The sequence below is a fragment of the Pseudomonas fluvialis genome, assembly GCF_002234375.1.
Taxonomy (GTDB): Bacteria; Pseudomonadota; Gammaproteobacteria; order Pseudomonadales; family Pseudomonadaceae; genus Aquipseudomonas; species Aquipseudomonas fluvialis.
Window position 1 is genome coordinate 114,682 of the sequence record NZ_NMQV01000001.1, and the last position, 40,729, is coordinate 155,410.

General features: G+C 64.9%; 30 protein-coding genes. 26 read left to right on the forward strand and 4 right to left on the reverse strand.

All coding sequences use genetic code 11. From position 1 onward, the window contains the following. Positions 1 to 41: 41 nt before the first annotated feature. A complete protein-coding gene (locus tag CFY91_RS00515; RefSeq protein WP_093984373.1) occupies positions 42 to 575 on the reverse strand; it encodes an NUDIX hydrolase in 534 nt (177 codons plus the stop codon). Continuing rightward, positions 575 to 1,639, reverse strand: a complete 1,065-nt coding sequence (locus CFY91_RS00520) for a DUF2333 family protein (protein ID WP_093984374.1) — start codon at positions 1,637 to 1,639, stop codon at positions 575 to 577. The genes CFY91_RS00515 and CFY91_RS00520 overlap by 1 nt, the downstream gene beginning before the upstream one ends. Positions 1,640 to 1,893: 254 nt before the next feature. Between CFY91_RS00520 and CFY91_RS00525 the strand changes: the two genes are divergently transcribed. The 4 genes from CFY91_RS00525 to CFY91_RS00540 all read left to right on the forward strand — a co-directional run bounded on the left by CFY91_RS00525 (position 1,894) and on the right by CFY91_RS00540 (position 9,741). Next, positions 1,894 to 3,504, forward strand: a complete 1,611-nt coding sequence (locus tag CFY91_RS00525) for a diguanylate cyclase (protein ID WP_093984375.1) — start codon at positions 1,894 to 1,896, stop codon at positions 3,502 to 3,504. Positions 3,505 to 3,612: 108 nt separating this feature from the next. Continuing rightward, positions 3,613 to 5,571 (forward strand): methyl-accepting chemotaxis protein, encoded by a 1,959-nt coding sequence (locus CFY91_RS00530; RefSeq protein WP_093984376.1) that lies wholly within the window; start codon positions 3,613 to 3,615, stop codon positions 5,569 to 5,571. Positions 5,572 to 5,647: 76 nt separating this feature from the next. After that, entirely contained in the window at positions 5,648 to 7,384 is a 1,737-nt protein-coding gene (locus CFY91_RS00535) for a protein-disulfide reductase DsbD (protein ID WP_093984377.1), read from the forward strand. 305 nt (positions 7,385 to 7,689) lie between these two features. Next, positions 7,690 to 9,741: a TonB-dependent receptor gene (locus tag CFY91_RS00540; protein WP_093984378.1), complete on the forward strand. Its 2,052-nt coding sequence runs from the start codon at positions 7,690 to 7,692 to the stop codon at positions 9,739 to 9,741. 145 nt (positions 9,742 to 9,886) lie between these two features. Here CFY91_RS00540 and CFY91_RS00545 read toward each other — a convergent pair whose 3' ends face one another. Continuing rightward, positions 9,887 to 11,026 carry an acetyltransferase domain-containing protein gene (locus CFY91_RS00545; protein WP_093984379.1) on the reverse strand — a complete coding sequence of 380 codons (1,140 nt, stop codon included), beginning with the start codon at positions 11,024 to 11,026 and terminating at the stop codon, positions 9,887 to 9,889. Positions 11,027 to 11,354: 328 nt separating this feature from the next. Here CFY91_RS00545 and aroQ point away from each other — a divergent pair, with 328 nt between their 5' ends. The 20 genes from aroQ to tyrS all read left to right on the forward strand — a co-directional run bounded on the left by aroQ (position 11,355) and on the right by tyrS (position 37,911). Continuing rightward, positions 11,355 to 11,798, forward strand: coding sequence for a type II 3-dehydroquinate dehydratase (aroQ, locus tag CFY91_RS00550; protein WP_093984380.1), 444 nt, complete (start codon positions 11,355 to 11,357; stop codon positions 11,796 to 11,798). Between the two features lie 52 nt (positions 11,799 to 11,850). Next, complete coding sequence (gene accB / locus CFY91_RS00555; protein WP_093984381.1) at positions 11,851 to 12,318, forward strand: acetyl-CoA carboxylase biotin carboxyl carrier protein; 468 nt, start codon at positions 11,851 to 11,853, stop codon at positions 12,316 to 12,318. A gap of 17 nt (positions 12,319 to 12,335) precedes the next feature. Continuing rightward, positions 12,336 to 13,685, forward strand: a complete 1,350-nt coding sequence (gene accC, locus CFY91_RS00560) for an acetyl-CoA carboxylase biotin carboxylase subunit (protein ID WP_093984382.1) — start codon at positions 12,336 to 12,338, stop codon at positions 13,683 to 13,685. 60 nt (positions 13,686 to 13,745) lie between these two features. Then, the gene (locus tag CFY91_RS00565; protein ID WP_093984383.1) at positions 13,746 to 14,606 is read left to right on the forward strand and encodes a hypothetical protein; all 861 of its coding nucleotides are present in this window, start codon (positions 13,746 to 13,748) and stop codon (positions 14,604 to 14,606) included. A 26-nt stretch (positions 14,607 to 14,632) separates the two neighbouring features. Further along, positions 14,633 to 15,511 carry a 50S ribosomal protein L11 methyltransferase gene (gene prmA / locus CFY91_RS00570; RefSeq protein WP_093984384.1) on the forward strand — a complete coding sequence of 293 codons (879 nt, stop codon included), beginning with the start codon at positions 14,633 to 14,635 and terminating at the stop codon, positions 15,509 to 15,511. A gap of 117 nt (positions 15,512 to 15,628) precedes the next feature. Further along, positions 15,629 to 16,948 (forward strand): DUF3426 domain-containing protein, encoded by a 1,320-nt coding sequence (locus tag CFY91_RS00575; protein WP_093984385.1) that lies wholly within the window; start codon positions 15,629 to 15,631, stop codon positions 16,946 to 16,948. Positions 16,949 to 17,078: 130 nt separating this feature from the next. Next, positions 17,079 to 18,077 (forward strand): tRNA dihydrouridine synthase DusB, encoded by a 999-nt coding sequence (gene dusB / locus CFY91_RS00580; protein WP_093984386.1) that lies wholly within the window; start codon positions 17,079 to 17,081, stop codon positions 18,075 to 18,077. Next, complete coding sequence (gene fis / locus CFY91_RS00585) at positions 18,074 to 18,394, forward strand: DNA-binding transcriptional regulator Fis (protein WP_093984387.1); 321 nt, start codon at positions 18,074 to 18,076, stop codon at positions 18,392 to 18,394. The genes dusB and fis overlap by 4 nt, the downstream gene beginning before the upstream one ends. 104 nt (positions 18,395 to 18,498) lie before the next feature. Further along, positions 18,499 to 20,106: a bifunctional phosphoribosylaminoimidazolecarboxamide formyltransferase/IMP cyclohydrolase gene (purH, locus tag CFY91_RS00590; RefSeq protein WP_093984388.1), complete on the forward strand. Its 1,608-nt coding sequence runs from the start codon at positions 18,499 to 18,501 to the stop codon at positions 20,104 to 20,106. An 88-nt stretch (positions 20,107 to 20,194) separates the two neighbouring features. Then, positions 20,195 to 21,481 (forward strand): phosphoribosylamine--glycine ligase, encoded by a 1,287-nt coding sequence (purD, locus tag CFY91_RS00595; RefSeq protein WP_093984389.1) that lies wholly within the window; start codon positions 20,195 to 20,197, stop codon positions 21,479 to 21,481. 104 nt (positions 21,482 to 21,585) lie between these two features. Beyond that, the gene (locus CFY91_RS00600) at positions 21,586 to 24,321 is read left to right on the forward strand and encodes a hybrid sensor histidine kinase/response regulator (RefSeq protein WP_308809874.1); all 2,736 of its coding nucleotides are present in this window, start codon (positions 21,586 to 21,588) and stop codon (positions 24,319 to 24,321) included. Positions 24,322 to 24,494: 173 nt separating this feature from the next. Next, positions 24,495 to 26,303, forward strand: coding sequence for an allophanate hydrolase (gene atzF, locus CFY91_RS00605; RefSeq protein WP_229727213.1), 1,809 nt, complete (start codon positions 24,495 to 24,497; stop codon positions 26,301 to 26,303). 132 nt (positions 26,304 to 26,435) lie between these two features. Further along, a complete protein-coding gene (gene uca, locus CFY91_RS00610) occupies positions 26,436 to 30,065 on the forward strand; it encodes an urea carboxylase (protein ID WP_093984391.1) in 3,630 nt (1,209 codons plus the stop codon). 1 nt (position 30,066) lies between these two features. Next, the gene (locus tag CFY91_RS00615) at positions 30,067 to 30,789 is read left to right on the forward strand and encodes a GntR family transcriptional regulator (RefSeq protein WP_093984392.1); all 723 of its coding nucleotides are present in this window, start codon (positions 30,067 to 30,069) and stop codon (positions 30,787 to 30,789) included. A gap of 33 nt (positions 30,790 to 30,822) precedes the next feature. Further along, positions 30,823 to 32,088 (forward strand): urea ABC transporter substrate-binding protein, encoded by a 1,266-nt coding sequence (urtA, locus tag CFY91_RS00620; RefSeq protein ID WP_093984393.1) that lies wholly within the window; start codon positions 30,823 to 30,825, stop codon positions 32,086 to 32,088. A 149-nt stretch (positions 32,089 to 32,237) separates the two neighbouring features. After that, positions 32,238 to 33,806 (forward strand): urea ABC transporter permease subunit UrtB, encoded by a 1,569-nt coding sequence (gene urtB, locus CFY91_RS00625; protein WP_093984394.1) that lies wholly within the window; start codon positions 32,238 to 32,240, stop codon positions 33,804 to 33,806. Next, positions 33,806 to 34,897 (forward strand): urea ABC transporter permease subunit UrtC, encoded by a 1,092-nt coding sequence (gene urtC / locus CFY91_RS00630; protein ID WP_093984395.1) that lies wholly within the window; start codon positions 33,806 to 33,808, stop codon positions 34,895 to 34,897. Before urtB ends, urtC begins: the two co-directional genes overlap by 1 nt. Next, a complete protein-coding gene (gene urtD, locus CFY91_RS00635) occupies positions 34,894 to 35,733 on the forward strand; it encodes an urea ABC transporter ATP-binding protein UrtD (RefSeq protein ID WP_093984396.1) in 840 nt (279 codons plus the stop codon). Before urtC ends, urtD begins: the two co-directional genes overlap by 4 nt. An 86-nt stretch (positions 35,734 to 35,819) precedes the next feature. Then, complete coding sequence (gene urtE / locus CFY91_RS00640; RefSeq protein WP_093984397.1) at positions 35,820 to 36,518, forward strand: urea ABC transporter ATP-binding subunit UrtE; 699 nt, start codon at positions 35,820 to 35,822, stop codon at positions 36,516 to 36,518. A 175-nt stretch (positions 36,519 to 36,693) separates the two neighbouring features. Then, positions 36,694 to 37,911 carry a tyrosine--tRNA ligase gene (gene tyrS, locus CFY91_RS00645; RefSeq protein WP_093984398.1) on the forward strand — a complete coding sequence of 406 codons (1,218 nt, stop codon included), beginning with the start codon at positions 36,694 to 36,696 and terminating at the stop codon, positions 37,909 to 37,911. 23 nt (positions 37,912 to 37,934) lie between these two features. Here the strand turns inward: tyrS and CFY91_RS00650 are convergent, their stop codons facing one another. After that, entirely contained in the window at positions 37,935 to 38,705 is a 771-nt protein-coding gene (locus CFY91_RS00650; RefSeq protein ID WP_093984399.1) for a substrate-binding periplasmic protein, read from the reverse strand. 162 nt (positions 38,706 to 38,867) lie between these two features. On the opposite strand from CFY91_RS00650, the gene CFY91_RS00655 reads away from it, so the two are divergent. Both CFY91_RS00655 and CFY91_RS00660 read left to right on the forward strand, forming a co-directional pair. Beyond that, complete coding sequence (locus tag CFY91_RS00655) at positions 38,868 to 39,581, forward strand: VC0807 family protein (RefSeq protein ID WP_093984400.1); 714 nt, start codon at positions 38,868 to 38,870, stop codon at positions 39,579 to 39,581. Positions 39,582 to 39,623: 42 nt separating this feature from the next. After that, on the forward strand, positions 39,624 to 40,729 hold a 1,106-nt coding region (locus tag CFY91_RS00660), incomplete at its 3' end, for an Hsp70 family protein (protein WP_093984401.1).

Below are 40,729 nucleotides of genomic sequence, written 5' to 3' on the forward strand. Positions count from 1 at the left end.
AGGCTCACCGCAAATACTGCACAAGCCCCGCGCAATGCGCCTTAAGCATGTGCCAGGTAACGCTGCAAGGCCTGCAGCGAATCCGGGCAATAGGGGCGCTGACGGGCGTCCTGCAGGACCTGCTCGGTTGCCAGGAAGCAGGCTTCCAGCACCTCTTCCGGCTGCAGGCTGAGCGGCGCATCGGAAACGCAGGAATACACGGCGCACCACAGCCGGTTGCCTGGCTGATCGAAGAAAAAGCGCCCATGCTCGGCCAGCGCAACGTCACGAATGCCCAGCTCCTCGGCCAACTCACGGGCAGCCGACTCGGCATAGCTCTCCGCAGCTCCCACCATGCCGCCGGCGGCCGCATCCCAATAGCCGGGATACACGGCTTTGCTCAGGCTGCGCCGGTGCACGCAGAGGTGTCCGGCACTGTTGAACAGCAGGATGAAGGTACCGCGGCCGATTAGCCCACGTTCACGCAACTCGGCACGCGGCAGGCCGCCAAGCAAGCGATCCTGCTCGTCGACCCAGGCGATCAGCTCGGCATCCGAGGCAGCGCGATGCGCCGCCTCACGGGCGCTGATGACCATCAGCCCTGGCTCAGCAAGGTGCGCAGTTCGATGATCGCGGCGTTGGCGCGGGAGATGTAGTTGGCCATCACCAGCGAGTGGTTGGCCAGCACGCCGTAGCCACTGCCATTGAGCACCATGGGGCTCCACAACGGCTCCTGGGCAGCCTCCAGCTCACGAATGATCTGCCGCAGGCTGACCGTGGCATTTTTCTTGGCCAGCACGTCGGCAAAGTCCACCTCGATGGCGCGCAGGAAGTGCGCCAGCGCCCAGGCCTGACCACGCGCCTCGTAGAACACATTGTCGATCTGCAGCCAGGGCGTCTTGACCCGCTGCTCGGCAGCCATCTGTTCGGCCTGCGCCGAAGCGCTCTCCACCGCATCGGTGTTCAGGCGCACGCGGCCAACGCTGGCCGACAGGCGCTGCGACAGCGAGCCCAGGCGCGTGGCGACATCGCCCAGCCAGTTATTGAGGTTGTCGGCACGGCTATAGAAGCGCGCATTGGCCTCGCTGGGATCGGCCAGGCGCGCCTGGAAGCGCTCCAGCGCCTGGATGCCTTCGGCATACTCAGCCTCCGAGGCCGGCAGCGCCCAGCTCTTGTTGTCGAAATTGAAGCGCGGCTCGGCCTTGGCCAGGTCCGGGTCCTCGGTGGACTGGGTTTGCGAACGGGCGAAGTCCTTGCGCAGGGCACGCGACAGGTCACGCACCTGTACCAGCACGCCGTATTCCCAGTTGGGCATGTTGTCCAGCCACAGGCCGGGCGGCGCCAGGTCGTTGCTCAGGTAGCCACCCGGCTTGCCGAGCAAGGTATTGGCCACCTGCTTGAGGGTTTCCACCGTGGTGTAGCCATTGACCAGACGACGCTGCGCCTGTTCCGCCGCGGCTTGCGCCTGCTGCTGCACCGGGAAGGCAGCCGGCTCCTGGCTCCAGTACCAGCCCACCAGCAAGGCCGCCAGCAGGTACAGGCCCAGCGTCAGGCCCAGCGCGCGACTGAGCCAGGCGCCGCCCAGATAGCTGCGCACATCATCCAGCGAGTCCTCGACCCGGTCGCGCGCCGCGGTGGAGCGCTTCATCCAGTCAAACATGGCAATTCCTTCAGGTTCGGTGAGCAGAGCATCGACCCGGTCGCGGACAGACACCGGGCAGTTGACGCACTATAAGCCAAGGCACGCTGCCAGGCAGCGCCTGCATGATGGCTTAGCCGAACAATCTGCTCAGTTGCACAGGTTTTTCGACAACAGGATGTAAACAGAGTAGAAACGGCAATTGCCTGGCGCCAATAAGCTGATAGCATCGCGCCATCACCGGAGTCAGACAGACCAGGGACAGCCTGCCAGACATGAGCGAGCACGAAGACCAGAGCGACCGCCTCAAGCAGCACTTTGCCCAGCGCGTGATCAACCAGGCGCGCCAGGTACTGGAAGTGTGGCAACGCCTGCAGCGCAACGCCTGGTCCAAGCAGGAAATGGACGAGCTGCAGGAGGGCAACCAGCGCCTGCTGCGCTATGCCGAGCGCTTCGAACAGCCCGAACACTGCCAGATCGCCGAGGGCATCGAGCAGTGCCTGCAGGGCGTGGCCGCCAACCGCAACCGCCTGTCCAGCGAACTGATCTGCGAGCTCAACCAGCTCATGCAGCGCCTCTCACGCACCGGCCTGCGGCATGGCGACCAGTTTGAACAGACCAGCCTGCCGCCGCTGCGCAAGCCGGTCTACCTGGCCCTGCAGGACAACGAACGACGCCTGCGCCTGGAACAGCAACTGAGCTCCTACGGACTGATTGCCCAAGGCTGCCCGGACAGCCAGGCCTTCCGCCAGGCCATGGCCGCCCGCCACCCGCTGGCCATCCTCATGGAAGTGGACTTTGCCGGCGAAAAGCAGGGCCTGCTGCTCGCCGAGGAGGCACAGCAGGGCCTCGAGCAACGCATCCCCGTGCTGTTTTTCAGCGAGCAGGACAGCGATACCGCTACCCGCCTGCAGGCCGTACGCGCCGGCGGACTGGACTTCTACTGCAACAGCCTGGACGCCTCGACCATCCTCGAACGGGTCGAGCAATTCAGCCACACCGCGCATTACGAGCCTTTCAAGGTACTGATCATCGATGACTCGCGCGCCCAGGTGACGCACACCGAGATGGTCCTGAACAGCGCCGGCATCGTCACCCGCACCCTCACCGAGCCGCTGGAAGCGCTGGACGTACTGGCCGATTTCAATCCCGAGCTGATCATTCTCGACATGTATATGCCCGGCTGCGTGGGCACCGAACTGGCCAAGGTGATTCGCCAGCACGAGCGCTACGTAAGCATTCCGATCATCTATCTGTCCGCCGAGGACGATCTGGAGAAGCAGCTGGATGCGATGAGCGAGGGCGGTGACGACTTCCTCACCAAGCCGATCAAGCCCCGCCACCTGATCGCCACTGTGCGCACCCGCGCGACGCGCGCACGCAGCCTGCAAGCACGCATGGTGCGCGACAGCCTGACCGGCCTGTACAACCACACGCACACCCTGCAACTGCTCGAAGATGCCCGCCTGCGGGCTACCCGCGACGGCCAGCCACTGTGCTTCGCCATGCTCGACATCGACCACTTCAAGAAGGTCAACGACAGCTACGGACACCCCATGGGCGACCGGGTGATCAAGAGCCTGGCGCTGTTCCTCAAACAGCGCCTGCGCAAGACCGACCACATTGGCCGCTATGGCGGTGAAGAGTTCGCCGTGGTACTGCCGGATACCGAGCTGGAGGCCGCGCAGCGGGTCCTCGACGAGATCCGCCGGCGCTTTGCGGAAATCCACTACCCGGCACAACCCGAAGACCTCTCCTGTACCTTCAGCGGTGGCATTGCCCTGCTCCGCCCAGGCGAGGACGCGCAGAGCCTGTCCAAGCGCGCCGACGAGGCGCTGTACCAGGCCAAGCACGGCGGGCGCAACCAGATTGCCTGCGCTGAGTAGGCATGGCGGCCATTGGCCATCTTTTTCAGCGTCAAGCAGTCGTCGTCACAAAACTGACACAGCAGCGCAATAACCTGCCGCCATTCCCTGCCGCGGTCGATTGCTGCCATGCGCCTGAAAAGCCTGACCAACCTCAATACTTCACTGCTCCTGCTGGTATGCCTGAGCCTGGCCGCCACCCTGTGGTGGTCACAACGCGCCCTGCAGCAGCCTCAGCGCCTGATGAGCCTGTATCTGCAACTCAGCCAGGCCTTCCAGCAACAGGTGGCCGGGCAGGTACTGGCCTACCTGGACAGTGGCGATGCACTACGTCACCAGCAGGCCGAACAGGCCGCCCGGCAACTGGCCACGCGCATCGACACGCTACCGAACAGCCTGGCCGAACAACTGCGTCCCAGCCTGCTGCACCTGCAGGATTTCATCGCCAACCCGCTACTGGCCGCCGGCAAGCTCGCCGGCGACCCGCAAGGGCTGCTCGTGCAGGCTGAACGCGAACTGGCCGGCAACCTCGAACAACTGCAACGCTATGCCAGCAGCAGCCAGCACAACGATGCCGCGCGCTACCTGGCGCCCCTGCAGAGCAGCAGCCTGCATCTGTTGCGCCTGGCACACGCCCGTGGCCGCTATGTCAGCCAGGGGCAGGAGCAGCATCTGCAAGCCATCCAGCGCGAACTGCAGCAGCTGCAGGGGCTGGCCGAGCAACTGCAGGGCCTGCCGCTACTCGGCGAACAAGCCACAGCCAGCGCCAGCAGCAGCTTCGCCGCCCTGCTGGAGCTGGACAGCAGCGAGCAACAGCAAAGCGAGGACCGCGGCAGCGAACTCAAGCGCGAGCTGGCCTACCTGTTGCGGCGCTACCCCGATGAGCTGCAGCGCACCAGCGCACTGGTGCAACAACGCCTGCAACTGCGTAGCGACACCCAGCAGCGTATCGACGCCCTGCAGCAGGCCCTGGCCGGCCTGGAGCCGCTGGTCCAGGCCGAACAGGCGCGCATCCAGCAGGATGTACGGACTATCCAGATCGGCCTGATCCTGCTGATCCTCGCCATCGCCCTGCTCATCGACCGCATGCAGCGCAGCCTGACCCGCCTGCTCAGCCAGCTGGTGCCGCAACTGAGCGCCTGGGCACAGGGCGATTTCAGCCAGCCCTTGCAACTGTCCTCGCGCATCGTCGAACTGCAGGCCATCGAGCAGTCGTTGCAACGCCTGCGCGAATACCTGCAGACCCTGGTCGGGGAAATCCGCCAGCATGCCGGCGCGCTGGCCGCCAGCAGCCAGCACCTCGCCGGACTGGGCGAAGAGCTGCAACACAGCGGCGAACAACAGGCCGCGGAAACAGCCTCGATTCGCGACGCCCTGGCCCACCTGCAGGACAGTATTGGCCAGGTGGCCGGCGACGCCGACCAGGCGGCCGGCGCCAGCCACGCCGCTGGCACTGCGGTCGCTGAAGGCCAGCGGGTCATCGAGCAGAGCCTGCATGGCCTGCACGGCCTGGTTGGCGAAGTCCGCGGCAGCGCCCAGGCCATCGAGCAACTGGCCCACGAGAGCGGCAACATCGGCAGCGTGCTCAGCGTGATTCGCGGGGTGGCCGAGCAGACCAACCTGCTGGCCCTGAATGCCGCCATCGAGGCCGCCCGCGCCGGCGAGCTGGGCCGCGGCTTTGCGGTGGTCGCCGACGAGGTGCGCACGCTGGCGCAGCGCACCGCCAGTGCCACCGAGGAGATCCAGCAGCTCACCGCGCGCCTGCAGCAAGCCGCCCAGCAGTCACTGGGCGCCATGCGCCAACAGGTGGAGCAGGCCGAAGGTACCGCACGCCAGGCACAAGCCGCCGAAGGCGCCCTGGATACCGTGGTCGAGGCCATCCGCACCATGGCCGACCGGGTGCAGCGCATCGCCCAGGCCAGCGCCCAGCAACATGACAACACCGCGCAGATCAGCCAGCACAGCGAACACATCTACCGACGCGGTAGCGCCAACCTGCAGCGCATCGCCAGCAGCCGCCAACAGAGCGAACAGCTACGCGATCTCAGCGAACAACTGCAACACACCGTGCATCGTTTCCAGGTGTGACCTGCGACCGATTGAACCTGCTGCCGGCTGACGCAGTCCGTTATGATGCACGCTCAGCCGTTCCTGCGAGTTCATCATGCGTCGTCTGCTGCCCCTGTTGCTTTTCGTGTTCACCCTGCCCGCCCTGGCCAGCCTGTTCGACAGCCGGCCAGCCAGCACCCTCGGCGCGCCGCTCAACAACAGCAGCGACTTCCTGCCGGTGGAGCAGGCCTTCCGCCTCGACCTGGTCGACAGCAGTCCAGGCGTTGTGCGCCTGCGCTTCACCAACGCCGAAGGCTACTACCTGTACCGCCACCGCCTGAGCTTCACCGCGGAACCGGCCACAGTGGCCCTGCAGGTCGTCGAGCTCCCTCCAGGCCAGGCCAAACAGGACGAGTTCTTCGGCGATGTCGAGGTTTACTACGGCCTGCTCGACGTGGAACTGCGCCACAACGATCAACAACCCTTTACCCTACGCGTGGGCTATCAGGGCTGCGCCGACCTCGGCCTGTGCTATCCGCCAGAAACCCGCGAATTACAGATCGGCAGCAGCGGCGCTGCCAGCGCATTGGACTGGCACAGTATCGCGCTGTTTTTCCTCGGCGGTCTGGCCCTGACCTTTACCCCTTGCGTACTGCCCATGCTGCCGATCCTCGGCGGCGTGGTCCTGCGTGGCGAGATCGGCGGACTGCGCGGCCTGGTGCTGTCCACCGCCTATGTGCTGCCGATGGCTCTGTGCTTTGCCCTGCTGGGCGCCTTGATGGGGCTGTTTGGCGCCGAACTGAACCTGCAGGCCCGCCTGCAGTCGCCCTGGGTGCTGGTGCCCTTTGCCGCCTTCTTCGGGGTATTCGCCCTGGCCATGTTCGGCCTCTTCGAGCTGCGCCTGCCGCACTGGCTGAGCGCCCCGCTGGACCGCCTGGCCGGCAACACGCGCGGCGGCTCGGTGGTCGGTGCCGCGCTACTCGGCGTTTGTTCGAGCCTGCTGGTCAGCCCTTGCGTATCAGCGCCGCTGGCCGGCGCCCTGCTCTACATCAGTGCCAGCGGCGACGCCTTGGGCGGCGGCCTGAAACTGTTCGCCCTGGGACTGGGCATGGGTGCTCCACTGATCCTCTTCGCCACCGGCGGCGGCGCATTGTTGCCACGCGGCGGGCAGTGGATGCTGACGGTGCGCAACACCTTTGGCGTACTACTGCTGGCGGTAGCCATCTGGCTGCTCGAACGGGTCCTGCCGGGCGCCCTCAGCCTATTGCTGTGGGGCCTGCTGGCGGCCGGCGTGGCGCTGTTTCTCGGTGCCCTGGAACTCACCCCGAAAAGCCCGCGACAGAAAATGGCCCAGCTTGTCGGTCTGCTGTTGCTTTGCTACGCGCTGGCCGCCTGGTTCGGCGCCCTGCAGGGGCACAGTGATCCCTTGCGCCCGCTGGGCAACCTGTCAGCCGACAGTGCGCCAGCCAGCAGCAGCGCAGCACACGACTGGCAAACCATCGATACCCCCGAGGCACTGGACAGCGCCCTGGCCGCTGCACGCAGTGCCGGACAGAAAGTCGCGCTGGACTGGTACGCCGATTGGTGCGTGAGCTGCAAGGTCATCGAACGCGAGGTGTTCAGCCAGGCCGAGGTACAACAGCGCCTGCAGGACTGGCGCCTGCTGCGCTTCGACATCACTGCCAGCAATCCGGCGCAACGCGCCCTGCTCGACCGCTACCAACTGTTCGGCCCGCCAGCCATCCAGCTGATTGCCGGCAACGGCGAGGAGTGGCAGGACCTGCGTGTGGTCGGCGAAATCGATGCCGCCGCCTTCAGCCAGCGCCTTGACCAGGCCAACGCCCGTCGCTAAGGATCGCCTGAAGTAGTCCTACATTTCCGACTGACTTCTGAGCATCCCTAGGCAGCCACACCTCGAACCCTCCGCGATGAGGCGCATGGCGCAGGCCGTGGCGCCACCCACGGCGTTGGACAGGTACTTCCGGCATCAATCCGCACTTGGCAGGCTGGCCGGCCGCAAAGAATATGTTATGGTATAACATATTTATCAAAAGCAAATCCTCCAGCCCCTGCCCAAGCGGAGCGCTCGCAAGACACTGAAGCGCTGTCAGCCCCCGTAGCCCCCGACATTTAGAAAACGCAACGCTAGGAATACCCATGAAAGCCACCTCGGCCTCCCTCGCCGTTCTCACCGTTCTGCTTGCCTCCGACCTGCATGCCAATTCATCCGGCAACTCCACCGTTTCCCTTGGTTCGGTCTACGTCACCCCGGATGCCGGCGGTACGCTACGCACAGACAGCATCCTGACCTCGGTCGACATCATGGGCAGCGACAAGATCGAAGATAAAACCGTGATGAACAGCTGGGAGCTGGTGGGCCAGATGCCCGGCATCCAACTGACCGAAACGCGCATGGGCGCCGAATCCGGCAAGGTGACCTTCCGCGCTTTCAACGGCGAGGGCTACATCAACGGCATCAAGACCCTGATCGACGGCGTGCCGAGCAACGTCAACAGCGGTAACCAGCGTTTCATCGACATGATCTTCCCGCTGGACATCGACTACATCGAAGTTGTGCGCGGCACCAATGACCCGCGCTACGGGCTACACAACATCGGCGGCAACATCAACTTTGTTACCCGCCAGGGCGGCAACTACACCGATGGCCGCCTGACTTACGGCAGTTTCAATACACGCGAATTGCAGTTGGCAGTTGGTCATGAGAAAGGCAACTTCGCGCAGAACTATTTCCTGGCCAAGCAGGACTCCGCTGGCTTTCGCGACCACAGCGACTCCGACAAATATTCCCTGGGCGGCAAGTGGTTCGTCAGCGATGACGAACAAACCATGAAGCTCGGTCTGGTTGCCCGCCTCTATCATCATGAGGCAGAGGAGCCGGGCTTTCTCACCGCGCAGCAGTTGGCCGCCAGCCGCAAGCGGTCGCCAGCGAAGAACGCCAATGACGGTGACGACCGCGACATGAAGCACCTCGGCGTGCATGCTGACTTCCAGCTCAGCGACGACCTGAGCCTGAGCAACAAGCTGTACTACAACAGCTACGACGATGAGCGCACCGTGACCTTCACCGACTACCCGGTCGGCAACGCCCCGCGCCAGCGCCGCCAGTGGCAGGAGCGGCAGACCGGCGCGCTGAGCAACCTGACCTGGCGTGCCCACGAGATGCTGACCCTCGATGGCGGCATCAACTACGAGCAGCAGAACAACGAGTACCGTCGCTACCGCTACAACTTCGGCATCCCCACCGACTTCGACGCGCCGCCGGCCCGTACGCAGAACGACGATAGCTACACCCTGTACAACACCGGCGCCTATGCCCAGGCGATCATCCAGCCCATCGAGCAGCTGAAGATCATCCCGGCTTACCGGGTGGACACATTCTCCGGCAACACCGAGTTGATGAGCGGTGAGAAGGCCAAACTGCAGGACTATGGCTGGATCGAACAACCCAAACTCAGCGTGGTGTACAGCATCACGCCGGACATCAACGTCTATGCCAACTGGGGCCGTACCTTCCAGGTCCTCACGGGTTCCACTGCACCCGCCTACATGACTGTCGGCCAGGCCTCGTACAAACCATCGATCAACACCGGCAAGGAAGTGGGTGTGAAGTTCAAACCCTTCGCCGGCTCCGAAGCGCGCATCGCCGTGTGGCAACAGGAAGCCACCGACGAAGTGGCCAACATGCCGAGTACCGGCACCACTGTCGGCCTGGGTGAAACCAAGCGTCGCGGCATCGACATGCAGCTCAGCGCACAGTTGAATGATCAGTGGACCGTGTGGGGTTCGCACGCCATCCAGGAAGCCAAGGTGGTCAGCGCCTTTACCGCTGGCGGGCAGTCGCTGTCAGGTAAGGAGGTGTTCTCCACGCCGCGCTACATCAGCAATGCCGGCGTCGACTACCAGCTCAACGATACCTGGCGTTTCGGCCTGTCGGCCCGTGCACAGGGCGACTACTACATCGACGAGCTGAACGAGCAGGGCAAGTACGGCGGCTTCGCAGTGCTCGATGCCAACGTGCGCTATCAGGTATCGACCACCACCAGTCTCGACCTGCAACTGAAGAACCTGACCGACCGCGAGTATGAGTACGTGTGGTTCGACAACTTCTTCTGGGGCGGTGACGACCAGCCGATGTTCTCCCCTGCTCCGGGCCGCTCGGCCTATCTGTCGGTGAATATGAAGCTGTAGATTCTGGCCCGAAGCCAAATCTGTAGGAGCCGGCTTGCCGGCGATCGTGTCAGTCAGCCAGTGCCCACAAGCGGGCTCCTACACGCAGAAGAGGGTGCTGCCAGCAAACCCAGGGGGCACCGTGCGCCCCCTGGGTCAGAGGTTCTCAGAGGTACTTCAGCCAGCGAATGTCCCGGCGGCGCGCCTTGAGCCGGGCGAACCATTGCGTGGGCGGGAACAGCAGCACGGCCAGAACCAAGGTCGCTGCCCAAATCCAGCCCATCGAATCGAAGCCGAAGTAACGCCCCTGGTTCGCGCCCCAGATAGCAAAGGCGGCGACATAGAACAGCTTCAGCAGATACAAGTGCAGCAGGTAGAAGAACATCGGTGCACTGCCGTACACGGCCAGGGTACGCACCGCACGCCCATCGTTGCGGCGCTCGAAGTAGGCCAGCAACAGCAGGCCGATGCCCAGCGTCAGCGCCAGGAACAGCAGTGACGGCGGATATTTGGTGAGATTCAGCACACTCATCAGCGTCTGCAGCCCGGTTTCTCCAACCGCCCACGGCTTTTCGCCGTAACCATTGACAAAGCGCAGCACCACGAACAGCGCCAGAGCAGCAAAACCGCTACGACGCAGCCATTGCAAACGCTGCTCAGGCACGCTCGCAGCGCGGAACCAGGGGCCGATCACGTAGCCCAGGGCAATCACACCGATCCACGGCAACACCGGGTAGGAGGTGCGCAGGCGCAGCGCGTCGGAAAATTCGAGCCATCCACGCTCATGCAGCACCGCCCAGGGGATGTGTATGGCCGACTCGACAGGAAAGTGCAGCCCATCGAGCAGGTTGTGCCCGGCCACCAGTACCAGGCCCAGCACTGCCAGCACGGCACGCGGCAGCCACAGCAGCGCAGAGAGCGCCAGCATGCTCAGGCCGATGGCCCAGATCACCTGCAGGTAGATCACCGTAGGCGGGATCTGGAAGGTCCAGGCGAAGTTGACCAGGGTGAACTCCAGCAGCACCAGAAACAGCCCGCGCTTGAACAGGAAGGTGCTGGTCGTTGCGCGACTCATCTGCTTCTCGCCGTAGAGAAATGCCGAGAGTCCGGTAAGCAGGATGAACACCGGCGCGCACAAATGCGCCAGAGCACGACTGAAGAACAGCGCAGGATCAGTAGCAGTCACGTCCATCGGGTCGCCGACCTGCTGGTGCAGGTAGAAGGTTTCGCGAACATGATCGAGCAACATGAAGAGGATGACCAAACCACGCAGGGCATCGATCGAAAGCAGGCGACTGGAGGGCATGGAAGGCTTCGCGTAGCACAAGTAAATTAACGTAATAAAATAACATTAATCGAAATATCGATGCACACCGCCCCCATTCGACAAGGGACTCTACCTGCAGCAACGGAAGAAAAACCTAACCCACCGTCTAGGTTGGATTAACCACTTCGAAGTCATCTAGCACCTGAAGTTGCCCGGCAATACCGGGCTACCTTAGAGCAGTCCTAAAAGCCATTGGCGGCCATCCCCCTGGAAAGTGCAGAGAACTGCTGACAACGGACGCGCCATTGGGCATAGTCCGTGCACACTTGTGCGCCCAGCGCTCTCTGCTCCCTGAAAGGACTGCCCCATGGCCACCATCCTGGTACTCCACGGCCCCAACCTCAACCTGCTCGGCACCCGCGAACCGGGCGTCTACGGCGCCACCAGCCTGGCGCAGATCAATCAGCAACTGGAGCAGCAGGCCCGCGATGCCGGCCATCACCTGCTGCACCTGCAGAGCAATGCCGAGTACGAACTGATCGAGCGCATTCATGCCGCGCGCCAGGAAGGCGTCGACTACATCCTCATCAATCCGGCCGCTTTTACGCATACCAGCGTCGCGCTACGTGACGCGTTGCTGGCGGTGAGCATCCCATTCATCGAAGTGCACCTGTCCAACGTGCACAAACGCGAAGCCTTCCGCCATCACTCCTACTTTTCCGATGTGGCCGTCGGAGTGATCTGCGGCCTGGGCGCCAGTGGTTACCGCCTGGCCCTGGATGCGGCAATCGAACAACTGGCCGCGCGCTGAAACACTACAGCGCCGCCACTACCGTTAAACCTGAGCTTGGGAGTCAACCGCCATGGATATTCGTAAAGTCAAGAAACTGATCGAGCTGCTGGAAGAGTCCGGTATCGACGAACTGGAAATCCACGAAGGCGAAGAATCGGTACGCATCAGCCGTCACAGCAAAGTGCCGGCCCAGCAGGTCTATGCGGCAGCACCGGTTGCCGCGCCTGCTGCACCGGCACCGGCACCGGCCGCTGCAGGCGCACCCGCTGCAGGCGACAGCGCCCCGGCGGCGCCCAAGCTGAACGGCAGCGTCAGCCGCTCGCCGATGGTCGGCACCTTCTACCGCGCCGCCTCGCCGACCTCGCCAAACTTCGTGGAGGTCGGCCAGAGCGTGAAGAAGGGCGACGTGCTGTGCATCGTTGAAGCCATGAAGATGATGAACCACATCGAAGCCGAAGCCAGCGGCGTGATCGAGTCGATCCTCGTGGAAAACGGCCAGCCGGTTGAGTACGACCAGCCCCTGTTCACCATCGTCTGATGCCTGGGGAACCTGCAATGCACAAGCTGGAAAAAGTCCTGATCGCCAACCGTGGCGAAATTGCCCTGCGCATCCTGCGTGCCTGCAAGGAAATGGGCATCAAGACGGTGGCCGTGCACTCCACAGCCGACCGCGATCTGATGCACCTCAGCCTGGCCGATGAGTCGGTGTGCATTGGCCCGGCGGCCGGCGCGCAGTCCTACCTGAACATCCCGGCGATCATCAGCGCGGCGGAAGTCACCGGCGCCACGGCGATCCACCCGGGCTACGGCTTCCTCGCCGAGAACGCCGACTTCGCCGAACAGGTGGAGAACTCCGGCTTTGCCTTCATCGGCCCGAAAGCCGAGACCATCCGCCTGATGGGCGACAAGGTGTCGGCCAAGGACGCCATGATCAAGTCCGGTGTACCGGTGGTACCGGGCTCCGACGGCCCGCTCCCGGAAGACGAAGGCGAAGCCCTGCGCATTGCCCGCGAAGTGGGCTACCCGGTGATCATCAAGGCCGCCGGCGGTGGCGGTGGCCGCGGCATGCGCGTGGTGCACAAGGAAGAAGACCTGATCAAGTCGGCCAAGCTGACCCGCACCGAAGCCGGTGCCGCGTTCGGCAACCCGATGGTCTACCTGGAGAAGTTCCTCGGCAATCCGCGCCACGTGGAAGTCCAGGTGCTGTCCGACGGCCAGGGCAATGCCATCCACCTGTATGACCGCGACTGCTCGCTGCAGCGCCGCCACCAGAAGGTCATCGAGGAAGCGCCCGCCCCGCAGATCGACGAAAAGGCCCGCGCCGAAGTGCTCAAGCGCTGCGTGGATGCCTGCATCGAGATCGGCTACCGCGGCGCCGGCACCTTCGAGTTCCTCTATGAAGACGGCCACTTCTACTTCATCGAGATGAACACCCGCGTACAGGTCGAACACCCGGTCACCGAGATGGTCACCGGCATCGACATCGTCAAGGAGATGCTCAGCATCGCCGCTGGCAACAAGCTGTCGATCAAGCAGGAAGACGTGAAGATCCTCGGTCACTCGGTCGAGTGCCGGATCAACGCCGAGGACCCGGACAACTTCATGCCCAGCCCTGGCAAGGTCAAGCACTTCCACGCCCCGGGCGGCAATGGCGTGCGCGTCGACTCGCACCTGTACAGCGGCTACAGCGTGCCGCCGCACTACGACTCGCTGATCGGCAAGCTGATCACCTTCGGCAAGGACCGCGACGAGGCCATGGCGCGCATGCGCAACGCCCTGGACGAAATCATCGTCGACGGCATCAAGACCAACGTGCCACTGCACCGCGACCTGGTACGCGACAAAGGGTTCTGCAAGGGGGGCGTGAATATTCACTACCTCGAGCACAAACTCGGCAAGAAGTGACGCCGCACTGACAACAGGGGCCGCATAATGCGGCCCCTGTTGTTTGCACGGATGCCTGTCATGTCACTGTCTTCTCTCGGCCAAGCCTGTACGGATGCCTTCCGTGAGGCCGGCCTGTGCCTGTTGCTGGCCCTGCGCAGCAGCCTGCACCCCACCCTGCTACTCGGTTCGGCAGGGCTCTGCATACTGCTCAGCAGCCTGTGGCTCTGGCTGTTCTACCACTACTTCGAGCTAATCGCGCAACTGGCCGGCGTGGTCGCCACCTTTGTCGTGCTCGGCGCCGGCACCCTGGGACTGCTACCGGGCCTGGCCAGCAGTGGCCCGGCCACCCTTAGCGGCATGGCGGGTATCGCCCCGGCCATGGCGCTGGCGGCGCTGTATGCCGCAGCCCTGGCGTTGCTCATTCTGATCGCCCTGTATGCCGGCGCGGTGCTGGTCAGCATTCGCCTGCTGCTACCCTGGCTGCTCCTGCCCAGGGCCCGCCGCCGCGCACTGCGCCACTACCCGCAACTGCACGGACGCCGCAAACAAAGCGGCCACCCGCTGCGCACCGGGCAATACTACCTGGTGCCCTGGCTGGGTCTGGGCGCCGGCACCCTGCTATGCCTGCTGGTCCCGCTGCTCAACGGCGTGCTATTGCTGATCCTGCTCGGTTACCTGAACCTGCGCTTCCTGCTGCCCTACACCCTGCATGACCTAGCCAGCGCCGCCGAACAACTGCAGGTGGCCCGCCTGCAACGCGGGGCACTGATCGTCTACGGCGTGCTGATGCTCTGCCTGGTTCTGCTGCCGCTGGTCAACCTGTTGCTGCCGGCCCTGTTGGCCAGCGGCACCAGCCATCTGGCCTATCGCGGCCTGCAACGCCTGGATGCCTCAACTGGCGCCTCGCAGGCCGCTCAAGTAAGCTTGAGCGCCGCTTAACAGGCTGCCGCCTCGAGGTTTTTGTCATGCCCTGGTTACAAGTTCGTCTCGCCATCACCCCGGAGCAGGCCGCTACTTATGAAGATGCCCTGCTGGATGTGGGGGCGGTATCGGTGACGTTCATGGACGCCGAAGACCAACCGATCTTCGAACCAGACCTGGGCACCACGCCGCTGTGGAGCCATACCCATCTGCTGGCACTGTTCGAAGCCGACACCGATCCGGCGGCGCTGCTGGCCCACCTGGCGCTGCTCACCGGCGGCCCGCTACCGGCTCATCAGGTCGAACAGATTGCCGACCAGGACTGGGAACGCAGCTGGATGGACAATTTCCAACCGCTGCGCTTCGGCCAGCGTCTGTGGATCGTACCCAGCTGGCACCAGCCCCCCGAGCCGCAGGCGGTCAACCTGCACCTCGACCCTGGCCTGGCCTTCGGTACCGGCACGCACCCTACCACGGCACTGTGCCTGGAGTGGCTGGACGGCCAGTCTTTGCACGACTGCAACGTGCTGGATTTCGGCTGTGGCTCGGGCATTCTGGCGATTGCCGCGTTGCTGCTGGGCGCCACGCAGGCCTGCGGCACCGACATCGATCCGCAGGCGCTGGAAGCCTCGCGTGACAACGCCACGCGCAACGGCATCGACGCGGCACGCTTCCCGCTCTATCTGCCCAGCGAGATGCCCGCAGACACCTTCGACCTGGTGCTGGCCAACATCCTCGCCGGCCCGCTGGTGCAGCTGGCACCGATCATCAGCCAGCATGTGCGCCAGGGCGGCCACCTGGTGCTCTCCGGCATTCTTGCCGAGCAGGCCGAGGAGGTACGTGCCGCCTACCAGGCCGACTTCATCCTCGACCCCACGGCGGAAAAGGATGGCTGGGTGCGCATCAGCGGCGTACGTCGCTGAGCTGTTGTCGCTCGGGGCGGACAGCCTGCTAGTGAGACAGGGTAGCTTGCAGCTTGCACGCGCTCCTTTCAGACTAGCACTCCCAATCGTATCGCCGCTTTCTGCACGGACTCGCGCATGACCGACAGTTTCGTCACCCAATGTCCCAATTGCCGCACCAGCTTTCGCGTCAACCGCGCACAGCTGGGCGCCGCCAATGGCGCGGTACGTTGCGGCGCCTGTCTGCATGTCTACAACGCCGCCCAGCAATTGCTCAGCGAAGCCGTGTCCGCGGTCAAGCCGGCCCGCCCTGCGGCACCCGGCACTGCCACGCCGACAAGCAGCCCGGCGCAACCAGCCACCAGCCAGTCGCCGGCTCGCACAGCCGTGCCTGCACCTGCACCTGCACCTGCACCTGCACCTGCACAGACAGCATCGCCAGGCGTCGCCCCATCCAGCAAGCCTGCCAGCAAGCTGGATACCCTGTGGATCCATGACGACCTGGATCTGGACAGTCTCGATCTCGACGAAGAACTGGCCAAGCTGGAGGCCGCCGAACAGCAACTGTCCCAGGATTTCCTCGCCCTGCGCCCGGCCGCGCCCCCCGCGCCACGCCTGCTCGACGACGCCACAGCCGCGCCACAGAGCACGCCCCTGCCGGAACTGCTCGCCGCCGAAGACCAGCAGGCTCTGCGCGACAGCGCGCCACGCGCCAGCTTCCTCGACGACAACAGCAGCAGCGTGGCCGACGAAGCGCCATGCGAGGCGCTACGCGCCGAACGTGACGAGCTACCGAGTGCTGACGAGCCCGCCCAAGCCCTCGACAGCGAACCCGACGAACCGCGCATAGGCCGCCTCGACAGCACCGCGGAGGAGCAACAGGACACCCCGCGCCACGAGCCCTCGCTACGCGCCGGCAGCCTGCTCGACCTGAGCAACGAGCCCTTGCAGCTCGACTGGCAACGCCCCAGCAAGCCATGGGGTCGCTGGATCGGCTGGGGGCTGCTCAACCTGCTGGCTGCTGGTGCCCTGGCCGGGCAATACGTGACCTATCACTTCGCCGAACTGGCCCGCCAGGATCAGTACCGCCCCTGGTTCGAACAAATCTGCCCGGAACTGGGCTGCACGCTGCCCTCCAAGGTCGATATCGAATTGATCAAGAGCAGCAACCTGGTGGTACGCAGTCACCCACAGTTCCCTGACGCCCTGGTGGTCGACGCCATCCTCTACAACCGCGCCTCCTTCACCCAGCCCTTCCCGTTGCTGGAGCTGCGCTTTGCCGATATCCAGGGCCAGTTGCTGGCCAGCCGACGCTTCAAGCCCGGCGAGTACCTGGCCGGCGAACTGGCCGGACGTAGCGAAATGCCGCCACAGGTGCCGATCCGCGTGTCGCTGGAAATCCTCGACCCGGGCACCCAGGCGGTCAACTACAGCCTGAGTTTCCATTCGCCGGAGTGATAGTGCGCAGTACCTGACTGGTTAGTTTTTGTGCAGAACAATCTTTATCCAGTCATCCAGAGCGGGTATCATCGCCAGCCTTTTCGACACCCCGTTCACTCGCACGCATGCCCACAGGCAGGGAAGACCCATGTCGGCGGTATCCATTGGCCCTTACCGGCTGCCCAATCCCCTGATCCTCGCGCCCATGGCCGGCGTGACCGATCAGCCCTTTCGCCGCCTGTGCCGGCGGCTGGGCGCGGGCATGGCAGTTGCCGAGATGGTTACCAGCGACACCCGCCTGTGGCAGAGCCGCAAGACCCAGCAACGGCTCATTCATCGCGACGAAAACGAACCACGCAGCATTCAGATTGCCGGCGCCGACCCGCAGATGCTGGCCGATGCCGCGCGTGCCAACGTCCAGCTTGGCGCACAGATCATCGACATCAACATGGGTTGTCCGGCCAAGAAGGTCTGCAACAAGGCCGCCGGTTCGGCGCTGATGCGCGACGAGCGCCTGGTCGCCGAGATCCTTGCTGCGGTGGTTGCCGCCGTGACTGTACCGGTCACCCTGAAAATCCGCACCGGCTGGGACCATAACAACCGCAATGCACTGCGCATTGCGAAGATCGCTGAAGACGCCGGCATCAGCGCCCTGGCCGTGCACGGCCGTACCCGTGCCGACCTGTATACCGGCCAGGCCGAGTACGACACCATCGCCACGATCAAGCAGGCACTGTCGATTCCGGTGTTTGCCAATGGCGACATCGACTCGCCGCGCAAGGCCCGCCAGGTCCTCGACTACACCGGCGTCGATGCCCTGCTGATCGGTCGTGCCGCCCAGGGGCGGCCGTGGATATTCCGCGAAATCAACCATTACCTCGCCACCGGCGAGTACCTCCCGACGATCGACAACCGGGAAATCGAAAGCATCCTGCTGGAACACCTGACTGCACTGCACGCCTTCTACGGCGAGCACCTGGGCGTACGCATCGCCCGCAAGCATGTCGGCTGGTATCTGGCAACCCTGCCGGGCGCCGGGGAGTTTCGCGCCCAGTTCAATCGTCTGGACAGTACGGACGCTCAATGCAGCGCGGTTCGCCGGTTTTTCCGCGAACAGAACAACAGGGATGAAGGAGTAGCGGCATGACGACGATGATCGAAACCTTTTTGCATGGGGCCACATCGGTGAGCGACAACATCAACCTGAAACAGCACCTCAAGGCGGTCAGCGACGAAGGCCAGACCCTGCGCGGTAGCGTCGAAAAAGCGCTGCGCAACTACTTTGTCCACCTCGAAGGTGCCTCGGTAACCGACCTGTACAACCTGGTGCTCTCCGAAGTCGAAGCACCGCTGCTGGAGTCGGTGATGCTGTACGTCAAGGGCAACCAGACCAAGGCCTCGGAAATGCTCGGCCTGAATCGCGGCACCCTGCGCAAGAAACTCAAGCAGTACGATCTACTTTAAAAATCGCTGGAGGTTCAAGGCTGGAGGCTGGACGAACAAGCGACACCCTCGTCCAGCCTCCAGCCTCCAGCCTCCAGCGTTGCCTACCTTTCGATGGAATCCTTATGACCGATCAAACCACCCGTCTCCCCGTTCGCCGCGCCCTGATCAGCGTTTCCGACAAGACCGGCATCCTTGAGTTCGCCCGCGAACTGGTTGCCCTGAACGTGGAGATCCTCTCCACCGGCGGCACCTACAAGCTGCTCAAGGACAACGGCATCGCCGCAGTGGAAGTCGCCGATTACACCGGTTTCCCGGAGATGATGGACGGCCGGGTGAAGACCCTGCACCCGAAGATCCACGGCGGCATCCTCGGCCGTCGCGCCCTCGACGGCGCGGTGATGGAGCAGCACGGCATCAAGCCGATCGACCTGGTCGCGGTCAACCTCTATCCCTTCGCCGCCACCGTGGCCAAGCCGGGCTGTGAGCTGGCCGACGCCATCGAGAACATCGACATCGGCGGCCCGACCATGGTCCGCAGCGCGGCGAAGAACCACAAAGACGTGGCCATCGTGGTCAACGCCAGCGACTACGCCGACATCGTGGCAAGCCTGAAAGCCGGTGGCCTGAGCTACGCCCAGCGCTTCGACCTGGCCCTCAAGGCCTTCGAGCACACCGCTGCCTACGACGGCATGATCGCCAACTACCTGGGCACCATTGACCAGAGCCGCGACACCCTGTCCACCGCAGAGCGTGGCGCCTTCCCGCGCACCTTCAACAGCCAGTTCATCAAGGCCCAGGAAATGCGCTACGGCGAGAACCCGCACCAGCGCGCGGCGTTCTACGTCGAGGCCCAGCGTGGCGAAGCCAGCGTGTCCACCGCCGTGCAGCTGCAGGGCAAGGAGCTGTCGTTCAACAACGTGGCCGACACCGACGCCGCGCTGGAATGCGTGAAGAGCTTCGTCAAGCCGGCCTGCGTCATCGTCAAGCACGCCAACCCGTGCGGCGTGGCCGTGGCCACCGATGAAGAAGGCGGCATCCGCAAGGCCTACGACCTGGCCTACGCCACCGACAGCGAGTCGGCCTTCGGCGGCATCATCGCCTTCAACCGCGAGCTGGACGGTGAAACCGCCAAGGCCATCGTCGAGCGTCAGTTCGTCGAAGTGATCATCGCGCCGAAAGTCTCCCAGGCCGCCCGCGACGTGGTCGCAGCCAAGGCCAACGTGCGCCTGCTGGAATGCGGCGAGTGGCCGGCCGAACGGGCCGCCGGCTGGGACTTCAAGCGCGTCAACGGTGGTCTGTTGGTACAGAGCCGCGACATCGGCATGATCACCGCCGCCGACCTCAAGGTGGTGACCAAGCGCGCGCCGACCGAGCAGGAAATCCATGACCTGGTGTTCGCCTGGAAAGTGGCCAAGTTCGTCAAGTCCAACGCCATCGTCTATGCCAAGGGCCGCCAGACCATCGGCGTCGGCGCCGGTCAGATGTCGCGGGTCAACTCCGCGCGCATCGCCGCCATCAAGGCTGAGCACGCCGGTCTGCAGGTGGCCGGCGCGGTGATGGCCTCGGACGCCTTCTTCCCCTTCCGCGACGGCATCGACAACGCCGCCAAGGTCGGCATCACCGCGGTGATCCAGCCGGGTGGTTCGATGCGCGACCAGGAAGTGATCGATGCGGCCGATGAAGCCGGGATCGCCATGGTGTTCACCGGCATGCGCCACTTTAGGCACTAACTGAACAGCCGCTGGAGGCTGAAGGCTAGACGAAAGTGCTGCTCCCTCGTCCAGCCTCCAGCCTCCAGCCCAACGCAGGATTGTAACGATGAATGTATTAGTGATTGGCAGCGGCGGCCGCGAGCACGCCCTGGCCTGGAAAGTGGCGCAGGACAAGCGCGTCGAGAAGGTCTTCGTCGCCCCGGGCAACGCCGGTACCGCCACCGAGGCCAAGTGCGAGAACGTGGCCATCGACGTGCTGGCCATCGAGCAGCTGGCCGACTTCGCCGAGAAGAACGTCCAGCTGACCATCGTCGGCCCGGAAGCGCCGCTGGTGAAGGGTGTGGTCGACCTGTTCCGCTCACGCGGCCTGGACATCTTCGGCCCCACCGCCGCCGCCGCCCAGCTGGAAGGCTCCAAGGCCTTCACCAAGGATTTCCTAGCCCGCCACAAGATTCCGACTGCCGACTACCAGAACTTCACCGAAGTCGAGCCGGCGCTGGCCTACCTGCGCGAGAAGGGCGCACCGATCGTGGTCAAGGCCGACGGCCTGGCCGCCGGCAAGGGCGTGATCGTCGCCATGACCCTGGCCGAGGCCGAAGAAGCCGTGCGCGACATGCTCTCGGGCAACGCCTTCGGCGATGCCGGCGCGCGCGTGGTAATCGAGGAATTCCTCGACGGCGAAGAAGCCAGCTTCATCGTCATGGTCGACGGCGAAAATGTGCTGCCGATGGCCACCAGCCAGGACCACAAGCGCGTTGGCGACGGCGACAGCGGCCCGAACACCGGTGGCATGGGCGCCTACTCGCCGGCTCCGGTGGTCACCCCGGACGTGCACCAGCGGGTGATGGACGAAGTGATCTACCCGACCGTGCGCGGCATGGCCAGCGAAGGCAACGTCTACACCGGTTTCCTCTATGCCGGGCTGATGATCGACAAGAGCGGCGCTCCGAAAGTCATCGAGTTCAACTGCCGTTTCGGCGATCCGGAAACCCAGCCGATCATGGTCCGCCTGGAGTCGAGCCTGGTTCTGCTGGTCGAGGCCGCCCTGGCCAAGGCGCTGGACAAGGTCGAGGCGACCTGGGACCCGCGTCCGACCGTAGGTGTGGTGCTGGCCGCTGGCGGCTACCCAGGCGACTACGCCAAGGGCGAGGTCATCGAAGGCCTGGACGCCGCAGCGAAAATCGACGGCAAGGTGTTCCATGCCGGTACCGCCCTGAAGGACGGCCAGATCGTTACCGCCGGCGGCCGCGTACTCTGCGCTACCGCTATCGGCCGCACGGTGTCCGAAGCCCAGCAGCAGGCCTACCGTCTGGCCGAGCAGATCCGTTGGAACGGTTGCTTCTACCGCAAGGACATCGGCTACCGCGCCATCGCCCGCGAGCAGCAGGACTAACGGGGCTACTCGAACATCAGTGGCTGTGCCATGCTGCCAGCCACTGCGTTCCAGCAAGCCATGCCGCTCAGCGGCGCTTTACCCGGGAAAGGACTCTGATCACCGTGCACTGGCCCAGCACAGCCCTCCGCCTACTTGCCTGCCTGCTGCTCTGTCTGAGCAGCAGCCTGCCGGCCATGGCCGATGCCCTGCACTGGCGTAGCCTGGTGGACGAACACAACACACTGCAACTCAAGGACATTCGCAGTTCACGCTACCAGGTCCAGTTCAGCGACACCCCGCTGCAGCAGCTTGCCATGCCTGGACGGGACAAAAGCCTCTGGCTGCAGGTCAGCCTGCCGGCCAGCGAGCAGACTCGCTTACTCCGTCTGTTTGCCCCACAACTGCAACAGCTCGACCTGTATCTCGTGCAAGACGACCAGGCACTGCTGCAACTCAGCGCCGGTGAGCGCCCACGCCAGCCCGTCAATGCCCAGCCAGGCCCGGACTACCTGTTCAACCTCCCCCCCTTGCAGGCACCGGCCGAACTGTATTTGCGTCTTGCCGCCAATCACAGCCTGCGCCCTACCCTGCAACTGACAGAAGCCAGCCAACTGGTCGACAGCCAGCCACACCCACTGCTGCTGGGCATGCTGCTGGGGGCCTGCGTGATGTTGATCCTCTACAACCTGGTGCGTTATGCCTATGCTCGCACCCGCTGCGGCCTGTGGCTGAGCGCCGCACAGGGCGGCTTGCTGCTGAGTTGCGCCAGCCTGTTCGGACTGCTGCCCGCCCCCCATCCTGACTGGGCCTGGTTACACGCCAGCCTGAGCGAACTGTTGGTGCTGGTTACCCTGGGCTGCAGCCTGATGTTCACCCGCAGCTTTTTCCATCAAGTCTGTGCCGAGCAATACGGCCAGCGCTGGCTGGCAGCAGCCGGCATCATCGTCGCCTTGGCCATGCTGATCCAGGCCGGCGATCTGCTGGCCGAGCAGTGGCTATTCCTGCTGGTGCTACTCGGCACCTTGTGCATGCTGAGCATCGCTTTCAGTCACTGGCGCCATGGCTATCGCCCGGCACGACTGTTCACCCTGGCACAACTGTTGTTCTGCAGCAGCTTGCTGATAGCCAGCCCGGCTTTCCTCGGCTACTGGCCCGTATCCAGCGCCACGCTACTCGGCGGCCTGCTGGCCAGCGCCATCGCCAGCCACTTTTTACTCAGCATGGCGCTCAGCGAGCGACAGCGGCGCATTCTGCACAGCGATTTCAGCCATAGCCGGGCACGCACCGCCAATCGTGCCGAACTACGCGCCAAAGCCGAGTTCCTCGCACACATCAGCCATGAAATCCGCACCCCGATGAACGGCGTGCTGGGCATGACCGAGCTGCTGCTGGATACCGCCCTGTCTGCCAAGCAACGCGACTACGTGCAAACCATCCACAGCGCCGGTAATGAACTACTCGGCCTGCTCAACGAGATACTCGACTTTTCTCGCCTGGAGTCCGGGCAGATCGAACTGGACGAAGTGCAGTTCGATCTCAACGCGCTGTTCGAGGACTGCCTGGACGTGTTCCGCAGCAAGGCCGAACTGCAGCAGGTGGAGCTGATCAGCTTCATGCAGCCGCAGGTTCCGCAGGTCATCAAGGGCGATCCGGCGCGCCTGCGCCAGGCCCTGCTCAGCCTGCTGGAGCATGCTTTCCGGCACACCCAGGGCGGTGAAGTGCTGCTGCTGGCAACCCTCGACGAGCAGACACCGCCCTGCCTGCGCATTACCGTGCAGGACAGCGGCCAGGCCCTGCCGAACGAGGAGCGCCAGGCACTGCTCGGCGATACGCCGCACAGCAAGGACCTGCTCAGCCACCCACAGTTGAGTAGCCGTCTCGGCCTGGTCATTGCCCGCCAACTGTTGCGTCTGATGGGCGGCGACTTTGGCATCCAGCCTGGCAGCGGACGCGGCAATACCCTCTGGCTGAGCCTGCCATTGCGCCACCCAGCCAGCCAGCCGAGTGCCAGCCTGCTCAGCGGCCCACTGCAAGGCGCGCAGCTGCTGGTGGTGGACGATAACGACACCTGCCGCAAGGTGCTCCAGCAACAATGCAGCGGCTGGGGCATGCAGGTCAGTTGCGCCAGCTCCGGCACCGAGGCACTGGCCATGATGCGCAAGCGTGCCCAGCTCAACCAGTATTTCGACCTGGTGCTGATCGACCAGGAAATGCCCGGCATGTCCGGCCTGCAACTGGCCACACGCATCAAGGAAGACAGCTATCTCAGCCGCGACAACCTGCTGATCATGCTGACCGGCGTCAGCCAGGCACCGAGCAAGGTCAACGCCCGTAATGCGGGTATTCGCCGGGTGCTGGCCAAGCCCGTGGCCGGCTATACCCTGCGCGCGACCCTCGCCGATGAGCTCAGCCAACGCCCGGCAGCCAGCGAGCAACCAGCCCCCACCGCGCTGGAAATCCCCAGTGACTTCCGGGTGCTGGTGGCCGAGGACAACAGCATCTCGACCAAGGTGATCCGCGGCATGCTGGCCAAACTCAACCTGCAGCCGGATACCGCCAGTAATGGCGAGGAAGCCTTGCAGGCCATGCAGCGCCAGCACTACGACCTGGTCTTGATGGACTGCGAGATGCCGGTGCTCGATGGCTTTACGGCCACCGAGCGGCTCCGCGCCTGGGAAGCGCAAACCGGTGCGCCACGCACCCCGATCATCGCCGTCACCGCCCACGTGCTCAGCGAGCACAAGGAACACGCGCAGGCTGTAGGCATGGATGGCCACATGGCCAAGCCCGTCGAGCTGCTGCAGCTGCGTGAACTACTCGCCCACTGGATAGCGCAGAAACACCCGCCTCAGGCCTGACACGCACCAGCAGCAGGCAGACAGGCCCCAGCGCAGTGCATCCCTCCCTGGCATACCGCCTCTCCCGCCACCAAAAAATCACATAAACCACTGAATTAATTAGACTTTAAAAACCTGGCACTGCCCTTGCTCAAGCCATCTTGTCACTTGGATACAAGATGGAATTGCAGAGCATGTCCCACGCCCTCCCAGCTTTCACCCTGCGCGACTGGCAACAGGCCTACCGTAGCCAGCAATTGCACCCCAGCGTGCTCGCGGAACTGCTGGCCGCCTGTCGCGCCGAAGATCCGGCCTGGATCAGCCTGGCTAGCGCACAACAACTGCAGAGCCAGCTGGATCAGCTGCAAGAGCGCCTGGCCGCCGTGGATGGCGAAATCAGCCAGCTGCCACTGTACGGCATCCCCTTTGCCATCAAGGACAATATCGACGCCGCCGGCTGGAGCACCACCGCCGCCTGCCCGGAGTTCGCCTATGCAGCCAAGGCCGACGCTACAGTGGTCGCCCGCCTGCGCGCCGCCGGCGCCATCCTGATCGGCAAGACCAACCTCGATCAGTTCGCCACCGGTCTGGTCGGCACCCGCTCGCCGTATGGCGCGGTGCCCAACAGTTTCAACTCGGATTACGTCAGCGGCGGTTCCAGCTCCGGCTCGGCCAGCGTGGTGGCGCGTGGCCTGGTGCCCTTCGCCCTGGGCACCGACACCGCCGGCTCCGGCCGCGTACCGGCGGGCTTCAACAATATTGTCGGGCTCAAGCCAACCAAGGGCTGGCTGCCCAATAGCGGCCTGGTGCCGGCTTGCAAGACGCTGGACTGCATCTCGGTATTCGCCTTGACCGTGGCCGATGCCCTGGCCGTGGCCACCATCGCCGGCGGCTACGACGCTGCCGATGCCTACAGCCGCAAGAACCCCAATAGCGCCAAGGTCGGCATGCCGGCCAAGCCGCGCCTGGCGGTGCCAAGCAATCCCGAGTTCTTCGGCGACAGCCAGAACCAGGCCGTCTATGAGGCCGCCTTGGGCGGGCTGCGCGAACTGGGCGCCGAGTTGCAAGAGATTGATTTCGCGCCCTTCCAGCAACTGGCCGAGCAACTCTATTACGGCCCCTGGGTCGCCGAACGCACGGTGGCGCTGGAAGGCGTTGATCCTGCACATATCAACCCGGTGGTGCGCGGCATCGTCGACAACGGCCACACCTACAGCGCCTGCGACGCCTACCAGGCCGAGTACATCCGCGCCGAGCTGAGCCGGAAGATCAATGACCTCCTGGCCGGCTTCGACGCCCTGGTGGTGCCGACCTCGCCAACCCTCCGCACGCTGGCCGAGATGCAGGCAGAGCCAGTGTTGTTCAACAGCCAGTTCGGCACCTACACCAACTTCACCAACCTCGCCGACCTGTGCGCCCTGGCGCTGCCCGCCGGTTTCCGCGATGACGGCCTGCCGGCCGGCATCACCCTGATCGCCCCGGCCTGGCACGACCAGGCGCTGGCCGCGCTCGGGCAACGCTGGCAGCAGGCCAGCGGCCTGCCTCTGGGCGCCACCGGCCAGCCGCTTCCCCAACAACCCAGCGACGATACAGCGGCGCCGGGCAGCGTACGGGTGGCCGTAGTCGGCGCGCACCTGACCGGCATGCCACTGAACTTCCAGCTCACCACGCGCAATGCCGTACTGGTCGAGCAGACCACCAGCGCCGCGCATTACCGCCTCTACGCACTGCCCGGCAGCGTGCCGCCCAAGCCAGGCCTGGCACGGGTCACCGAGGACGGCGCAGAGATCATCGTCGAACTGTGGGACGTGCCGCAGGCGCGCTTCGGCGAGTTCGTCGCCGAGATCCCGCCTCCGCTGGGCATCGGCAACCTGCAGCTGGCCGACGGCCGCTGGGTCAAGGGGTTCATCTGCGAGCCCTACGCCCTGCAAGGCGCGCGCGACATCACTGCTTTCGGCGGCTGGCGCGCCTATCTAGCCAGCCTGCAAACCGCCAAGAACTGAGGAAGGGATAGTCCATGTTCCAGACCGTACTGATCGCCAACCGGGGTGACCAGCCGCAAAGCGGCGCAGCGACGCAGTCAAAGTGCCGGGTGGGTGCAGCCCGCCACGGCGATCTCGCCACGGAGGCTTCCCATGTTTGAAACAGTCCTGATCGCCAACCGTGGCGAGATCGCCGTTCGCGCCATCCGCACCCTCAAGCGCCTGGGCGTGACAAGCGTGGCGGTGTATTCCGACGCCGACCGCAATGCCCAGCACGTGCGTGACGCCGACATCGCCATCGCCCTCGGCGGCGACAAGCCGGCCGACAGCTACCTGCGCATCGACAAGATTCTCGCCGCAGCAAAGGAAACCGGCGCCCAGGCCATCTACCCCGGCTACGGCTTTCTCTCCGAGAGCGCCGAGTTTGCCGAAGCCTGCGAGGCCGCCGGCATCGCCTTCGTCGGCCCGACTCCGACGCAGATCCGCGAATTCGGCCTCAAGCACCGCGCCCGCGAACTGGCCGGCGAGGCCCGAGTGCCGATGGCGCCGGGCACCGGCCTGCTGGACAGCCTGGAACAAGCCCTGGCCGCCGCCGAGAGCATCGGCTACCCGGTGATGCTCAAGACCACCGCCGGTGGGGGCGGCATCGGCCTGACCCGCTGCGCCGACGCCGAAGCCCTGGCCAGCGCCTATGACAGCGTCAAGCGCATGGGCGAGCAATTCTTCAGCGATGCTGGGGTGTTCCTCGAACGCTTCGTCTACCAGGCCCGGCATGTCGAGGTACAGATCTTCGGTGACGGTACCGGCCGCGTCGTCGCCCTCGGCGAACGCGACTGCTCGCTGCAGCGGCGCAACCAGAAGGTGGTCGAGGAAACCCCGGCGCCCAACCTGCCGCAGGCTACCCGTGAGCGCCTGCATGCCGCCGCCGTGCAGCTCGGCGAGTCGGTTGCCTACCGCAGCGCCGGTACCGTGGAATTCATCTACGACGCCGCCCGCGACGACTTCTACTTTCTCGAAGTGAACACCCGCCTGCAGGTCGAGCACCCGGTCACCGAGGCCGTCACCGGCCTCGACCTGATCGAGTGCATGCTGCGCGTGGCAGCCGGCGACGAACTCGACTGGGCCGTACTGCGCCGCGCCCCGCAGGGCGCCGCCATCGAGGTGCGCCTCTACGCCGAGGACCCGCTGAAGAACTTCCAGCCCAGCCCCGGCGTGCTCAGCGAAGTGCACTTCCCCGACGATGTGCGCGTCGACGGCTGGGTCAGTACCGGCAGCGAAGTCTCGGCCTTCTACGACCCGATGATCGCCAAACTGATCGTGCATGGTGCCAGCCGCGATGAAGCCATCGCCAAGCTGCGCCGCGCGCTGGGCGAGACCCGCCTGCACGGCATCGCCAGCAACCTCGACTACCTGCGCCAGGTGGTGGCCGACGAGCGCTTCGCCAAGGGCGAGGTGTGGACCCGCCTGCTCGACGACTTCGCCTTCCACGCCCGGGTGATCGAGGTGATCGAGCCGGGCACCCACTCCAGCGTGCAGGACTACCCCGGCCGACTGGGTTACTGGGACATCGGCGTGCCGCCGTCCGGGCCGATGGACAACTTCGCCTTCCGCCTGGCCAACCGGATTGTCGGCAACCATGCCAGCGCCGCCGGCCTGGAGTTCACCCTGCAGGGCCCGACCCTGCGCTTTCACAGCGACACGCTGATTGCCCTGACCGGCGCCGACTGTCCGGCCAGCCTCGACGGCGAGCCGGTGGCCTACTGGCAGCCGATCACGGTCAAGGCCGGCCAGTTGCTCAAGCTAGGCCGTGCGACCAGCGGTTGCCGCACCTACCTGGCGGTGCGCAACGGTCTGGATGTGCCGCTGTACCTGGGCAGCCGCTCGACCTTCGCCCTAGGCCAGTTCGGCGGGCATGCCGGGCGTACCCTGCGCCCGGCCGACATGCTGGCCATCTCCCAGCCCGAGTTGGCCGCCTGCACCACCCCAACCCCCGAGGCCCTGCCGCAGGCCGTCGACCCCAGCCTGATCCCGGTCTACGGCAACACCTGGGACATCGGCGTGCTCTATGGCCCGCATGGTGCACCGGACTTCTTCACGGCCGAGTCCATCGAGGCATTCTTCGCCGCCGAGTGGCAAGTGCACTACAACTCCAACCGCCTCGGCGTGCGCCTGTCCGGGCCCAAGCCGAGCTGGGCCCGCGCCGACGGCGGCGAGGCCGGCCTGCACCCCTCCAACGTGCACGACTGCGAATACGCCATCGGCGCGATCAACTTCACCGGCGACTTCCCGGTGATCCTCACCCAGGACGGCCCGAGCCTGGGCGGTTTCGTCTGCCCGGTGACCATCGCCAAGGCCGAACTGTGGAAAGTCGGCCAGCTCAAGCCCGGCGACCGACTGCGCTTTCACCCCATCAGTTTCCAGCAGGCACAAAGCCTGGAGCAGGCGCAGCTGGGCAGCCTGCAGGCACTGGCTGCGGTCAGCGCAGTGAAACTGCCGGCGCCGAGCCTGCTTCCCGGCGCCAGCACCTCGGCCACCATCCTCGCCGAGCTGCCGGCAGCGGGCAGCCGGCCGCGCGTGGTCTATCGCCAGGCCGGCGATGCCTACATCCTCCTGGAATACGGCGACAACGTGCTCGACCTGGCCCTGCGCCTGCGCGTGCACCTGCTGATGGAAGCGCTCAAGGCCGCGCCACTGGCCGGCCTGGAAGAACTCGCCCCCGGTGTGCGCTCGCTGCAACTGCGCTATGACAGCCGCGTGCTGCACCAGCAGGCGCTGCTCACCCGGCTGCTCGAACTGGAAGAACAACTCGGCGACGTCGCCAGCCTCAAGGTGCCGAGCCGTATCGTCCACCTGCCGATGGCCTTCGAGGACAGCGCCACGCTGGGAGCCGTGCAGCGCTACCGCGAAACGGTGCGCAGCGAGGCACCCTGGCTGCCGAACAACGTCGACTTCATTCAACGCGCCAATGGTCTGGCCCATCGCGACGAGGTGAAGGACATCCTGTTCGACGCCAGCTACCTGATCCTCGGCCTCGGCGACGTCTACCTGGACGCCCCTTGCGCGGTACCGCTGGACCCGCGCCACCGCCTGCTCAGCTCCAAGTACAACCCGGCGCGCACCTACACCGCCGAAGGCACCGTGGGCATCGGCGGCATGTACATGTGCATCTACGGCATGGACTCGCCCGGCGGCTACCAGCTGGTCGGGCGCACCCTGCCGATCTGGAACAAGTTCGTGAAGAACGCCCAGTTCGCAGATGGCCAGCCCTGGCTGCTGCACTTCTTCGATCAGGTGCGCTTCTACCCGGTCAGTGAGGCCGAACTGGACGCGTTTCGCGAGGCCTTCCGCGAGGGCCGCGCGCAGATCCGCATCGAGCACGGCGAGTTCGATTTCGCCGAGTACCGGCATTTCCTCGCCGAGCACGCCGAGTCCATCGCGGACTTCCAGGCGCGACAGAAGGCCGCCTTCGAGGCCGAGGTGCAGCTGTGGCAGGACGATGATCCGGCCAGTGCCGCCCCGCAGGCCGTCATCGCCCAGGAGGAGCTGGATCTGGACGGCCATCTGGTCAGCGCCGAGATGAGCGGCAGCGTGTGGAAAGTCCTGGTCGAGCCCGGCCAGCACGTCGAGGCCGGCGCCCCGCTGCTGGTGGTGGAAGCGATGAAGATGGAGCTGGCAGTCACTGCGCCGGTCGCCGGCACGGTCAAGGCCGTGCGCTGCGCCCCCGGCAAGGCGGTGACCCCCGGCGATGCGCTGCTCCTGCTGACCCCCACCGAGGCCGCCTGACATGCAACTGGTCAGCCCTGCCAGGACACCGCGCGAGCGCCCGGAGAATCTCGCCGAGCGCATCTACCAGCAGCTCAAGGACGACATCTTCGAGTTTCGCCTGCTGCCCGGTGATCGTTTCAGCGAAGGCGAGGTCGCCGAGCGCATGGCGGTCAGCCGTACGCCGGTGCGCCAGGCGCTCTATCGCCTGGAGCGCGAGGGTTACCTGGAGGTGTATTTCCGCAGCGGCTGGCAGGTGCGTCCGTTCGACTTTCACTACTTCGAGGAACTCTACGAGGTACGCATCGTGCTCGAACTGGAGGCCGTGCGGCGCCTCTGCGAGCGCGCTCCGGGCGAACTGCCTGCGCCCCTGGAAGCGCTGCGCCGCACCTGGCTGGTCGAGGAAAGCCAGCGCCTGCAGGACGGCCGTGCGGTGTCGCTGCTCGACGAGCGCTTCCACTGCCAACTGGTGGAAGCCACCGGCAACCGCGAGATGGCCCGCCTGCATGCCGAGGTCAGCGAGAAGATCCGCATCATCCGGCGCCTGGACTTCACCCAGGGCCCGCGGGTGGCGGCGACCTACGCCGAACACGGACAGATCCTCGGCGCGATCCTCTCGCGGCGCAACGAAGAGGCCCAACGCCTGCTGCGCACCCACATCGAGGTGAGCAAGGCGGAAGTACGCAAGATCACCCTGCACATGCTGCACAGCGCCCGCCAGCGCAGTGCCGCGCCCCTTCCGTAGTACCCACACCATCCGTCACTGGAGAGCATCACCATGCAACGTCGCAAACTGATCAAGGCTCTGACCCTGTCCTCCGCCGTCGCCGCCATGGGGCTGTCGTGGACCATCCAGGCCGCCGAAACCATCAAGGTCGGCATCCTCCACTCACTGTCCGGCACCATGGCGATTTCCGAAACATCGCTCAAGGACATGGCGCTGATGACCATCGAGGAAATCAACGCCAAGGGCGGCGTACTCGGCAAGCAGCTGGAGCCGGTCGTCGTCGACCCGGCCTCCAACTGGCCGCTGTTCGCCGAGAAAGGCCGTCAACTGCTGACCCAGGACAAGGTCGCGGTGACCTTCGGTTGCTGGACCAGCGTGTCGCGCAAGTCCGTGCTGCCGGTCTACGAGGAGCTCAACGGCCTGCTGTTCTACCCCGTGCAGTACGAGGGTGAAGAGCTGTCAGCCAACGTGTTCTACACCGGCGCCGCACCTAACCAGCAAGCCATCCCGGCGGTGGAATACCTGATGAGCGAAGACGGCGGCGCGGCCAAGCGCTTCTTCCTGCTCGGTACCGACTATGTCTACCCGCGCACCACCAACAAGATCCTGCGCGCCTTCCTGATCAGCAAGGGCGTCGACGAGAAAGACATCGAGGAGGTCTACACCCCCTTCGGCCACAGCGACTACCAGACCATCGTGGCCAACATCAAGAAATTCGCCGCTGGCGGCAAGACCGCAGTGATCTCCACTGTCAACGGCGACTCCAACGTGCCCTTCTACAAGGAACTGGCCAACCAGGGCCTGGACGCCACCGAGGTACCCGTGGTGGCCTTCTCGGTGGGCGAGGAAGAACTGCGCGGCATCGATACCAAGCCGCTGGTCGGCCACCTGGCCGCCTGGAACTACTTCCAGTCGGTAGAAAACCCGGTCAACAGCGAGTTCGTCAGCAAGTGGAAGGCCTACGCCAAGGCCAAGAACCTGCCCGGCGCCGACAAGGCAGTGACCAATGACCCGATGGAAGCCACCTACGTCGGCATCCACATGTGGGCGCAGGCCGTGGAGAAGGCCGGCACTACGGATGTCGACAAAGTACGCACAGCTCTTTATGGACAGACCTTCGCCGCACCCAGTGGCTACACGCTGAAGATGGATGAAAGCAACCATCACCTGCACAAGCCGGTGATGATCGGCGAGATCCAGGAGGACGGGCAGTTCTCCGTGGTCTGGGAAACCGATGGACCGATCCGCGCACAGCCGTGGAGCCCGTTCATCGAAGGCAATGACCAGAAGCCGGATCACCCGGTGAAGAGCAACTGACGATACAAGCGTCGGGGGCTCGAGGCGGAGCGTGAACACAGCGCCTCGGCCTCCCGCGCCGCGTCAACCGTCAAAACGCTGCGGGCCGGGGAGTCAACCTCGCCCAGCCTGCAGCGCCTTCAATCGTCTCTCTCCTTCGAGGGCCACTCATGCCCACTGCCCTTACCCGAATTCTGCTGAGCCTGCTGCTATTACTGCCGCTGGCCGTGTCGGCTGACGAGGCTGATGCCTTTGTCGCCGCCAATCCCGGCAAGCAGGCCGCATTGCTGCAGGCCTGGGCCGCCGCACCACAGCCTGAACGCCTGGCGCTGTTGCAGGCACTGCAACAGAACCGCATCGGCGGCGATACCGACAAGCGCGCCTTTATCGAGCAGGCTGGCACCTGGCAGGCCGCCGATGGCACAGCCACGGCCAATGGCACGCCGCGCAAGCTGCGCCTCAATAACCGCCTGCGCGGCCTGCTCAGCGTAGCCCTGGCCAGTCATCAGCTACTCGATGCCGATAGCCGTTTGCGCCTGGCCGCCGCCCGCCAGCTACAACGCAACACGCCAGCGGCCCTGCTGCCCTGGCTGGAAAGCCGCCTGGCCGTAGAAAGCGATGAATCGGTGCAGGCTGCCCTGGCTCTGGCGCTGGCCAACCTGCAGCTGGCGGACACGGACCCGAGCGTACGCCTGGCCGCCGTACAACTGCTCGGCAAGACCGGTGACCCGCTGGCGCGCACCCGCCTGGAAGGCCTGCTGGGCGGCGAGGAACGCGACACGGCGGTGCGCGCCGCTGCCGAGCAGAGCCTGGCTCAGGTCAACAACCGACTGCTGCTCGGCGAACTGCTCGGCCAGGCGTTCAGCGGCCTGAGCCTGGGCAGCATCCTGCTGCTGGCGGCACTCGGCCTGGCCATCACCTTCGGCCTGCTCGGGGTGATCAATATGGCCCATGGCGAAATGCTCATGCTCGGTGCCTACACCACCTACGTGGTGCAGCTGCTGTTCCAGCGCCATGCCCCGGAAGCCCTGGCCCTCTACCCGCTGGCCGCCCTGCCGGTTGCCTTCCTGGTCACCGCCTGCATCGGCATGGCGCTGGAACGCACGGTGATTCGCCACCTGTATGGCCGCCCGCTGGAGACCCTGCTGGCCACCTGGGGCATCAGCCTGATGCTGATCCAGCTGGTACGCGTCACCTTCGGTGCACAGAACGTCGAGGTGGCCAACCCGGCCTGGCTGTCTGGCGGCATACAAGTACTGCCCAACCTGATACTGCCTTACAACCGCCTGGTGATCATCGGCTTCGCCCTGTTTGTGGTGCTGCTCACCTGGCTGCTACTCAACAAGACCCGCCTGGGCCTTAACGTGCGTGCCGTCACCCAGAACCGCAATATGGCGGCCTGCTGCGGCGTGCCAACGGGGCGGGTGGATATGCTCGCCTTCGGCCTGGGCTCGGGCATCGCCGGCCTCGGCGGCGTGGCCCTGAGCCAGATCGGCAACGTCGGGCCGGACCTGGGGCAGAACTACATCATCGACTCCTTCCTGGTGGTGGTGCTCGGCGGCGTCGGCCAACTGGCCGGCAGCGTGAGTGCCGCCTTCGGCCTGGGCGTGCTGAGCAAATTCCTCGAACCGCAGATCGGTGCCGTACTGGGCAAGATCCTCATCCTTGCGCTGATCATTCTGTTTATCCAGAAGCGTCCGCAGGGCCTCTTCGCACTCAAGGGACGGGGGATCGACTGATGACTCAAGCACTCAATCAAACGCTGCTGGCCCGCGCCACGGCCAAACTCGGCCCGCAGGTTTCGCTGGTTCTTGGCCTGCTGGTGCTGGCCATTCTCGTCGCCATGCCGCTGCTGCACCTGCTGCCGGCCGAGCACACCCTGCACATCTCGGCCTATAGCCTGACCCTGGTCGGCAAGATTCTCTGCTACGCCATCGTCGCTTTGGCACTGGATCTGGTGTGGGGCTATGCCGGCCTGCTGTCGCTGGGCCATGGCCTGTTCTTCGCCCTCGGCGGCTATGCCATGGGCATGTACCTGATGCGCCAAAGCGCCGGTGACGGACTGCCGGCCTTCATGAGCTTCCTGGCCTGGACGGAGCTGCCCTGGTACTGGTACGGCACCTCGAGTTTTCTCTGGGCGATGTGCCTGGTGGTGCTGGCACCTGGGCTGCTGGCCCTGGTGTTCGGTTTCTTCGCCTTCCGCTCGCGGATCAAGGGCGTGTACTTCTCGATCATGACCCAGGCGCTGACCTTTGCCGGCATGCTGCTGTTCTATCGTAACGAAACCGGCTTCGGCGGCAACAACGGCTTTACCGGTTTTACCCGCATCCTCGGCTTCGACATCACCGCAACAGGCACGCGTGCCGCGTTGTTCCTGGCCACGCTGGTCGTGTTGCTGGGCAGTCTGTACCTGGGTTTTGTCCTGGCGCGCAGCAAGTTTGGCCGGGTGCTGACGGCACTGCGCGACGCGGAGAACCGCCTGATGTTCTGCGGCTACGACCCGCGCGGCTACAAGCTGTTTATCTGGGTACTGAGTGCGGTGCTCTGCGGGCTGGCCGGCGCGCTCTATGTGCCGCAGGTGGGCATCATCAATCCCGGCGAAATGTCGCCGACCAACTCCATCGAAGCCGCCGTCTGGGTGGCCCTGGGCGGGCGCGGCACGCTGCTTGGGCCACTCCTTGGCGCCGGTATCGTCAACGGCATGAAGAGCTGGTTCACCGTGGCGTTCCCCGAATACTGGCTATTCGCCCTGGGCGCACTGTTCATCCTGGTCACCCTGTTCCTGCCCAAAGGCGTGGTAGGCCTGCTACGCAAGGAGCCCACCCCATGAAGACCACTCCCCTGGCCCCCACGCTGCTGCCGGCACACCTGATTCCCGGTGCGGCGCTGGATACAGGCAAGACCGTCGGCAAGGGCGTCAATGTCCGTCATGGCACGCTGCTCACCCTGGAGGACATCAATGTCAGCTTCGATGGCTTCCAGGCGCTGACCGACCTGACGCTGTATATCGGCGTGGGTGAACTGCGCTGCATCATCGGCCCCAACGGCGCTGGCAAGACGACCCTGATGGACGTGATCACCGGCAAGACCCGCCCGGACAGCGGCACGGCCTACTTCGGTGAGCAGTACGATCTGACCACCATGAGCGAAGTGCAGATCGCCCAGGCCGGCATCGGTCGCAAGTTCCAGAAGCCCACGGTGTTCGAGGCCCTCTCGGTGTTCGAGAACCTGGAACTGGCGCAAAAGGCCAACAAATCGGTGTGGGCCAGCCTGCGCGCGCGCCTGTCAGGCGAGCAGAAAGAGCGCATCGACGAGGTGCTGCAGACCATCCGCCTGGAGGCCTCGCGCCACCGACCGGCCGGCCTGTTGTCCCACGGCCAGAAGCAGTTTCTGGAAATCGGCATGCTGCTGATGCAGGAGCCGCACCTGCTGCTGCTCGACGAGCCGGTAGCGGGCATGACCGACGCCGAGACCGAATTCACCGCCGAGCTGTTCAAGTCCCTGGCCCGCCAGCACGCCCTGATGGTGGTGGAACATGACATGGGCTTTGTCGGCTCGATCGCCGACCACGTCAGCGTGCTGCATCAGGGCCGCGTGCTGGCCGAAGGTTCGCTGGAGCAGGTACAGAACGACGAACGCGTCATCGAGGTTTATCTGGGGCGATAACGCCGAATAAAGCGCTGCAGGCTGGACGAGGACGTCCGTTTTCCGTCCGGCCTCGAGCCTTCCGCGGTTTGCAAAGGAAAAGAGCCATGCTTGAAGTTAACAGCCTGCATCAATATTACGGCGGCAGCCACATCCTCCGCGGCCTGTCGTTCGACGTGAAGGTCGGCGAAGTCACCTGCCTGCTCGGCCGCAACGGCGTGGGCAAGACCACTCTGCTCAAGTGCCTGATGGGCCTGATTCCGGCAGACGACGGCAGCGTGCACTGGCAAGGCCAGGCCATCACCGGCTACAAACCGCACCAGCGCGTGCAGGCCGGCATCGCCTACGTGCCGCAGGGACGCGAGATATTCGCCCGCCTGACGGTGGAGGAGAACCTGTTGATGGGCCTGTCACGCTTTCCCGGCAGCCAGGCCAAGGAAGTCCCGGCGTTCATCTACGAGCTGTTCCCGGTGTTACGCGAGATGAAGCAGCGCCGCGGCGGCGACCTCTCCGGCGGCCAGCAGCAACAACTGGCCATCGGCCGCGCGCTGGCCAGCCAGCCGCGCCTGCTGATCCTCGACGAACCCACCGAAGGCATCCAGCCCTCGGTGATCAAGGAGATCGGCGCGGTGATTCGCAAGCTCGCCGAGCGTGGCGATATGGCCATCCTGCTGGTCGAGCAGTTCTACGACTTCGCCGCCGAACTGGCCGACCACTACCTGGTGATGAGCCGCGGCGAGATCATCCAGCAAGGCCGCGGCGCAGACATGGCCCGGGAGGGCGTTCGCAACCTGGTGGCCATTTGAAGCACAAGGGCGTTAGACTAACGGCCATGCCACAGTTCATTACCCCCATCGCCGCGTATTACTACTACCTGCTCTCGTAGGTGGTAGGCGCTGCGCTGCATCCGACCGCCTGAGGCGGCTCGGCATGCATTCTGTTCCGGTCTCCCAGGCGGCATTCCCCCCAAGGAGACCTGCAATGACTGCTCACCAAGACCTGCTGGCCGTACTCGAAGAGCGCGGCTTCATTCACCAGTGCACCGACCATGCAGGCCTGCGCCAGGCGCTGGCGGAAGGCCCACTGACCTGCTACCTGGGCTTCGACGCCACCGCCGACAGCCTGCACGTCGGCCATCTGCAGGGGCTGATGCTGCTGCGCTGGCTACAACGGGCCGGCCATCCGGTGCTGCTGCTGATCGGCGGGGCCACCACGCGCATCGGCGACCCCAGTTTCCGGGACAGCAGCCGGCCGCTCCTCGATGCCACGCAGATTGCCCGCAACATCGACGGCATCCGCAGCTGCTTTGCCCGCTACCTGCAACTGGATGGCCACCTGGGACAGCTGGTGGACAACGCCGAATGGCTCGACGGCCTGGGCTACCTGGCCTTTCTTGAACAGGTCGGCCGGCACTTTTCGATCAACCGCCTGCTGGGTTTCGAAGCCATCCGCCAGCGCCTGGAACGCCAGCATTCCCTGTCCTTTCTGGAGTTCGGCTACACCCTGCTACAGGCCTACGACTTCGTGGAACTGGCCAGGCGACATGCGTGCCGCCTGCAGCTGGGCGGTGCCGATCAGTGGGCCAACATCATCAATGGTGTAGAGCTGGCACGCCGCCAGGGCGGACCACAGCTGTTCGGCCTGACCATGCCGCTGCTGGCCACCGCCGATGGCCGCAAGATGGGCAAGTCGGCACAAGGTGCGGTATGGCTGAATGCCGAACGCCTATCACCCTTCGAGTTCTGGCAGTTCTGGCGCAACTGTGATGACCGTGACGTCGGGCGCTTCCTGGCCTTGTTCAGCGAACTGCCGATGGACGAAGTACGCCGCCTGGCCGCCCTGCAGGGCGCCGAGCTGAACCAGGCGAAAATCATCCTGGCCGACCAGGCCACGCGCCTGGCTCATGGCGAACAGGCCCAGCAGCAGGCGCGTCAGGCGGCCCAGGGCCGGCAGGCCGATCAGCTGCCGGCGCTGCAGGTCAGCCAGGCACGCCTGCAGGAAAGCCTGAGCCTGGCCCAGTTGTTACTGGAGAACGGCCTGGTCAGCTCGCTGAGCGCCGCCCGACGCCTGGCCCAGGGCGGCGGCATCCGCCTGCGCGACACGCGCGTGACGGATGTTGACACGCCCCTGCCGGCGAACCTCGATGGTTACTCACTGAGTCTGGGCAAGAAACGCCACTGGCAGTTGCAGCTGCGCTAAGCCAAGGCAACCACAGACACCGCCTAGCGTGTCACCTGGCCAAGGACGGCCTCCAGGCGTGGTCCCAGCGGGCGATCGGCAAACCAGCGGCGATAGCTGTGCTGAAAGCGCCCGTCACGGTACAGCGTATGCAGCGCCTGCTGCCAGCGAGCTACCAGGGCCGTATCGGTCTGCGGCGAGAAGGCCAGGTAGGACTCATGTTCCATGAAGCAGTGCTGTTGCTGCACGTCTTCCATGCGCAGGTTGCGCAGCCCCAGCAACTGCGGCACGGCGATATCACTGGCGACGATCAGATCACCGCGCCCCAGGGCGAACATGTGCATCATCTTGTCCTGGGATGCGACGGTGAACAGGTTGTCGAAGCCCTGAGCCAGCAGGTAGTCGGTGCTGTACCACTGGCGCGGCAGGGCCAGCCGACGCAGGCGCCGGGCATCCTCCAGACTGTCGACCCGCAGCTTGTCAACGCGCCGCGAATAGAAACAGGTACGCGCCTGCATCAACGGCCCAACCCACTGAAACCGGCTTTCCCGTTCGGGCGTGCGCGCCGTGGAAAACAGCCCTACCCCAGCCTCTCGCTGGGCCCGGCTATAGCCGCGGGTCCACGGCTCCATGCGAATTTCCGCGCGGTCACCAGCCTGTGCCGCCAGCAGGCGCACCAGTTCGACACTAAAGCCGCTGGGCTGGCCGGCGCGGGTAAAGTTCAGCGGTGGATTTTCCTCACTCAGCAGCAGCACGTCCGCTGCCTGCAGCACAGGCGCGAACAGCAGCAACAGAAGGCAGCGCAAAGCAGCCATGACGACTCCACAAGCAGGATCAACAGTCGGTTATTTTGCCATGGACAGCAGTATAGAAGCCTGGCCGACAACGCAATTATTGCCAGCAAACTGCCAGCAGTCTTGCCGCCCGGCTTCACACACGGGATCATGCCGCCAGCCTACCCGTCAACCGAGTTCCCCATGTCTGCGCCACGCTCTTCCGAACAGAACAACCCGCTGGTCGACCTGCTGATCAGCATCGTCATCCCCTCGCTGATTCTCATGAAGCTGAGCAGCCCGGAACGCCTCGGTGCCGACGGCGCACTGCTCCTCGCGCTGGCCTTTCCCTTCGGCTGGGGCGCACTGGACTTGTGGCGCAAGCGTCGCTTCAACTTCATTGCCCTGCTCGGCCTGGTCAGCGTCTTGCTCACCGGCGGTATCGGCCTGCTGCAACTGGACAGTCAGTGGCTGGCCGTCAAGGAAGCCGCCGTACCGGCGATCATTGGCATCGCCGTGCTGCTCTCCACGCGCACCCGCTATCCGCTGATCCGTACCCTGCTGTTCAACGACAAGCTGCTGGACGTCGTACGCATCGAAGCCATCCTCGAACGGCGCGGCCTGCGCCTGCGCTTCGAGCAACGCCTGCAGCAGGCCACCTACCTGCTCAGCGGTACGTTTTTCTTTTCCGCGGCCATGAACTACATCCTGGCGCGCTGGCTGGTCACCAGCCCGGCCGGCAGCGAAGCCTTCAATGCCGAACTGGGGCGCATGACCCTGCTCAGTTACCCGATGATCGCCCTGCCCTCGATGGTCATGCTGATTGGCGTGTTCTACTACCTGTGGCGCACCCTGCGTGGCCTGACCGGGCTGAGCCTGGAAGAAATGCTCGCCGAACAGCACCGCGACAAGTCCTGAGCCAGCCACTACACTGCGCGGCTTTTTCCGCAGGAGCCGCGCATGTCACGCCCTCTTCCCGCCCGCGCGCTGGGCATCGACTTCGGCACGTCCAATTCCAGCGTGGGCTGGCAAGGCCCGCAGGCCAGCCGCCTGTTGCCGCTGGAAGGCGACAAATGCAGCCTGCCTTCGGTGATCTTCTTCAACAACGAGGAACGTCGTCCGGCCTATGGCCGGCAGGCCCTCGACGAATACCTGGACGGTTATGAAGGGCGCCTGCTGCGCTCGCTGAAGAGTCTGCTCGGCTCCAAACTGCTGGCCAGCGAAACCACGCTGCTGGGCAGTGCCATGCCGTTTCGCCAGGTGCTGGGGCTGTTCCTCGGTGAACTCAAGCGCCGCGCCGAACAGGCCGCCGGACGCAGCTTCACTGAGGTGGTGCTGGGACGCCCGGTGTTCTTCGTCGACAATGATCCACAGGCCGACCGTGAGGCCGCCGATACCCTGCAGGACGTCGCCCGGCAACTGGGCTTTCGCGAGGTCAGTTTCCAGTATGAGCCGATTGCCGCAGCCTTCGACTACGAGTGCCAGATCAGCCGTGAGGAGCTGGTACTGATCGTCGATATCGGTGGCGGCACGTCGGACTTTTCCCTGCTGCGCCTGTCGCCGGCCCGCCGCCAGGACAGCTGCCGGGACAGCGATATCCTGGCCAGCGATGGCCTGCATATCGGCGGGACGGACTTCGACAAGCAACTGTCACTGGCCGGCGTGATGCCGCTGTTCGGCTACGGCAGCCGCATGCACAGCGCCGCGCTGATGCCGACGCATTACCACCTGAACCTGGCCACCTGGCACACCATCAACGCGCTCTACACGCAGAAAACCCGCCTGGCCCTGCAAAGCCTGCGCTACGACTGCCAGCAACCGCAGGGCATCGACCGCCTGCTGCGCCTGCTGGAGCGCCGCGAAGGCCACTGGCTGGCCCTGCAGGTGGAAGCACGCAAGATCGACCTGGGGCACAGTGCGCAGCAGGTCATCGCGCTTGGGCAGATCGAAGAGGGGCTGCAGGCCGAGCTGAGCCGCGCGTTGTTCGAGCAGGCCATCGAAGCACCGCTGCAGCGCATTGCCAACACCGTGCAGGGCTTGCTGGCCAGCGCCGGTACGGCACTGGA

Bases quoted from the DNA above. Each gene is read 5' to 3' on its own strand.
- CFY91_RS00515 (WP_093984373.1), bottom strand. From the start codon at position 575: ATGGTCATCAGCGCCCGTGAGGCGGCGCATCGCGCTGCCTCGGATGCC.
- CFY91_RS00520 (WP_093984374.1), bottom strand. From the start codon at position 1,639: ATGTTTGACTGGATGAAGCGCTCCACCGCGGCGCGCGACCGGGTCGAG.
- CFY91_RS00525 (WP_093984375.1), top strand. From the start codon at position 1,894: ATGAGCGAGCACGAAGACCAGAGCGACCGCCTCAAGCAGCACTTTGCC.
- CFY91_RS00530 (WP_093984376.1), top strand. From the start codon at position 3,613: ATGCGCCTGAAAAGCCTGACCAACCTCAATACTTCACTGCTCCTGCTG.
- CFY91_RS00535 (WP_093984377.1), top strand. From the start codon at position 5,648: ATGCGTCGTCTGCTGCCCCTGTTGCTTTTCGTGTTCACCCTGCCCGCC.
- CFY91_RS00540 (WP_093984378.1), top strand. From the start codon at position 7,690: ATGAAAGCCACCTCGGCCTCCCTCGCCGTTCTCACCGTTCTGCTTGCC.
- CFY91_RS00545 (WP_093984379.1), bottom strand. From the start codon at position 11,026: ATGCCCTCCAGTCGCCTGCTTTCGATCGATGCCCTGCGTGGTTTGGTC.
- aroQ (WP_093984380.1), top strand. From the start codon at position 11,355: ATGGCCACCATCCTGGTACTCCACGGCCCCAACCTCAACCTGCTCGGC.
- accB (WP_093984381.1), top strand. From the start codon at position 11,851: ATGGATATTCGTAAAGTCAAGAAACTGATCGAGCTGCTGGAAGAGTCC.
- accC (WP_093984382.1), top strand. From the start codon at position 12,336: ATGCACAAGCTGGAAAAAGTCCTGATCGCCAACCGTGGCGAAATTGCC.
- CFY91_RS00565 (WP_093984383.1), top strand. From the start codon at position 13,746: ATGTCACTGTCTTCTCTCGGCCAAGCCTGTACGGATGCCTTCCGTGAG.
- prmA (WP_093984384.1), top strand. From the start codon at position 14,633: ATGCCCTGGTTACAAGTTCGTCTCGCCATCACCCCGGAGCAGGCCGCT.
- CFY91_RS00575 (WP_093984385.1), top strand. From the start codon at position 15,629: ATGACCGACAGTTTCGTCACCCAATGTCCCAATTGCCGCACCAGCTTT.
- dusB (WP_093984386.1), top strand. From the start codon at position 17,079: ATGTCGGCGGTATCCATTGGCCCTTACCGGCTGCCCAATCCCCTGATC.
- fis (WP_093984387.1), top strand. From the start codon at position 18,074: ATGACGACGATGATCGAAACCTTTTTGCATGGGGCCACATCGGTGAGC.
- purH (WP_093984388.1), top strand. From the start codon at position 18,499: ATGACCGATCAAACCACCCGTCTCCCCGTTCGCCGCGCCCTGATCAGC.
- purD (WP_093984389.1), top strand. From the start codon at position 20,195: ATGAATGTATTAGTGATTGGCAGCGGCGGCCGCGAGCACGCCCTGGCC.
- atzF (WP_229727213.1), top strand. From the start codon at position 24,495: ATGTCCCACGCCCTCCCAGCTTTCACCCTGCGCGACTGGCAACAGGCC.
- uca (WP_093984391.1), top strand. From the start codon at position 26,436: ATGTTTGAAACAGTCCTGATCGCCAACCGTGGCGAGATCGCCGTTCGC.
- CFY91_RS00615 (WP_093984392.1), top strand. From the start codon at position 30,067: ATGCAACTGGTCAGCCCTGCCAGGACACCGCGCGAGCGCCCGGAGAAT.
- urtA (WP_093984393.1), top strand. From the start codon at position 30,823: ATGCAACGTCGCAAACTGATCAAGGCTCTGACCCTGTCCTCCGCCGTC.
- urtB (WP_093984394.1), top strand. From the start codon at position 32,238: ATGCCCACTGCCCTTACCCGAATTCTGCTGAGCCTGCTGCTATTACTG.
- urtC (WP_093984395.1), top strand. From the start codon at position 33,806: ATGACTCAAGCACTCAATCAAACGCTGCTGGCCCGCGCCACGGCCAAA.
- urtD (WP_093984396.1), top strand. From the start codon at position 34,894: ATGAAGACCACTCCCCTGGCCCCCACGCTGCTGCCGGCACACCTGATT.
- urtE (WP_093984397.1), top strand. From the start codon at position 35,820: ATGCTTGAAGTTAACAGCCTGCATCAATATTACGGCGGCAGCCACATC.
- tyrS (WP_093984398.1), top strand. From the start codon at position 36,694: ATGACTGCTCACCAAGACCTGCTGGCCGTACTCGAAGAGCGCGGCTTC.
- CFY91_RS00650 (WP_093984399.1), bottom strand. From the start codon at position 38,705: ATGGCTGCTTTGCGCTGCCTTCTGTTGCTGCTGTTCGCGCCTGTGCTG.
- CFY91_RS00655 (WP_093984400.1), top strand. From the start codon at position 38,868: ATGTCTGCGCCACGCTCTTCCGAACAGAACAACCCGCTGGTCGACCTG.